This window comes from Paeniclostridium hominis, from assembly GCF_014306135.1.
GTDB lineage: Bacteria > Bacillota > Clostridia > Peptostreptococcales > Peptostreptococcaceae > Paraclostridium > Paraclostridium hominis.
Window position 1 is genome coordinate 57,672 of the sequence record NZ_JACRWD010000004.1, and the last position, 57,671, is coordinate 115,342.

Here is a 57,671-nt window from a genome sequence, read left to right on the forward strand (position 1 = left end):
TACACTCAAAGATTGTATTAATAACTACATCTGTACTACTATTAGTAGGTACATTACTTATATTATTTATAGAGTATTCTAATGATAAGACTTTAGGTAATCTTTCGTTAAAAGGGAAGTTATTAGGAGCATTTTTCCAATCTGTTACTCCGAGAACTGCTGGATTTAATACAGTAGACTTAGGTGCAATGAATCAAGGTAGTTTATTTATAATGATTATATTAATGTTTATAGGAGGATCTCCGTGTTCAACAGGAGGTGGAACAAAAACAACTACACTTGCGACAATAATACTTTCAGTAAGAAGCTTTATATTTGAAAAAGAAGATATAGAAGTTTTTGAAAGAAAAGTAGGATTAGCTACGGTAAGAAAAGCTATAGCTATATTTTTTATAGGTATATCAGTAGTTATTGCAGGTATTATATTAATAAACATAACTCAAGATTCATTTGATTTAATAGAATCTGCATTTGAAGTAGTTTCAGCATTCGCAACAGTAGGATCAAGTATAGGTGGAAGTCCTAACTTAAATATATTTGGTAAAATCATAATTATGATGTATATGTTTATGGGAAGAGTTGGATTTTTAACTATATTTATGGCACTAATATACAACCGCAATACAAAAAAACAAGTTATAAGATACCCAGAGGGTAAAATTATAGTAGGATAAAAGATTAGGAGAGATCAGATATGAAACAATATATAGTAATAGGGTGTGGAAGATTCGGATCATCAGTAGCAACAACAATGCATTTATTAGGACATCAAGTAATGGCTATAGATAAAAATGATGATGCAGTTCAAGCTCTAGCTGAGAAAGTAACACATGCAGCAATAGTTGATGTTACAGATGAACAAGCTTTAAGAGCATTAGGAATGGGAAATTTTGATGTGGCAATAATAGCAATAGGTTCTGATATAAGAGCGTCTATAATGGCTACTTTAATAGCTAAAGAAATGGGTGTAGAACAAATTGTGTGTAAAGCTAAAGATGAATTACAAGCAAAAGTTTTATATAAAATAGGTGCAGATAGAGTCGTATTTCCAGAAAGAGATATGGGGGTTAGAGTTGCACACAATTTAGTATCAAATAATATACTAGATCATATAGAATTAGACCCAGATTACTCTATAGTAGAAATTGTAACTCCTAAAGAATGGGAAGGTAAAACTTTAATAGAACTAGACCTTAGAGCAAAATATGAAATAACTGTTTTAGCTATAAAAAGTGGTAAAAGCATAAATGTAACTCCATCTCCAGAAGAACAATTAAAATCTGGTAGTATATTAGTTGTTATAGGTCAAAATAGCAAAATAAGTACAATAACATCAGATACAGACTTTACATTTAGGAGAAAATAAATATGATAACATCTATAATAAGCAAAGATAATGAAAAAGTTAAGTTGACTAAATCTCTCTTAAAAAGCAAAAATAGATTAAAAGAATCTAAATTTTTAATAGAAGGATTTAGAATATTAACTCAAGCTATAGATTGTAAAGCTGACTTAAAATATGTTTTTATAAATGAGAACTTCGAGGATAAAAAAGAACATGTAGAATTTTTAAAAGTGTTACAATCTAATAATATAAAAATATATAAAACTACAAATAAAATATTTAGTGATTTTGTAGATACAGAAAATACTCAAGGCATAGTTGGAGTAGTTGGAATTAAAGAAAGAAAAATTGAAGAAATTTTAGATGATAGTTGTAAGTTCGTATTAATATTAGATAGAATACAAGATCCTGGAAATATGGGAACTATAATAAGAACAGCAGATGCAGCTGGAGTAGATGCTATAATCAATTTAAAAGGATGTGTAGATATATATAATAGTAAAGTTACTAGATCTACAATGGGATCTATATTTGATATGAAGATAATAAATATGACTCAAGATGATGCATTAAAAGAATTAAAACTTAGAAATTTTGATATAGTATCTAGTTATCTAAATACAGATAATTTCTATGATAAAGTAGATTACAAGTGTAAAACTGCGCTTGTTATAGGAAATGAAGCTAATGGAGTTAATGATGAACTTATAAAAAACTCAGATACTTTAGTTAAGATACCTATATATGGAAAGGCTGAATCTTTAAATGCAGCTATAAGTTCGGCGATATTAATGTATGAGATTAAAAAATATATGATATAATAGAGCTATATTGAAAAAATATGATAAATATGATATAATCTACAATTAAAAGTTATATATTTTAAATACAATGAAAGAGAAAAGTATTTTAATAAAACTTAGTACAGAGATAAGTACCTAGGCTGAAAGTACTTTCTAAGCTATTAAAAGAAGTTCCCTCTGGAGTATCATAGCTGAAAATAAAGTAGGTTATGACGTTATAAAACGCGTTAAGTTTTTCGAGTGGTTTGCATAGTTTATTTAAATAAGGCAAACTACTAGGGTGGTACCGCGAAATAATAGCCTTTCGTCCCTAGATAGGGATGAAGGGCTTTTTTTATATGAAAAATTAAATTGAAAGGGTGACTATAGTGCAAGAAAAATTACTTAATTTACAAGAAACAGCATTAAGTGAAATAAAAGACATGCAAAGTATAGAACAAGTAGAGTCTTTAAGAGTTAAGTACTTAGGAAAAAAAGGTGAAATAACAGCTATATTAAAAGAAATGGGTAAATTATCAGCTGAGGAAAGACCTGTAATAGGAAAGGTTGCTAATGAAGTTAGAGAAGCAATAAACGATGCTATAAGTGCTAAAAAAGAAGAATTAAAAAATATTGAAAAACAAAGAAAATTAGCTGAAGAAGTTTTAGATGTAACTATGCCAGCTAAAGAGTTTAGAGTAGGTAAAAAACATCCTATATCTAAAATAACAGATGAAATAAGTGAGATATTTATAGGAATGGGATTCTCTATAGCTGAAGGTCCAGAAGTTGAAACAGTTGCAAATAACTTTGATGCATTAAATGCACCAAAAGACCATCCATCAAGAGATATGAGTGATACTTTCTATATAAATGAAGAATTATTACTTAGAACTCAAACTTCTCCAGTTCAAGTTAGAACTATGAAAAATGAAGAGTTACCAATAAAAATAATATCTCCAGGTAGATGCTTCAGATTTGATGCTCCAGATGCAACACATTCACCAATGTTCCATCAAATAGAAGGGCTTGTAGTTGGTAAAGATGTTACAATGGCTCAATTAAAAGGAACTTTAGATATGTTTGTTAAAAAGCTATTTGGAGAAAATACAAAAACTAAATTTAGACCACATAACTTCCCATTCACAGAGCCAAGTGCAGAAGTAGATGTTACTTGCTTTAAGTGTGGAGGCGAAGGATGTCCAATGTGTAAAGGTGAAGGATGGATAGAAATACTAGGTGCTGGTATGGTACATCCAAATGTGCTTAGAAACTGTGGAATAGACCCAGAAGTTTACAGCGGATTTGCTTTTGGTATGGGACTTGATAGAATAACAATGCTTAAGTATGAAATAGATGATATAAGATTATTATTCGAAAATGATATGAGATTTTTAAATCAATTTTAATTAGGAGGAATTAATATGTTAGTACCTTTAAAATGGCTTAGAGACTACGTTGATATAGATAGAGAAACTCAAGAATTCGCTGATATGATGACTATGACAGGGTCAAAAGTTGAGAAAGTAGAATTCTTTGGAAAAGAAACTAATGGAGTTGAAGTATGTAAAATACTTGAAATAGAACAACATCCAGATGCAGATAGATTAAAAGTTACTAAAGTTGAAGTTGCTGATGGTCAAATACTTCAAATAGTAACAAATGCAACAAATATAAATGTTGGAGATTTTGTTCCTGTTGCTAGAATAGGTGCAGTATTACCTGGTGATTTTAAAATAAAAAAAGGTAAGTTAAGAGGAGTTTTATCAGAAGGAATGTTCTGTGGAGCTGAAGAATTAACTATACCTTCTCAGTATGTTGAAGAACATAAAAAAGATGGAATATATATACTAGATCATCAAGATTCATTCGAATTAGGTATGGATGTAAGAGAAGTTTTAGGTATAAATGATGCTTTAATAGAGTTTGAAATAACTTCAAATAGACCAGACTGTAGATCAATATTAGGAATAGCTAGAGAAGCTGCTGTTACTTTAGGAAAGGAATTAAAATTCCCAGAAATAAAAGTAAATGGTTCAGATGAAGAAATGAGCTTTGAAATAGATGTTCAGACTGATTTATGTAAAAGATATTGTGGAAAAGTTGTAAAAGATGTTAAGGTAGGTCCTTCTCCATATTGGATGCAAAGAAGACTTATAGAAGCAGGAATGAGACCAATAAACAATATAGTGGATATAACAAACTATGTTATGTTAGAATTAGGTCAACCTTTACATGCTTTTGATTTAGATGATATAAAATATAATAAAATGACAGTGAAATTAGCTCAAGAAGGTGAAAAGTTTACAACTTTAGATGGTGTTGAAAGAACATTAACATCAGATATGCTTGTTATAGGAAATAAAGACAAAACTTTAGACTTAGCTGGTATAATGGGCGGAGAAAACTCAGAAGTAAAAGATACAACTACATCTATATTCTTAGAAGGTGCAAGCTTTGCTAAAGAAAATATAAGAGCTACATCTAAAAAATTAAGTTTAAGAACAGAAGCATCATCTAGATTTGAAAAAGGAATAGATATAAACTTAACAGAAGTTGCTGTAAATAGAGCATGCCAATTAATAGAAGAATTAGGTTGTGGTAGAGTTCTTAACGGTATGTTAGATTATTATCCTAAAAAAGAAGAAATACAAAAAATAACAGTTAACCCAGAAAGAATAAACAAGTTATTAGGTGTTAATGTAGCGATGGACCAATTTTTAAACATATTAGAGAGATTAGAGTTTAAATGCAACTTAATATCTTCTGATAAGTTAGAATTAGAAGTTCCAAGCTTCAGATTAGATATAACTGAAGATGCAGATATATTAGAAGAAATAGCTAGAATATACGGATATGATAATATACCATCAGCTACATTAGAAGGAAATGCTACAGCTGGTGTTAAAACAGAAAAACAAAAATTCATAGATGATATAAAATTCAACTCTATAGCTGTAGGTTTAAATGAAATATTAACATATTCATTTGTAAGCCCTAGAGGAGTAGATAAAATAAACTTAGCTCAAGACGATGAAAGAAGAGATTTTGTTAAGATAATAAATCCATTAGGTGAAGAAACTTCTGTTATGAGAACTACTTTAATACCTAATATGATAGATGTAATATCAACAAACTTATCTCATAAAGTTGAGGAAGCTTATGCTTTTGAGTGTGGAAACACATTTAAACCACAAGAAGGATTACCTGTAGAAACAAAGAAAATGTCTATAGGAATGTATGGAAAAGATGTAGATTTCTTCACATTAAAAGGTGCTGTTGAAACTATATTAAACAACGTTGGATTTAAAGGTTATGAAATTGAACCTGAAACTAAAAATTTAACATTCCACCCTGGAAGATGTGCTAAATTAGTGTATAATAATATATGTATAGGTACTTTTGGAGAACTACATCCAGATGTATTAGAAAACTACGATTTAAATCAAAGAGTTTACATTGCTGAAATAAATGTAGATTTAGTATTTGAGAACTTAAACAATGCGAAAGTTTATAATCCATTACCTAAATATCCATCAACTACTAGAGATATAGCTTTATTAGTTAAAGATGAAGTATTTGTTAAGCAAATAGAAGATATAATAAAAGCAAATGGAGAAGATATATTAGAAAGTTATCAATTATTCGATGTTTATAAAGGTGCTCAAATAGAAGAAGGACATAAATCTATAGCATACTCAATAACATATAGAAGTAAAGATAAAACTTTAACTGATGAAGAAGTAGCTAAAGTTCATGATAAAATAGTAAGTGAACTAAGTGAAAAATTAAATGCAAATTTAAGATCAAACTAATTACGTAACAAATGTAGGGGGGGTTAGGATGAATAAAGTTACAGTAAAGATACATGGATCTGAATATCCTATGGTGTCTGAGAAATCTAAAGATTATATGATAAAAATAGCTCACTATGTAGATGAAGAAATGACTAGAATTTCAGAATCAAATTCATTACTTAGTACATCTCAAGTAGCCATATTATCAGCTTTAACTGTTACAGACTTATTATTTGAATGCTCAGAAGAAAATGATAAGTTAACTAAAGAAAATGAAGAGTTAGTTAAAAAAGCAGAAAAGCCTAACCAAGAAGTTCAACTAGAGATGAGAAAATTAAAGTTAGAACTTAATAAAAAGGTTGAAGAACTTGGAACAAAACAAACTGAGATAGATTCTTTAAAGTCAGAACTAGAAAATAAATCAAATGACTTAGAAGAAATGAATCCTCTGAAAAAAGAAATAGAGGAACTTAAAAATAGTTTAGCTGAAGCAAATGAAAAAACTGAAATAGCTGAAAAGCTAGCATCAGATTTTCAAAATAAATTATATGACTTACAATTAAAAAATATTGAGTTAGAACAAGAGTTAAATTATATAAAAGCTTCTGGTAAATTATTAAAATAATAGAATACTTTAAAAAACCTTCAGGAAAACTAACCTGAAGGTTTTAGTTTTTAATGACTTAAGGAGGTAGTTATGAATACAGAATTACTAGCACCTGTAGGTAGTTTTGATGCATTAAAAGCTGCAGTACAAAATGGAGCAAATGCAGTTTACCTAGGTGGAAAAGAATTTAGTGCTAGAGCCTCTGCTAATAACTTTGACAGAGAAGAGTTAAAAGAAGCTGTTAGATATGCTCATATAAGAGATGTAAGAGTATTTGTAACAGCAAATACACTTATAAAACAAAATGAAATAGAAGATTTTTTAGAATATATAAAATATCTATATGATATAGATATTGATGCAGTTATACTTCAAGATATAGGAATGGCAAAGTTAATAAAATCTATGCTTCCTGATTTTGAATTACATGCAAGTACTCAAATGGTAGCACATTCTCTTGAAGACACTTTATATCTTCAAAACCTTGGATTTGATAGAGTAGTTTTAGCAAGGGAACTTAATATTGATGAAATAGAATATATATGCAAAAACTCTGATGTTGATATTGAAATATTTGTTCATGGAGCGCTATGTGTATGCTATTCAGGGCAATGTTTAATGAGTAGTATGATTGGAAATAGATCAGGTAATAGAGGTAGATGTGCACAGCCATGTAGACAAAAGTATGAATTAATAGATATAAACTCAGGACAAACTATAAATACAGAAGGTGATTATTTATTAAGCCCTAGAGATTTAAATACAATAGAAGAGATAGATAGAATAATTGATGCAGGCGTACATTCTCTTAAAATTGAAGGAAGAATGAAAAGACCTGAATATGTAGCTACAGTTATAAGCAGTTATAGACAGACGATAGATGAATATATAAATAAAAATAAAGTAAATGTATCTAATGATACAATGAATAATTTATATACTATATTTAATAGAAAGTTTACTAAAGGATATTTATTAGGTGAAGTTGGAGAAGATGTAATGAACTCAAATAGACCTAATAATGTAGGGCTTTATATTGGAAAAGTATTGGATTATAATAGAAAAGCTAAAAGACTTAAGATAATGTTAGAAAATACACTTAAAAAAGGTGATGGAATAAACTTAGGTGGAGGTACTATAGGAAGAATTATAAAAGCTAATAACCAAATTAGCGACAGGGGAGAAAGAGGAGAACTTATAGAATTAGATTTTATAGGTGATGCAAAAAGAGGTCAAATAGTATATAAAACATCAGATAGTGATCTTTTAAATACAGTTAAAAAGACTTTCGAAGAAGATATTGAAAATATAAAGATACCTGTAGATGCTAAAATAGAGTTAAAACTTGGTGAAATGCCATTGTTAAGTTTAAAAGATAAAAATGGGAACATTATATCAGTTAGATCAGATAAAGTTGTAGAAAAAGCTATAAAAGTGTCTTTAGGCAAAGAAAAAGTAATATCTCAAATAAGCAAATTAGGTAATACACCATATTTTATAAATGATATAGAAGTAGATATTGATGAAAATATAAGTTTACCTATAAGTATACTTAATCAATTAAGAAGAGATGCTATAGATAAATTGAGTAATGAAAGAATATCTATAAAGAAAAGAGTTTATAAAAATCAAACTCTAATATATACTCCTAAATCTGTAATTAGAGACAAAGATATAAAGCTTAGAGTAAAAGTTAAAAATATAGATCAATTAAAATCTGTATTAAAATATGATATAGATACAGTTTATTATGAAGATATAAATACTTTAGATGAAGCTATTGAAATTTCTAATAGTAAAGTAAAAATAATATATTCGCCACCAAGAATACTTAGAAATAAAGATTACAAAATTTTAGATAAATTAAAAAATGATAGCAAATTATCAGTACAAGCAGAAAATTTAGGTTGCGTTAGTTTATTTAAAGAAAATGAATTATATATAGATACTTATTTAAATTCATTTAATAGTGAAACAATAAATCATTATAAATCTGAAGGTGCAAAGACAGTGTGTATTTCTCAAGAGCTAAACTTAACAGAAATTAAAGATATGTTAAGATACACAGATATCGATATAGAAAGCATTGTTTATGGATATACTCCTCTTATGATTAGTGAATACTGTCCTATGGGAGTTTTAGTTAGAAATTGTAAAAAAGATAAAAGATGTGCTATATGTAATAAGAGTATGTATGCATTAAAAGATTCTAAAGATGAGATATATAGATTATCACAAGATATATTCTGTAGGACAAGTATATATAATTCAAAACCTATATGTATGTTAGAAGATTTAAATGAACTAAAAAATTCATATATAAACATATTTAGATTAGATTTCACACTTGAAGATAACGATCAAATAGAAAATATAATAGAAGCATATCTAGAAACTATAGAAAATAATTTTATTATGGGAAGTAAGTCTAGAAAGTTATTTAATAATTTAGATAAGGTAGGTACTACAACTGGGCACTACTATAAAGGTGTTGAATAAATTATAATTAATATAGTATATAAGCTTAAAAAATTATGCTTATATACTATATTTTTTTGTAATTACTTTATTAAATATAGTAAACTTGAAAAAATGAAATAAATATCATATAATTTCTTTAGAAAAAATTTAGATTTATATATTAATTTTCTTTAGAAATTATTTTTACAATTAATGTAGATATACTAATTAGATTTTAATATTTTACAAAAAGATAAATAATAAAATGCTTTTATACATAAAATGTAAATAAAACAAAGCATAGAGTATTAAATTTTCTCTATGCTTTATTTTATTTAATTAATGAATAGTTTTACGTAGAAATTTGTAAAATATAAAAAATGATGTACATATAATTTATAACTTACAATTATGTAAGTGGATTTTATAAATTAAATTTTATAGAATTATATAAAATAAGGTATAATATAAGGTATTGAGAAAGTAAAAAAATGTAAAAATATATATGAAAATGTATAAAAATAGTTTTTAGGTGAAAAATTATAAGGAGGGATTTGTTAAATGAATAAGCATAAATTGCTAAAATGGATAAAAATAATTTTTGCCTTAGCAATTTTCATTATAGTAATGAAAGAATTTAAAAATATATTTACATCTTTTGATATTGAAGTATTTAAAAGATATGCAGATAAATTAACTATATGGAATATGCTAATTATAGCTATTTTAGGTATGGTTTCTTATCTACCATTAAGTTTTTATGATTTTATACTTAAAAAAAGGGTTGGAATAAAATTAAGTAATATTAAACTATATAAATACTCATGGATAGCGAGTTCTATAGCTAGTATAGCTGGATTTGGAGGTAGTACAGCTATAGCTTTAAAAACTAATTTCTATAAAGACCATGTTAAAGATACGAAGCTATTAGTAAAAGAGATATCTAAAATAGTAGCATTAAACTTAACAGGGTTTTCTATGGTTTGTTTTGTTTATGTAATAACAAATTTTAGTAGTTTAAGAATAAATGAGTTTGTAAGTATAATGACAGTCTTAATAAGTACTTATTTTCCTATTTTATCAATATATTTAGTAGTTAAATATGTTAAATCAACTCAAGAAGAAAAAGTAGATTTAATAGATGCTGTTAAAATAATGATTATATCAGCTTTAGAGTGGGCTACTACTATATTCTTAATTTATAGTATAATGAGGATTTTAGGAGAACCAGTTCCAATTTCTAAATTCTTGCCTATATTTGTAGTAGCGATAGTGGCAGCTATTGTAAGTATGGCACCTGGGGGAATAGGTTCATTTGATATAACTCTTTTATTAGGTTTACAAGCTTTAAATATCTCATCTGAGAAAGTATTACTAGCAATATTTTTATATCGTGTGTCTTACTATATAATACCATTGGCTATAGGGCTGATATTATATGGACAAGAATACTTTATAAATCTAGATGAAGATGTAAAAGATATAATAACAACAATCTTATCTAAGATTGCACATATAGGTATTATGTTACTAGTTTTAATATCAGGAGTAACTTTATTAATATCAGAAGCAACTCCAGACTTAGCTAGAAAATTTAATATTGTAAATAAATTTTCGTATTTTTCTATAGTTCATATTCCACAGAGAATATCTATAATAATAGGATTTTTATTAATAGCAATATCTAGAATAATGAGTTATAAGTCAAAAGGAATATACAAAATAACTTTAGGATTAATAATTGGAGCTGTATTATTAACTTTAGTTATAGATCCTAATTACTATAGAAGTATATATCTAGTCATAGTTGCAATACTTATATGGGTTAGTAAAAAACAATTCTATCGAGAAAGTTTTGTAATGAGATGGGGAGTATTTTTACAGGATATAATCTTGTTACTATCTTTCCAAATTTTATATATATACACAGTATATGCGAATTTAAGTGGTAAAATAGGAAAACTTCCTATTGCTAACTATAAAATTCAATCTATTAAACATTATGGAGCATCATTATTAGGATTTAGTATAAGTGGATTTATAATAGCTATATTTTTAATATGGATATTATATAAAATAAATAACGATAATGATTTTCCTCGCAAGAAGTTAGAAGAATGTGAAGATCAGGTTAAAGAAATAATCGAGAAGTTTGGTGGATCACCAGTAATACATTATGTATATTTACATGATAAATATGTATATATAAATGAATCTAAAGATGTATTATTACAATATCAAATATCGGCAGATAAAATTGTAATACTTGGAAATCCTGTAGGTAATAAAGAAAAAATATTTGAAACTATACAAGAATTTTATAATTTAGCTGATAAGTATGGATATGTTCCAGTATTTTGTGCAATAGATAAAACTATGATGCCAAATTTACATGAAACAGGATATGAATTCTTAAAGCTAGGAGAAGATGCTTTAGTAGATTTAACGAAGTTTACTTTAGAAGGAAGAAAAATGAAAAGTGTAAGAAATGCACTATCTAGAGTAGAAAAAGAAGGTTATAGCTTTGAGATTGTAAAACCACCTTTTACAGATGAGTTTTTAAATGAGCTAAAATCAGTTTCAGATGAATGGCTATCAGGTAGGCAAGAAAAGGGATTTTATATAGGCTTTTTTGATAAAGAATATTTAAGTAGACAGCCTATTGCTATAGTTAAGAATAAAGATAATGAAATAAAAGGTTTTAGTAACTTAATGCCTATGTACGATAATAAAAAGACACTATCTATAGATTTAATGAGATTCTCTCATGACACTTGTAACGGTATAATGGATTTTATATTTGTAAATCTGTTTAAATGGGGTCAAGAAGAGGGTTATTCTAGATTTAATATGGGTATGGCACCATTATCTAATGTAGGTAGATCTAAATACTCATTCTTATCAGAAAAAGTAGCATCACAGATATATTCACATGGACAAAACTTTTATTCTTTTAAAGGATTAAAGAGATTTAAAGAAAAATATTGTGATATATGGGAAGGTAAGTATATGGCATATAGAAAGAAAACATCTATACTTACAACAGCTTTACAAATCATAATAGTAGCTGAAAAACCAATAGATAAAATAAAGTAAATAAAAACTCCTCTGATTAGAGGAGTTTTTTATTTATTATTTTATAGATTTTAATACTTCTAATAAGTATTTCCAAGTATTTTCAGTTGAAGATATACTTAAATGTTCATTTGGAGTATGCACATCATACATATTAGGTCCAAATGATATAGCTTCAGCATTAGGTATTTTGTCTAGTAATAAACCACACTCAAGACCTGCATGTAAAGCCATTATTATAGGTTCTTTTCCAGTAAGGTTTTTATAAGCTTCTATACATACTTTCTCTAAATTAGAATCTTTAGCATATTCCCAAGCTGGATAGTCACTTATTAATTCAAGGTTTCCGCCAAGTTCAGTTACTAAAAGTTCCATTCTAGCTGTTATATCTTCTTTAAGAGATTTTACAGAACTTCTAACTGCACATTCAAAAGTAACTGTAGAATCTGTAGTTCTAAGAACCCCTAAGTTAGTTGAACTTTCAACTAAGTTTTCTATATCCATGCTCATAGTTTGTATACCATTAGGTATTAAATTAAGCATTTTTATAACCTTATCTTTAGAAGCTGAATTAAGAATTAATTCAGGAGTAGCAGTTTCAGAACATGCTATTTCAAGTCCTGGGTCAGAAGTTCTTAATTCATGTTTAAATATATTAGTTATATCTTTTAACTGAGTTGTAAATGCATCTATTTGATCGTTATTAACCATTATTACACAATCGGCTTCACGAGGGATAGCGTTATTTTTTGAACCGCCTTCAACCTTAGCGATATCAAAATCAACATTTAATAAATTTAAAAGTCTTCCTAATATCTTATTAGCATTACCTCTTTGTTTTATTATATCCATACCAGAGTGTCCACCTAATAATCCTTTTATCTCTAAAAGATAAGCTTTTTTATTAGCTTCTGGTTTTACAAATTCAACAGGTAAAGTTGATAGGGCAGTTACACCACCAGCACAACTTACTAAAAGGTAACCTTCTTCTTCAGAATCTAAGTTTAGTATATATTTACCTTTTACTAAGCTTCCATCTAATGCCATAGCACCAGTCATTCCAGCTTCTTCATCTACAGTTACAAGAAGTTCTAAAGCAGGGTGAGCTATATCATTAGAAGCAAGTATTGCAAGTCCCATAGCAACAGCTATACCATTGTCAGCACCTAAAGTTGTATCAGTTGCATATACATAATCTCCATCTATTCTTAGTTTTATTGGGTCTTTCATAAAGTCATGATTTGTACTTTTATTTTTTTCACATACCATATCCATGTGACCTTGAAGTACTACACCAGGTGCATTTTCATATCCAGGAGTTGCTGGCTTTCTGATTATTATATTTAAACTCTCATCTTGTATAGTTTCTAAGCCTAAGCTTTCACCAAAGTTACGTAAGTAATCACTTATACCTTTTTCATTTTTTGATCCTCTTGGTATTTGAGAGATCTCTTCAAAATACTTAAAAACTAAACTAGGTTGTAAATCATTTAAAACTCTGTTCATAAAAAACATCTCCTTAATAAAAATTAAATTAGATTAAATTATATTACAAAATAGTATTGATTATGTATAATATATAAATAGTATAGTACAAATTTACATAAAATACACTTAAAATTTATATAAAAAATTTACTTAAGGAGGAAGCATGAATAAAAAATCATTAAAAGCTTTAGAATTTGATAAGATAATAGCACTACTAAAAGAAAAGGCTTCATCTTCTTTAGGATTAAGATATATCAATGAGTTAGAGCCTAGTTCTGACTATGAAGAAGTAAAATATATGTTAGAAGAAACTAGTGAAGCACAATCTATACTTATAAAAAAGGGCGGAGTAAATTTACAAGGTTTATATGATATAGAAGATAAGGTTAAAAGAACTAAAGTAGGAGCCTCTATAGATGCAGGAAGTTTACTAATGATAGCTGATACTCTTAGAGTTGCTAGAATTTTAAATAATACTTTATCATCATCTGAAGAAGAGGATTTTAATTATCCGATAATACAATCTCTATCTAATTCATTATATATACATAGAGATATTGAAGATAAAATATTTAATTCTATAGTTAGTGAAGTTGAAATATCAGATAATGCTTCAAGCGAACTAAGAGGATTAAGAAGAAAAATTATACAAAAAAATCAATCCATAAGATCTAAATTAAATGGGATAATAAGTTCATCAACATATCAAAAATATTTACAAGATGCAATTATATCAATAAGAGGAGATAGATTTGTTATTCCAGTAAAGGCTGAGTATAGATCTCAAGTTTCAGGTATTGTACATGATCAATCATCATCAGGAGCTACTTTGTTTATAGAACCTATGAGTATAGTAGAAATGAACAATGAGCTTAGACAACTTAGATTAAAGGAAAAAGAAGAAATAGAAAGAATACTAAGTGAGCTATCATCTCTTGTGGGAGATATAAGTGATGATTTATTAAGTAACCAAGAAATTTTAGGAAAAATAGATTTTGCTTTTGCAAAAGGTAAGTTATCTATACAACTAAAAGGTGTAGAGCCAAAATTAAATAAAGAAAAGTATATAAATATAAAAAATGGTAGACACCCATTATTAAATGCTAGCTCTGTAGTAGGAAATGATATACGTTTAGGTGAAGAATTTCATACATTAGTTATAACTGGACCTAATACTGGGGGTAAGACTGTAACTATAAAAACTGTTGGATTATTTGCACTTATGGTACAAAGTGGATTACATATACCAGCGGATTATGGAACTAGTATGGGAGTTTTCGATAATGTATTTGCAGATATAGGAGATGAACAAAGTATAGAACAGAGTTTATCTACATTCTCTTCTCATATGACTAATATAGTATCAATATTAAAAGATGTTACGCAAGATTCATTAGTTATATTTGATGAATTAGGAGCAGGAACAGATCCTGTAGAAGGAGCCGGACTTGCAATAGCTATACTTGAAGATGTAAATATGGCAGGAGCAAAATGTATAGCAACAACACACTATAGTGAAATAAAACACTATGCACTTACAAAAGATGGTGTAGAAAATGCAGCAGTAGAGTTTGATTTAGAAAATCTAAGACCTACATATAGATTATTTATAGGTGTTCCAGGAAAATCTAATGCTTTTGCTATATCAAAGAGATTAGGATTAAGTGAATATGTAATAAATAGAGCAAAAGAATTTATAGATACGGATACTATAGCTGTTGAAGATGTTATTCATAGCTTAGAAAAATCTAGAGTAGAAGCAGTTGAAGAAAAAGAAGAAGCAACAAGACTTAGAAAAGAAATTCAAACACTAAAAGGAGAATATGATGAAAAATTAAGCAAAATATCAATTCAAAGAGAAAGATTATTAGAAGAAGCAAGACAAGAAGCTTTTAGAATTACTAGACAAGCTAAAGAAGAAACTGAGTTAGTTATAAAAGAACTTAGAAGATTAGAACAAGAAAGTATGTCTAAAGAAAAGAATAGAAAAATTGAGGAATTAAGAAAAGAAATTTCAAGTTCTATGGGAGCATTACAACCAAGTGTTAAAAGCATGATAGTTCCTAAAACTGCATCAAAAGAAGTTAAAGATTTAAAACCTGGAGATGAAGTAAAAGTTATAACTTTAAATCAACAAGGTTCAGTAATATCTGCAGATAATAAGAAAAAAGAAGCTGTAGTTCAAATTGGTATAATGAAAATGACATTACCATATAAATCATTACAAAAGGCAAAGAAAGATGCAAAATCAACAGTTACTAAAGCAACCAGAAATGTCATTAAATCCAAATCAGGTAGAGTCAAAAGTGAAGTGGACTTAAGAGGAATGACATTAGAAGAAGCAAGAGAAGAAGTTGATAAATACCTTGATGATGCTTGTTTAGCTGGATTAGAAAATGTAACAGTTATTCATGGTATAGGGACAGGTGTATTAAAAACTGGAATTACAGAAATGCTAAAAAGACATAAACATGTAAAATCTCAAAGAACTGGACAATATGGTGAAGGTGGAATGGGAGTTACGATAGTAACTTTAAAATAATTAAGGGGATGAAAAAATGATATTAGTATCAGCTTGTTTATTAGGCATAAACTGTAAATATGATGGCGATAATAACAATCATGAAGGAGTTAAGAATTATCTAAGGGACAAACAATTTATATTAGTTTGTCCTGAGCAATTAGGTGGATTATCAACTCCAAGAATTCCTTGTGAAATAGTCAATGGAACAGGGAATGAAGTTTTAAATAATAAATGTAAGGTGAAAAATAAACAAGGTATGGATATGACAGAAAATTTCTTAAAGGGAGCTTATGAAACCTTAAAAATAGCAAAATTATATGGTTGTAAAAAAGCTATTTTAAAAGAAGGTAGTCCATCTTGTGGAAGTAACAAAATATATGATGGAACATTTCAAGGAAACAAGATTAATGGATTAGGAGTTACAGCTTCAATTTTAAAAAATGAAGGAATAGATATCATTAGTGAGAAGCAATTAGAAAAGTAGACATATACTTGAAAAAAAATACAATTTGTTTTATCATAAAGTGTTATAAGAATAAGGAAGGAGCACTAATATGCAAGATTTTAAAATAGAAGTAGCTAAATCTTTAAAAGAGAAAATAGAAGATTTAACATTAGAAGAAATAGTTGGATTAATAGAAGTACCGCCAAATAGTGAAATGGGAGATTATGCATTCCCATGCTTTAGATTAGCAAAAGTATTTAGAAAAGCACCTAATATGATAGCAGCTGATATAGCACAAAGTATAGAAGCTAATGAAGCTATATCAAAAGTTGAACCAGCAGGAGGATATGTTAACTTTTTCGTTAACAAATCTCAATTAGCTAAGACTGTTATAAATGATGTTTTAACTAAAGGAAAAGACTATGGACACAGTGATTTAGGAAAAGATAAAACTGTAGTAATAGATTTCTCATCTCCTAACATAGCTAAGCCATTCCACATAGGACACATAAGAACTACAGTTATAGGTAATGCTTTATACAAAATATATGATTCTCAAGGATATAATACTATAAGAGTAAATCATCTTGGAGATTATGGAACTCAATTTGGTAAGCTTATAGTTGCATTTAAAAAATGGGGAAGCAAGGAAGCTGTTGAAGCTAACCCAATACCTGAGTTATTAAAATTATACATACAATTCCATGATGAAGCTGAAAAACATCCAGAAATGGAAGATGAAGCTAGAGCTTGGTTTACAAAATTAGAAAATAAAGATAAAGAAGCTGTTGATTTATGGCAATGGTTTAGAGATGAAAGTTTAAAAGAATTCTCTAGAGTTTATGATTTACTAGATATAGAATTTGATTCATATGCAGGAGAAAGTTTCTACTCAGATAAAATGGATAGAGTAATAGATATAATAAAAGATAAGGATTTATTAAAAGAATCTGAAGGAACTAATATAGTTGATTTAGAAGAATACAATATGCCTCCAGCACTTATAACTAAAAAAGATGGATCTACATTATATATGACTAGAGACTTAGCTGCTGCATTATACAGAAAAGAAAACTACGATTTTGAAAAATGTATATATGTAGTTGGATCTCAACAAAGCTTACACTTCCAACAATTATTTAAAGTTTTAGAATTAGTTGGATTTGATTGGGCTAAAGATATGGTACATGTTCCATTTGGTATGGTTGCATTAGAAGAAGGTACTATGTCTACAAGAAAAGGTAGAGTAGTTTTCTTAGAAGATGTTTTAAAACAAGCTATAGAAAAAACAAAAGAAACAATGCTTGCTAAAAATCCTAATGCTAAGAATGTAGATGAAATAGCTAAACAAGTTGGAGTTGGAGCAGTAGTATTCCAAGAATTATCTAATAGTAGAATAAAAGATTATACATTCTCTTGGGAGAGAACTTTAAGTTTTGAGGGTGAAACAGGACCATATGTACAATATACACATGCTAGATGTTGTTCAGTTTTAAGAAAAGCTAATATGGAAGTAAGTACAGATATAGATTACAATTTATTAACTGATGCTGATAGTTCGGAAGTAATAAAATTAATAGCATCATTTAATAAAAATATATTAGTAGCATTAAGAAAAAATGAACCACATATAGTAACAAGATTTGTGTTAGATTTAGCTCAAGCATTTAATAAATTCTATCATGAAAATCCAATATTAGTTGACGATATAGAAGTTAAAAAAGCTAGAGTAGCTTTAGTTGCAGCTACTAAACAAACTATAGAAAATGCTCTTGCATTATTAGGTATGGGTGCACCAGAAAGAATGTAATATATCTTATATACATTTGTCGAAAAATAATGCTTTACATCTAAATTTCGGTTATTGTATAATTATATTAAGAAATAGCTCGATAGTTGAGCTAATAAAAATCAAAAGAGATATATGGAAGTAGAGTATCAATAGTATTCTACTCCCCCCCTACATTTACGGCAGCTAACAGCTGCCTATTTTTTTTAAAAAGTATACTAAGTTAATTAATTGATAAAACTATAAAGTAGTTTATACGTTAGGAAGGTAGTACTTATGAAAGAGGATTTATTAAAGAAAGCATATATAAATGCATTTGGTATAGAGGATAAATATATTAAAGACATGATTATTTTAAATACGAAGTCTTTAGTTGATGATATAACTCAAAGATATGTAAAAATAGATAAAAATAGATTAAAAGATGAATTATTATATTATAAATTCTATGGACAAAAATTAAAAGATTTAAACATAATAAACATTGTACTTCCAATTGTGATATCAAATACAAATATGAAAAAAAGTGAATTAGAAGCATTAAAGGTTATGAAATATCATGTTTTATATAATAAGGCTAATGAGTATATGAATGATTACATATTAGCTAGTTTAATATATAATACATTAATTCACTCTATAATTGAAAATTCAAATATAGAATATGAAGATTTAATGCAAAAGATAAAAACTGTTATAATTGAATTTAATCACAATATGGATAAATCAGAAGTTATAAAATTTGAAATGAAGAGAATTCAAACTATACAAGCTATAGATAGATACATAGACCTTAAAGTAAGTGACTACGAAAGTACTAATATAATAACAAATTTATTAAATGCTATATATGATGTTTACATAGAAGATAGAGAAGTTAGCTTAGATGGTATTAAAAGTATAAAAAAATCTATATTATCTATTCTCAATTTAAATATTGAAAGTAATATAGACAATATAGATTTTATAAACTCTATGTCAGAATATATTATAAAACTTAGAAAATACAAGATATCTAAAAAAGAATATAATATAAAATCTGACCCAAGATATTTAATAAGTTTAGAAATTGGAGATGTAAAGTCTGATCCAATACTAAACAATATAAAAGTTGTATCAAAAGATTTTTCTAACAATATATTGACTATTAATTTGGTATCAAAATCTGGTAATTATAGCTTTAAATTTAGAAAAGCTTAATTATCAGATTCTAAATATTCAACAAAAACTTCTTCTTTAGTGTTTGTTAGAAAACAAAGTTCTTTTATAAGGCTGTTTCTAAGGTCGATGAAATCTTCTAAATTAGTATTTTCATAGGTATATTCTAATGCTTTTACAATAAGCAATAAATCTCTTTTAGATAGTGCATCAATAGATACTTTGTCGAACAATTTCATAAAAAACTTCCTTTCATGTGTAATTTAGTGATTAAGAAAATATATAATAAGATATAATTCTACAACAATATAAAAAAACCTTCTTTTTATATACATAATATTATAAATAAAAATCATACATATAGTATTTTAACAAAAATAGACGATTATAGCTAAGAAAATTAATAAAAGAGGTGAATTAATTGAAAATACTTTTAACTACGTTAAATTCGAAATTTATACATACAAACCTAGCAATAAGATATCTAAAACAAATGGTAAAAGATATTGAAGATATAAATGTAGATATAAGAGAATATACGATAAACAATGAATTAGATTTTATATTAAAAGATATATATACAAATAATTATGATGTTATATTATTTTCAACATATATATGGAATGTAAATGATATAGTTAAGTTATGTAATAACTTAAAGAAAGTTAAACCAAATATAAAAATAGCTTTAGGTGGACCAGAAGTAACTTATGACAGTGAAGAAGCTATGAAAAAATATGATTTTATAGATTATATACTTTATGGAGAAGGAGAACTTATATTTAGAGATTTTACAAAATATCTTATAGGGGATATGAAAATAGAAGACGTTGATGGAATAGTTTATAGAAGTAATGATTCTATTATAACTAATAAACCTATGAAACTTTTAGAAAATTTAGATTTAATACCTAGTCCTTATGAAGAGTTAGATAAAAAAGAATATGAAAATAGAATTGTATATTATGAAACATCGAGAGGTTGTCCTTTTAACTGTCAGTACTGTTTATCTTCAGCGATAGAAGGATTAAGATATTTTAGTATAGATAGAGTAAAAAAAGATTTAAAGAAACTTATAGATGCTAGAGTATCTCAAATCAAGTTTATAGATAGAACATTTAATGCAAATAAAAAATTTGCAATGGAAATAATGAAATTTTTAATGGAAAATGATAATGGTTATACAACATATCATTTTGAAGTTACGGCACACTTATTAACTGATGATATGTTAGAGTTTTTAAAAGACTGTAAAGAAGGTCTATTCCAATTTGAAATAGGAGTTCAATCTACAAATGAAAAAGTATTAGATGCTGTAGGTAGAAGAGATGATTTTAAAAAATTATCATATGTAGTTCAAAAGATAGCATCATTTAGAAATATACATCAACATCTAGATTTGATAGCAGGATTACCATATGAAGATTATAGTAGCTTTGAAAACTCATTTAATGATGTATTTAATCTAGGAATAGAGCATTTACAATTAGGTTTCTTAAAAATGATAAAAGGTACAGGAATTAGAAATCAAGCAGATGAACATGAATTTAGATATAAAGATTATCCTCCATATGAAGTTTTATATAATAAATATATAAGTTACAATGAGATATTAAAATTAAAAGATATAGAAGAAATATTAGAAAGATACTTTAACTCTAAAAACTTTGTTCTTTCAATGAGGTATATAATACATAATTATTATAAAGAAAGTCCTTTTAAGTTTTTCGAGGAGTTTGCAACATATTTCAATGATAATGGATATTTCAATGCATCACAAGGAAAGAACCAATTATATAAGATATTAGTAGATTTCTATACAGATAAAATTAATATAGAAACTGAATTATTTAAAGAAATTGTAAAGTATGATTATATATCTTTAGGAAAAACATCTAATGTGCCTGCATTTATGGATAAAGTAGAAGTAGATGATTTTAAAAATAGATGCCATTTATTTTTACAAAATGAAGGAAATATATTAAAATATATACCTAGATTTGAAAATACTCCTGCAAAACAAATAATAAAATATGTTCATTTTGAGACATTTAAGTATGATATATTACAATTAAAGAAAAATATAACTGCAAAATTACAACCAAAAGAAAGTATAATATTATTTGTTTATGATGATAAAAAGGTGTTTGAGAAATCTAAATCATACACAGTGGAAATATAGGAGGTATAAAGTGAAATTTAGAAGTGAGAAATATATACTAAAAAAAGCGGAAGAATTAGCATTTTTAAGAATAAAAAATGGAGCAGAATTTAATTTAAAAGGATATGAATTCCCTAAAGATGGACTAGATGTACCTATAAAAAATGATGTATTAGTAAAAGGTATAAAAACTAATACAGCTCAAAATGGGTTAAGTTCAATGTCTATAGCTGATGCAATGATATATATTATGGGAATTGATAGTAAGTTTAAACTTAATGATGAATATAAGAAGTTTCTAGACGCTATACAAAAGAATCTAGATTTAGACTTAAAAGCATATATGGGATATATGTCTAGAAAGTATTTTGAAGCTGGAGAATATACAGATTCTTTAATATACCTAAAATGTAGTGTAAGTTTATATCCTAATGATGTAGATGCTCTTTATCATTATGCTATAGTTTGCCAAGAATTAGCTAAGCAACATCAAAAAAATGGTGACGAACAACCTATGGAAGCATTTTTATTAGATGCTATAGAGGCATTAGAAAAAGTTAGAGATTTAGATGAGTCATTTGCATTAGCATACTATCATTTAGGGTATCACTATTATAATCAAAATCAGTATATAAAAAGCAAAGTTACATGGGAAGAAGCAATTAAGCTAGGATTACCAGAAGACTTATGTGCTGAGATACAAGAACTTATAGGAAAAATGGATTTTAAAGTTCAATATGAAGAAGGATATAATTTAGTGTTCCAAGGGAAAAATGAAGAAGGATTAGAAAAACTACTTCCATTAGCAGATGAGCATGGAGACTGGTGGAATCTTTTATTTATGATAGGATTAGCTTATAGAAATATGAATGATATAGGACAAGCTCAAAAATATTTTGAAAAGATACTTATAATAAGACCAAATCAAGTGGACACATTAGTTGAGTTAGGTCTTTGTGAGGCTTCAAATTACAATATGAAAGGTGCTATAGAATATTTTGAAAAGGCTGCTAAGTTAAAAAAAGAAGACCCGGAGATACTTTGTAATTTAGGTATGGCTTATTTAAATGATGGAGATTTAGATAATGCTATTTATTACATAGAAAGAGCATATGAAATAAATCCTCAAGATGAAGTAACAGTAGCATGTTTAAGAGAACTAGATAGTTATAGATAATATAAGCTAAATTTATAAAGCTATGAGAATTTATTCTTATAGCTTTTTTATTTAAATAAAAAGGAGTAGGAGTTAATATGTCAAATTAGGTTTATTATAAGTATTAAAAATTTATATACATATTTATAAGTTGACAAAAATAAGAATATAAGGGGGTGTTATATTGATTAAAAATTTAAGCGATATAATAAATGAGCTAAAACTAAATGAAAAAGTTAAGTTAGCTGTAGCGGCAGCACAAGATGAAGAAGTTTTATGTGCTGTAGTAGAGGCTATGAATATGAACATAATAGAACCTATTTTAATAGGTAAAATTGATAAAATAAAAGAAATAGCTAAAAATTTAAATTTAAATTTGAATAATGTTAATATGATTGAAGCTAGTACTTATGAAGGTTGTGCTCAAATAGCTGTTAAATTAGTAAGTAGCAAAAAAGCTGATTTTTTAATGAAAGGAATACTAGATACATCTATTTTATTAAAAGAGGTTTTAAATAAAGATTATGGATTAAGAACAGATAGTTTACTTAGCCATGTTATGATATATGATATACCAAGTTATCATAAGCTACTTATGCTTACAGATGGGGGCATGAATATAAATCCTAGTTATGAGCATAAAGAAAAAATTGTTGAAAATGCAATAAAAGCATGTAAGCCACTTAAGATTGAAAATATTAAAGTAGCAGCCCTAGCAGCAAAGGAAAAAGTAGATTCTAAAATGCAAGCAACTGTAGATGCAAAAAAATTGCAAGAATCTAGTGAAAATAAAAGGTTTGGAGAAAATGTTATACTGGAAGGTCCATTAGCACTTGATTTAGCTATATCATCTGAATCAGCCAGAATAAAAGGTATAGAAAGTAAAGTATCTGGAGATGTAGACATTCTTTTAGTTCCAACAATAGAAGTTGGAAATGGAATTGGTAAATCTTTGACATATTTTGCTGGAGCAAAATCTGCTGGAGTGGTAATGGGAGCAAAAGCACCTATCGTTTTAGTATCAAGAGCTGATACACATGAATCAAAATTATACTCTATAGCTTATGGGGCATTGATAGCTATGCTAGAGAAGTAATATATAATACTTGTTAAAAAATTACCTAAATTATAGTGAAAGTAAAAGATATTGTTGTTATAATTTAGGTAAATAACATTATTTTAGATGTAGAAATATACGAAGCTCATATATGACAACATACTTAGCTCTATTAAAAATTTTATAAAAAAGGGGATAGAAGTATGGAGAAAAAGATGTTAACTATCGATTTAAACAGCCAAGAACTTATAGAAAAGGCTGAAAGAGATGGTGTAGAAACTATGTATGACAGGAAAGCTGCTATGAAAGCTCAATGTGGATTTGGGTTACAGGGAGTATGCTGTAGAATATGTGCAGCAGGACCTTGTAGAATAACTCCTAAAACGCCACTAGGCTTATGTGGGGCTGATGAACATGTTATAGTAGGTAGAAACTTTGCTAGAATGGTTGCAGCAGGAACTGCAGCTCACTCAGACCATGCTAGAGGTATAGTACATACGATGGCTATAGCTAGTAGAGATGGAAACTATACTATAAAAGATGAAGCTAAGTTGAAAAATTTAGCAAAAGAATGGGGAGTAGAAACAGAAGATAGAGATATATATGATATAGCGCATGAAGTTGCAGATATAGCTTTAATGGAATTTGGTAAACCTCATGGTACATTAAAGTTTTTAAGTCATGCTCCGTATCAAAGACAAGATTTATGGAAAAAACATAATATAGAGCCAAGATCTATAGATAGAGAAATAGTAACAATAATGCATTCAACTCATATGGGATGTACAGCTGATATAGATAGTTTAATTAACTTATCATTAAGAACTTCATTAGCAGATGGATGGGGAGGTTCTATGATAGGAACTATATTTAGTGATATTCTATTTGGCACACCAACAGTAAGACAATCAGAAGCAAATCTAGGAGTATTAGAAGATAATAAAGTAAATATAATATTACATGGTCATGAACCTTCATTATCAGAAATGATAGTATTGGCATCTGAAGATCCAGAACTTGTGGCATTAGCTAAAGAAGTGGGAGCAGAAGGTATAAACTTAGCAGGAATGTGTTGTACTGGTAATGAAGTAACTATGAGACATGGTGTTAGAACAGCAGGGGATTTCCATCAACAAGAATTAGCTATAATAACAGGAGCGGTTGAAGCTATGATAGTTGATGTTCAATGTATATTCCCAGCATTAGCTAAAGTTTCTGAGTGCTACCATACAAAATTCATAACAACATCACCAAAAGCTAAGATATCAGGATCAACATATATAGAATTTAATGAAGAGACAGCATTAAATGATGCTAAAAAAATAGTAAGAGAAGCTATACTTAACTTTAAAAATAGAGATAAAGAAAAAGTTCATATACCTCAGCTAAAATCAAGTACAACAGTTGGATTTAGTGAGCAAGCTATAATAGGTCAACTAGATAGAGTTGTAAACTCTCAAATAGATGAAACAGGAACAGTTAAACCATTAGTTGACTGTTTAAAATCAGGAGTATTAAGAGGGGTAGTAGGAGTAGTTGGATGTAATAATGCAAGAAGTGTATCAAATAAAGCTCATGTAACTATAATGAAAGAGTTGATTAAAAATGATATCTTAGTTGTAACAACTGGATGTGGAGCTTCAGCTGCAGGTAAATTTGGATTATTAAATAAAGAAGCAAAAAGCATGGCAAGTAAAGGTCTTGCTACAGTTTGTGAATTAGTTGATATACCGCCAGTTATACACTTAGGTTCTTGTGTTGACTGTAGTAGAATATTAAGTGTTGTTTCAGAGGTTGCTAAATATCTAGATATGGATATGTGTGATATACCAGTAGCTGGGGTAGCTCCAGAATGGATGTCTGAGAAAGCTGTTGCAATAGGAACTTATGTTGTAGGTTCTGGTATAGACACTTACTTAGGTATAATGCCTCCTATAGGTGGATCATCAAAAACTGTAGAAATATTAACACAAACATTACAAGATAGTATGGGAGCAACATTTAAAGTTAACGAAAATCCAGAAGAATTAGCTCAAATGATAATAAATGATATAGAGAAAAAACGTGTACATTTTGAAGAATTAGTTGCACAAAAAAACGCTGAGAAAAAAGCAGCGCTAGCAGAAGCTTAAAAATAACTTAATAATATATAAAACTAGGAGTACTACTTTGAAAAGATAGTATGTAAAATTAATTAGTTTATGAAAGCTAGCTATAGTTTATTTTTCATGCAATCATAACTAATTATAAATTAAAACTAGAAGATGAAAAATATAAACTTAAATTAAGTTGAGATAAACAAAAGGGGTAGAATATGAAAATAGCAATAACAGGTAAAGGTGGAGTAGGAAAGACAACTTTTTCATCTATGTTGTCAAGAATGTTTGCAGATGATGGTTATAGAGTAGTAGCTGTGGATGCAGATCCTGATGCTAATTTAGGTTTAGCTTTGGGATTTCCAAAAGAAGTTTATGAATCGATAGTTCCTATATCAGAAATGAAAAATTTAGTTAATGAAAGAACCGCAGCTGAGAGTGGAACTTTTAATAAAATGTTTAAACTAAATCCTAAAGTAGATGATATACCTGATAGTTTTTGCAAGGAATACAATGGGGTAAGACTTTTAACTTTAGGAACAGTAGATTCAGGTGGCAGTGGATGCGTATGTCCTGAACATGTACTTTTAAAAAGACTATGTTCTCACCTGATTTTGCAAAATAAAGATGTTGTAATAATGGATATGGAAGCTGGTATAGAACATTTAGGTAGGGGGACTGCACAAGGTGTAGATGCTTTTATAGTTGTTGTAGAGCCAGGGGAAAGAAGTTTACAAACTTATAGAAAAGTTAAAAAATTAGGAACTGACATAGGGGTTAAACAAGTCTTCGTAGTAGGGAATAAAGTAAGAAATAAATCAGATGAAGAATTTATAACTAGTAATTTACAAGATGGAGAATTACTAGGCTTTGTTTACTACAATCAAGACGTTATAGACTCGGATAGAGCAAGTAAATCTCCATATGATGTAAGTATAGATACTAAAATACAGATAGATGAAATAAAAAATAGATTAATGACGAATTGTTAGTATATTAGTATAATAGATATAATAATGTAAAGTGAGAGGAGATTTAGTTATGGGATTTAAATCAGATATAGAAATTGCACAAGAAGCTAAACCACAAGATATAAGAGAAATAGCTAAAAAATTAGGATTAAGTGATGATGAAGTAGAACTTTACGGAAAATATAAAGCAAAAGTTGATTATAACTTACTAAAAAAAGATAATAAAAAGAAAAAAGCTAAGTTAATATTAACAACAGCTATAAATCCAACTCCAGCAGGAGAAGGTAAAACTACTACTACAATAGGTGTAGCTGATGCATTTGCTAAATTAGATAAGAATGTATTAGTTGCATTAAGAGAACCATCTTTAGGTCCTGTATTTGGTGTAAAAGGTGGAGCTGCTGGTGGAGGCTATGCTCAAGTTATACCTATGGAAGATATAAATCTACACTTTACTGGAGATTTTCATGCTATAGGTGCTGCGAATAACTTATTAGCAGCTATGCTTGATAATCATATACACCAAGGTAATAATTTAGGGATTGATCCAAGAAGAATAACTTGGAGAAGATGTGTTGATATGAATGATAGACAGTTAAGAAATATAACTGATGGATTAGGAGGAAAAGCACATGGAGTTCCTAGAGAAGATGGATTTGATATAACAGTTGCATCTGAAATAATGGCTGCATTTTGTTTAGCTAATGACATAATAGATTTAAAAGAAAGACTAGGAAATATAATAGTTGGTTACACATATAATGGAGATCCTGTTACAGCTAGAGATTTAAAAGCTAACGGAGCAATGGCAGCTTTACTTAAGGATGCATTAAAACCAAACTTAGTTCAAACATTAGAAGGTACTCCTTCTTTCGTTCATGGAGGACCATTTGCAAATATAGCTCATGGATGTAACTCTGTAATAGCTACAAAAATGGCAATGCATTTTGCTGATTATGTAATAACAGAGGCAGGATTTGGAGCGGATTTAGGAGCTGAAAAATTCTTAGATATCAAATGTAGAATGGCAGATTTAAAGCCAGATGCAGTAATAATTGTAGCTACTGTTAGAGCGTTAAAATATAATGGTGGAGTATCTAAAGATCAATTAAATGAAGAAAATTTAGGAGCTTTAGAGGCTGGAATTCCAAATCTTTTAAAACATGTTGAAAATATAACTAAGGTATACGGACTTCCAGCAGTTGTTGCTATAAACAGATTCCCTCTTGATACTGAAGCTGAACTTAAATTAGTTGAAGAAAAATGTAAGGAATTAGGCGTTAATGTTACACTTTCTGAAGTATGGGCTAAAGGTGGAGAAGGTGGAATTGAAGTAGCAAAAGAAGTTATGAGATTAATAGATGAAGAAGAAAATAATTTTAAATTCTGTTATGAAGATGATTTATCTATAAAAGAGAAAATTGAAGCTATAGCTAAGAAAATATATGGAGCTGATGGAGTTGATTTTACTCAAGCGGCTGAAAAAGAAATACAAAACTTAGAAAAATTAGGATTTAGCAAATTACCAATATGTATGGCTAAAACTCAATATTCTTTAACTGATGATCAAACTAAGTTGGGTAGACCTACTGGATTTAGAATAACTGTAAGACAATTGACTGTTTCAGCAGGTGCTGGATTTATAGTTGCTCTTACTGGAGATATAATGAAAATGCCAGGGCTTCCAAAAGTTCCAGCAGCAGAAAGAATAGATGTTGATGAAAATGGTGTAATATCAGGTTTATTCTAATATAATTAAACAATCGGGGGTCGCTCGTTGTAATTGTAGTTTTCTTCTTCGCACAAAGTACTAAAAAGATGTACTTTAAGTGCTACGTCGACAACTACAATTACAATTTCGCTACTTCCGATTAATAAAATATAATAGAATAAACATAAGGTATTATGTATGGAGGAAAGAAAATGAGAATATCGGAAAAAACATGTGTAGATTTTGTTGATGTGTTAGCTTCAAAATCAGCAGTTCCTGGCGGAGGTGGAGCAGCAGCTTTAACTGGGGCGATAGGTATTGCTCTAGGAAGTATGGTGTGTAATTTAACTATAGGAAAGAAAAAATATGCTGAATATGAAGAAAATGTAAAAGCTATATTAGAAAAAGCAAGAGAATTAGAAAAAGATTTAATAAATATGATAGATGAAGATGCAGAATGCTTCCTTCCATTATCAAAAGCATACGGGCTTCCAAATTCTACGGAAGAAGAAAAGAAAATAAAAGCAGATACTATGGAAAGTGCATTAAAAAAGGCATGTGAAGTTCCAATAAAAATAGTAAAAGTATGCTATGAAGCTATTAAATTACATGAAGATTTAGTAGATAAAGGATCAAGACTTGCAATAAGTGATGTTGGAGTTGGAGTTCAATGTCTAAGAGCGGCAATACTTAGTGGACAACTAAATGTTATTATAAATATAAATTCAATCAAAGATGAAGAATATGTAAAAAGTGTAAGAGATGAAGTTAATAATCTTGTTGAAAATGGAGTTAGAATTTGTGATGAAGTTTACAAGAAAGTAGAAAATGAACTAAACAAATAAGACTCATACTATAATTTATTTAATTTTTAAGATATAGGGGGCCAGATTAAATGAGCAATATAACAACTAAAGGACAAATAATAAAAGGTAAACCTGTCGCAGACAAAATAAGCGAAAATTTAATAAAAGAAGTTAATGACTTATCTAAGGAAGGTATAATACCTAAATTAGCTATAGTCAGAGTAGGTGCTAGACCAGATGATTTAGCTTACGAAAGAGGAGCACTTAAAAGATGCCAAACTATAGGCATAGAAACTGAAGTAATAGAGTTAGAAGAAAATATAACTCAGGAAGAATATATAAAAGCAGTACATAAGTTAAATGAAGACGAAAAAGTTAATGGAATATTGACTTTCAGACCACTTCCTAAACATCTAAATGAAGATGTAATAAAATATGAGATAGATCCTAATAAAGATATAGACTGTTTTAATCCTATAAACATATCTAAGATATTAGAAAATGATAAAAGTGGATATCCTCCATGTACACCTACTGCAGTAGTAGAAATATTAAAATATTATGACGTAGATTTATCAGGTGCAAACATAGTAGTATTAGGTAGATCTATGGTAGTTGGAAAACCTGTATCTATGCTTTTATTAAATGAAAATGCTACTGTAACTATATGTCATTCAAGAACTAAAAACTTGCCAGAGATAACATCAAATGCAGATATACTTGTAGCAGCAGTTGGTAAAGCTAATATGGTAAAAGAAGAATATATAAAAGATGGAGCCATAGTAATAGATGTAGGTATAAATGTAGACGATCAAGGCAATTTATGTGGAGATGTAGATACTAACAATGTTTTAGATAAAGTTTCTATGATAACTCCAGTTCCAGGAGGAGTTGGATCAGTTACAACTTCTATATTAGCTAGTCATGTAGTTAAAGCTTGTAAATTACAAAATAATAAATAAATGGAGATTTTCAAGGGGGAATAGAGATGATAATTTCTGAAAATAAGCCATTTGAAGAGATATTAGGTTATATAAAAAATGCTAATAAAATAGTGTTAGTTGGATGTAACCAATGTGCAGCTACGTGTAAAAGTGGTGGAGAAGAAGAAGTTTTAAAAATGAAAGAAAGATTAGAATCTGAAGGAAAAGAAATTTTAGGATATCAAATGTTAGACCCTGCATGTAATCTTTTAAAATCTAAAAAAGATTTAAAATCACTAAAATCAGAAATAAAAGAAGCTGATGCCATACTTTCTTTAGCGTGTGGAGATGGAACGCAAACTATAGTTAAAAACTTAAAAGATAAACCAGTATATCCAGCTAATAATACTTTATTTATAGGTGAAGTTAAAAGAGTTGGTGAGTTTGAAGAAGCATGTAAAGCATGTGGAGAATGTGAACTTGGATGGACTGGAGGAATTTGTCCAGTAACTATGTGTGCTAAAGGATTATTAAATGGAGCTTGTGGCGGAGCAAGAGATGGAAAATGCGAAGTAGACCCTGAAAATGACTGTGCTTGGGTACTTATATACAATAGATTAAAATCTATAAATCAGTTAGATAATCTATTAGATATAAAAGAGCCTAAAGATTACTCTAAAGCATGCAATCCTAGAAGTCTAAGCTTAAAGAAAAAAGAATCTATGGCCAATGCTTAATTAGTTTTTTAAAGGTTAAAGGGGGATAAAAAATGAGCTTATTAAAAGAAGCTTTAGAAAATGGTAAGTTTGCAGTAACTGCTGAAATGGCTCCTCCAAAGGGAACAGATTTATCACACTTAATAGAATGTGCTAAAGCTGTTAAAGGAAGAGTTCATGCAGTAAATGTAACAGATTTTCAATCTGCAGTAATGAGAACGACTTCGCTTACTACATGTAAGTTATTAAAAGATGAAGGATTAGAACCAGTACTTCAAGTAACTGGAAGAGATAGAAATAGAATTGCAATACAAGGAGAATTATTATCTGCTGGAGTATTTGGAATTACAAATATGCTAGCATTAACAGGAGACCACACCATAGTAGGAGATCATCCTCAAGCCAAACCTGTATTTGACCTAGATTGTGTTGGAATATTAAAAACAGCACAAAAACTTTCACAAGGAACAGATATGGTAGGTAATCAATTAAAAGGAGCACCAAATTTTTACTTGGGAGCATCAGTAACACCTAGATACACACCTATTGAAATTCAATTATTAAAAATGAAAAAGAAAATAAACGCAGGAGCTAAGTTTTTCCAAACTCAAGCTGTGTATGATATAGATACTATGAGAGAATTTAGAAAGCATACTAAAGATATGAATACAAAAGTTTTAGCTGGAATAATACCTTTAAAGTCTCCAGGAATGGCTAAATTTATGAATGCAAATGTTCCGGGTATATATGTTCCAGATGAACTTATAGAAAGATTAAGATCTGTAGGTAAAGAAAATTGGGTAAGTGAAGGAATAAAAATAGCAGGGGAGCTAATACAACAATTAAGAAATGAAGATTTATGTGATGGAGTTCATATAATGGCTATAGGAGCAGAAGAAAATGTACCAGCTATTTTAGACGCGGCAAATATATAAATTTATATTAGGGGGATTGTTAAATGAAAGTAGCAGTAATTGGAGGAGGTCCAGGTGGATATGTAGCTGCTATAAAAGCTGCTATGCTTGGAGCTGATGTTACAGTTATAGAAAAAAGAAGAGTTGGGGGAACTTGCTTAAATGTAGGATGTATCCCAACAAAAGCATTATTAGCATCTTCATCATTAATTACGTCTATAAAAGAAGCTAAAGATTTTGGAATAAGTATAGATGGAAATATTGAAGCAGATTTTGAAAGTATAATGGGAAGAAAAAATAAAATAGTAAATCAATTAATTAATGGAATTGAATTTTTATTTGATAAAAGAGGTATAAAATTAGTTAATGGATTTGGTAAATTAATAGATAAAAATAAAATAGAAGTAAAAAAAGAAGATGGTACTATAGAGGTGATAGAAGCTGATAAAATAATATTAGCAAATGGATCTCAACCTGTTATATTACCGATGTTTCCTTATGATGGAGAGACTATAATAACAAGTGATGAGGCATTAAACTTAAAAGAAGTTCCGAAGTCTTTATTGATAGTTGGTGGAGGAGTTATTGGATGTGAATTTGGTCAATTCTTTAAAACTTTAGGAACTGAAGTTACTATAGTTGAGATGTTTGATCAGTTGCTTCCACTTGAAGATAAAGATGTGGCTAAACAGTTGCAAAGACAATTTAAAAAAGATAAAATTAAGGTAATGACAGGTATTAGAATCGAAAAATGTGAAATAGTTGACGATGAAGTAGTAGCAACTCTATCCAATGGAAAGCAAATTAAAGCTGAAAAGGCGTTATTATCTATAGGCAGAAAACTTTATTTAGATAATTCAGGGGTAGAAGATATAGGAATCACATTAGAAAGAGGTAAAATAGTAGTAAACGAAAATTTAGAAACAAATATTGAAGGTATATATGCAATAGGAGATTTAATAAATACACCATTTTTAGCACATGTAGCATCTAAAGAAGGATTAATAGCAGCACAAAATGCTGTCTGTGGCAATTCAAAAACTGTAAATTATAAAGCAGTTCCAAGATGTGTATATACTGAACCAGAAGTTGCAGGAGTAGGGAAAACCGAAAAAGAGCTTCAACAACAAGATATAACATACAAAGTAGGACAATTCGATTTTAGAGCATTAGGAAAAGCTCAAGCAATAGGACACTTCCAAGGATTCATAAAAATATTAGCAGATCAAGAAGACAAAGTAATAGGCGCATCTATAGTAGGACCTCACGCGACAGACTTATTAACAGAATTATCTTTAGCAGTACATTTAGGATTAACAGTAGAACAAGTTGGAGATGTAATACATGCACATCCTACATTATCAGAAGGGATAATGGAAGCACTTCATGATGTTCATGGAGAATGTGTTCATGCAGCTCCAAAATTAGCAAAAGCATAAACAGGAAAAAGTCCTGTTTAGACGAAACAAAGGGGGAAATCTTATGGGATTTAATATTGCAGTGGCAGGAAAAGGTGGAACTGGTAAGACTAGTCTTACAGGGCTTTTAATTGACTGCTTAGTAAATGATAAGAAAGGACCAATATTAGTAGTTGATGCAGATGCAAATGCTAATATAAATGAGGTATTGGGATTAGACATAGATGTAACATTAGGTCAGATAAGGGAAGAGATAAACCAAAGAGAAAAACAAGGGAATTCATTCCCAGGAGGTATGACAAAAGCTCAATATCTACAATACAGATTAAATACTTCAGTAGCAGAAGGTCCAGGATACGATTTAATAGTTATGGGAAGATCAGAAGGAGAAGGTTGTTATTGTTATGTAAATGGAATATTAAGAGAACAAACAGATAAGCTTTCTGATAGTTATGATTACTTAGTTATAGACAATGAAGCAGGTATGGAGCATTTAAGTAGAAAAACTACTAAACATATAGATAAATTATTGTTGGTTAGTGACTGTTCAAGACGTAGTATACAGGCAGTTGCAAGAATAAGAGATCTAGCAAGGGAATTAAATTTAAATGTAGGGGATATGCAATTAATAGTAAATAAAGCTCCAAATGGAATATTAAATGATGGAGTAAAAGAGGAAATAGAAAAACATAAATTAGATCTTTTAGGTGTAGTACCTCTAGATGAGCTTATATATGAATATGATTCTTCTGGGATACCATTAGTAAAACTACCTGAAGATTCTAAATCGAGAGCAGCTATTAAAAATATAATATCTAAATTAGAATTAAATTAGGCTAAGGGGGAGAAAAATATGGCATTTAAGATGTCTGTTCAAAAGTACTCTGGTAAGATATCAGAGGTGGAATTAGGGTCAGGTGAAAGTTGTATAAAAATAGGAGGAGAAAATATACTTCCTTTTTATAACTTTGATGGAGAAAGTACAAATACTCAAAAAATAGGGGTTGAAATTTTAGATATATATCCAGAAAACTGGACACAAGAAATAAAAGATTTATATAAAGATGTAGCTAATGACAGTGTTAAATGGGCTAAATACATAGAGGAGAATATAAAGCCTGATTTTATATGTTTAAAATTTGAAGGAGCAGATCCTAATGGAATGGATAAATCGCCTGAAGAGTGTGCAGATTTGGCAAAAGAAGTTGCATCTAACGTTTCATTGCCTATAGTTATAGCTGGAACTGGGAATTTTGAAAAAGATGCTAAGGTTTTTGAAAAAGTGGCTCAATCAGTAGATGGATATAACTGCTTATTTATGTCTGCTACAGAGGAAAACTATAAAGGTGTAGGGGCAGCAGCTGGTATGGCTTATAATCATAAAGTTGGTGCAGAGTCTTCTGTTGATATAAACTTAGCTAAGCAATTAAATGTATTATTAACTCAGCTAGGAGTTAAGCAAGAAAATATAGTAATGAATGTTGGTTGTTCAGCTGTAGGATATGGATATGAGTATGTTGCATCTACAATGGATAGAATTAGACTTGCGGCACTAGGTCAAAACGATAAAACATTGCAAATGCCGATAATAACACCAGTTTCTTTTGAAACTTGGAATGTAAAAGAGTCGGTAGCTAGTATAGAAGATGAACCAGCTTGGGGATGCCAAGAAACTAGAGGAATATATATGGAGATATCAACTGCAGCAAGTGCTTTAGTTGGAGGAGCTAATGCAGTAGTACTTCGTCATCCAAAATCTGTAGAAACTATAAAAACTTTAGTTAGTGAATTAGCTTAATATAAGTTAAAGGTTAGGGGGAGAAAAATATGGCTTTAAAAGCTTTAGATATATTTAAATTAACACCAAAAAAGAATTGTAAGGATTGTGGATTTCCAACTTGTATGGCTTTTTGTATGAAGGTTGCATCAGGAGCTTGTGAAATAGGTAAATGTCCTCATATGGCACAAGAATCGTTAGATAAATTATCAGAAGCTACTGCACCTCTTATGAGAACTATAAAAATAGGAACAGATCAATCACAATATGATTTAGGTGGAGAAACTGTATTATTTAGACATGAAAAAACTTTAGTAAATAGAAATAGATTTGCAGTTGAATTTTGTGACACTATGACGGAAGAAGAAATAAACTCAAGAATAGAAAATATAAAGGCTGTTAACTATATAAGAATCGGTGAAGAAATGAAGGTTGAGATAGCAGCTTTAAGATACAATTCTAATAAAGAAACTTATTTAAATTTAATAAATAAGTTAAAAGAAAGTGATTTAAATGTAACATACATGATAATTTGTGAAGATGTACAAATAGCAAAAGATGCTGTTGAATTATTAAAGGAAACAAAGCCTATAGTTTATGGAGCAAATAAAGAAAATTATAAAGAAATGGTAGAAGTAGTTAAAAATGATAAGTTAGCATTAGGGGTAAAAGCATCTAGCTTAGAAGATTTATATGCTACAACAGAAGCTATACAATCACTTGGATATAAAGAATTAATATTAGATACAACAGGAGAAACTATAAAAGATACATTTACAAATACAGTTCAAGTAAGAAGAATATCTTTAAAAGAGCAAGATAGAACATTTGGATACCCATCAATAATATTTGCAAATAAATTATCAAAAGAAAATCCTATGATGGAAGTAGCTTTATCATCAGTGTTTACAGTAAAATATGGATCTATAATAGTTTTAGATAATATAGATTACGCAAAAGCACTACCATTATTTGCACTTAGACAAAATATATATACAGATCCGCAAAGACCAATGAGAGTAGAAACTAAGATATATCCAATAAATAATCCAGATGAAAATTCTCCAGTTTTAGTTACTGTTGATTTTGCATTAACTTATTTCATAATAGCAGGAGAAATAGAAAGATCTAAGGTACCTGTATGGTTAGCTATACCAGATGCAGGTGGATATTCTGTTCTTACAGCATGGGCTGCTGGAAAATTTGGAGGAAGTTCTATAGCTAACTTTATAAAAGAAAGTAAAGTTTCTGACATGACTAAAAATAGAGATTTAATTATACCAGGAAAAGTAGCTGTATTAAAAGGTGATATAGAAGATAACTTACCTGGATGGAATGTAGTTATAGGTACTGAAGATTCAATGGAATTACCGAAATTCTTAAGAGAATATAAAGCTAGTAAAGAAGAAGCTTTAGCTAAAGCTTAATAAAAAATATAAATTAATAGGGGGATTAAATATATGGAAAAATTCATGGTTATAGGTGAAAGAATACATTGCATATCGCCATCAATAAGAAAGGCTTTAGAAGAAAGAAATCCTGAACCAATACTAAAAAGAGCTAAGGAACAGCTAGATGCTGGAGCTCATTATATAGATTTTAATATAGGGCCAGCTGAAAGAGATGGAGAAGACATAATGACTTGGGGTGTTAAATTACTTCAATCAGAATTTAACAATGTTCCATTAGCACTAGATACAGCTAATAGAAAAGCTATAGAAGCGGGACTTAAAGTTTATAATAGAGAACACGGAAAACCAATAATAAACTCAGCTGATGCAGCTGGAAGAATAGAGTTAATAGATTTAGCAGGAGAGTATGAAGCTAAAGTTATAGCTTTATGTGCTAAAGAAGGTATACCAAGAGATAATGATGAGCGTATGGCTTATTGCCAAGAAATGTTGGAAAGAGGATTAATGGCAGGTTTAGAGGCAGAAGATATGTTATTTGATCCACTATGTTTAGTTATAAAGGGAATGCAAGATAAGCAAATGGAAGTTTTAGAAGCTATAAAAATGATGACAGAGATGGGATTATTAACTACAGGAGGATTATCTAATGTATCAAATGGATGCCCTAAACATGTAAGACCTATATTAGATAGTGCATTTGTAGCTATGGCTATGGCTAATGGATTTAGTTCTGCAATAGTAAATCCATGTGATGAAGAATTAATGAGAATGATAAAATCTTGCGATATAATAAGAAATTCAAGCTTGTATGCAGACTCTTTCCTAGAATTAAATGAAGGCGGATTTGCATATAACGTATAAATAGATATATTCAATAAAAGGGGGAAATAGAGTGAAAAATTTGTACAGTACTGTTTTTAATGGATCTGAGCAAGCTTTAGAAGCTGCAAAAGGATTACTTAATGAAGCTATAGAAAAGCATGGAAAAGATAATAAAGTAGAATTTCCTGATACGGCATATTCACTACCTTGTATATATGCCGCAACAGGAAAGAAGATGAATAATCTAGGGGACTTAGAAGCAGCTTTAGAAATTGTTGAAAGTTTAATAAATAAAACACACTTATTAGAACATGTATTTAATGCTGGGTTAGCTACTGCACTAGCTGCTGAAGTTATAGAAGCTATAAAATATGCTATAAATGACACTCCATATAATGAACCTTGTGCAGGACATATAACAGACCCGATAATAAGATCACTTGGAGTACCACTAGTTACAGGAGATATACCTGGAGTTGCAGTTGTACTTGGAGAATGTCCAGATCCAGAAATTGCAGCTAATGTAATTAAAGATTATCAATCTAAAGGACTATTAACATTCTTAGTTGGAAAAGTAATAGATCAAGCTATAGAAGCTGGAGTAAAAATGGGTCTAGAACTTAGGGTTATACCTTTAGGGTATGATGTAACAAGTGTAATACATGTTGTATCTGTTGCAGTAAGAGCTGCATTAATATTTGGAAACTTAACTCCTGGTGATTTAAATGGATTATTAGATTATACTGCAAAAAGAGTTCCTGCATTTGTAAATGCATTTGGTCCATTAAGTGACTTGGTTGTATCTTGTGGAGCTGGAGCTATAGCATTAGGATTCCCAGTTATAACTGATCAATATGTTTTAGAAGTTCCAATGAATTTATTAACTCAAAAAAATTATGATAAGTTTGTAGCAACTTCACTAGAAGCTAGGGGAATCAAAATAAAAGTTACTGAAATTCCAATACCAGTATCTTTTGCAGCTGCTTTTGAAGGTGAAAGAATAAGAAAAAATGATATGTATGCTGAGTTTGGTGGAAATAAAACTGAAGCTTGGGAATTAGTTAGAAAAAGAGAATTATCAGAAGTTGAAGACCATAAGATTGAAATAATAGGTAAAGATATAGACGAGTTAGAAGCTGTAAATGGAGTAGTAAGATTACCACTTGCTGTAGTAGTTGATATAGCTGGTAAGAATATGCAAGAAGATTTTGAACCTGTACTAGAAAGAAGACTTCACTATTTCTTAAACTATATAGAAGGTGTAATGCATGTTGGGCAAAGAGATATAACTTGGGTAAGAATATCTAAGGATGCATTTGAAAAAGGATTTAGACTAAACCATATAGGTGAAGTTTTATATGCTAAGATGTTAGATGAATTTGAATCAGTTGTTGATAAGTGTCAAATAACTTTAATAACTGATGAAGCTGAAGTTGCTAAATTAAAAGAAGAATATGCAACTCCAAAATATAGATCAAGAGATGAAAGATTAGCTTCACTAGTAGATGAAAGTGTTGAAGAATTCTACACTTGTAATTTATGTCAATCATTTGCACCAGCACATGTTTGTGTTGTAACTCCTGAAAGACTTGGTCTTTGTGGAGCAGTTAGCTGGTTAGATGCTAAGGCAACTAAGGAATTAGATCAAACAGGACCATGTCAACCTATAGTAAAAGGTGAATGTTTAGACGACTTAAAAGGTATATGGCAATCAGTAAATGATGAAGTAGCTAATATATCTCAAGGTGCAGTTGAAAGTGTTACACTTTACTCTATATTAGAAGATCCTATGACTTCTTGTGGATGTTTTGAGTGTATATGCGGTATAATGCCAGAAGCTAATGGATTTGTTATAGTTAATAGAGAACATGGTGGAATAACTCCTGTTGGTATGACGTTTGGAGAACTTGCTTCTATGACAGGTGGAGGTGTTCAAACTCCAGGATTTATGGGCCATGGAAGACAATTTATATCTTCTAAGAAATTTGCTTATGCAGAAGGAGGTCCATCTAGAATAGTATGGATGCCAAAAGAATTAAAAGATTATGTTGCTGATAAATTAAATGCTACTATGAAAGAATTACATGGAATAGAAAACTTTACAGATATGATATGTGATGAAACAATAGCTACTGATTCTGAAGGGGTATTAGCATATCTAGAAGAAAAAGGTCATCCAGCTTTAGCTATGGAATGTGTAATGTAAAAAAGTAAATTTTTAAGGAGTGAAAATATGAAAGTTATACCAAGTTTAAAATACTGTAAGGAACATACATGGGTTAAGGTAGAAGATGATTATGCTTATATAGGAATAACAGATTATGCACAAGATCAATTGGGAGAAATACTATTTGTTGAGATGCCTGAAGTAGAAGATGAAATAACTAAGGGTAAAGATTTTGGAGTTGTAGAGTCTTCTAAAGTTGCATCTGACTTAATAGCACCTATATCTGGAGAAGTTGTTGAAATAAACGAAGCATTAGAAGATGAGCCAGAAGCTATAAATGAAGATCCTTATGAAGCGTGGATAATAAAAGTTAAGATATCAGATAATGATGAATTAGAAAGTTTATTAAACTCTGATGGATATGAGTCTAGTTTAGAATAGAAATAAATAAGCTGTATCAAGGTAAAATTACTAAATACAATTTACTTTGATACAGCTTTTTTTAGATAGTATTAAATTTTTAGCAATAATAAGTAAAAATCAAGGTAATACAATATAACATATAGAATATATAACTTATTAGAAAAATTAATATTAAATCGCTTTATAGGGGGGAGTTCTTTTGGCTAAGGTTAAGATAGCATCTCATAAAAAAGAAATTGAGTGTAGTAAAGGGGATAATTTGTTAGATGTAATTAGAGATAACAAAATATTTATAGATGCTCCTTGTAACGGAAGTATGGTTTGTGGTAAGTGTAAGGTTAAATTAATACATGGAAATGTAGATTCTGAGATGAATGTACATATAAGCAATGAAGAAAGAAATCAAGGATATATACTGTCATGTGCGAGTAAAATTATTGAAGATATAGAAATTGAAATTCCTTCTAAACTATCATCGTCTATAAATGAAATGAAAATAGAAGGTAGTGATAAAAATGATGATAAGAAAATATTTGAAAAATCTATAAATATGCTTAAGGAAAATGGATTAGAATTTACAAATAATATATTAAAAAAATATATAGAGCTAGAAGAACCTAATTTAGATGACAATATAAGTGATATAGATAGACTACAAAGATATATAAGAAATAATATAGGTTATGAAAATATAGATTTTAGTATAGAATTTTTAAAAAAAGTTCCTATAGTACTTAGGGAAGATAAATTTAAAGTTACTATCACATATGAAGAAAAAACTAATTATATATATTTAATTGATATAGAATCTGGAAATACAGAAGATAAACTCTATGGTATTTCAGTTGATATAGGGACTACTTCTGTTGTTGTTTGTTTAGTTAATTTAAATACTAATAAAATTATAGATAAAGCATCATCAGGAAATGCTCAAATTAAATATGGTGCAGATGTAATAAATAGAATAATATATTCTACAAAAAAAGATGGGCTTGAAAATTTAAGAAAATCTATAATATATGAAACTATAAATCCTTTATTAGAAACTATGTATGAAAGAAATAATATAAATAAAAATAATGCTATTTCTTTTATAGTGGCGGGAAATACAACTATGAGTAGCTTATTTTTAGGTGTGTATCCAGATTTTTTAAGACAAGAACCATATATACCTCCATTTGTAAATTCTCCAAACCTTGAAGGTAAAGATGTAGGTATAAATATAAATCCTAATGGACAAATTTATTTAGCACCTTCAGTAGCTAGTTATGTTGGAGGTGATATAACATCAGGAGTATTATCAGCAGGAATTTGGACTAGTGAAGAAAATGTCCTTTTTATAGATTTAGGGACTAATGGAGAAATAGTATTTGGAAATAAAGACTATATGATGACTTGTGCTTGTTCTGCTGGTCCTGCATTTGAAGGTGGAGGTATAAGTTGTGGAATGAGAGCATCTAATGGAGCTATAGAAAAGATAGATATAGATAAACTTACCTTAAAGCCTGAATTAACAATTATAGGAGATTGTAAGCCAGTAGGTATATGCGGATCAGGAATAATAGATCTTATATGCAAAATGATGATTAATGGCATAGTTGATAGAAGAGGTAAGATTAATAGAGATTTAAATAATAATAGAATAAGGTTTAATGAACATGATATAGGAGAATATGTTCTTGCCTTTAAAGATGAATATAATATAGAAAATGACATAACTGTAAATGAAGTAGATATAGATAACTTTATAAGAGCAAAAGGAGCTATATACTCAGGGGCAGCAACTCTTATAGAAAGTTTAGGTATGGATTTTAGCGTAGTAGATAAGGTTTTAATTGCTGGGGGAATTGGAAATAGTTTAAATATAGAAAATTCAATTATGATTGGATTACTTCCAGACATAGAAAGAGAAAAATTTAATTATATAGGAAATAGTTCGTTAATAGGAGCATATTTAACTTTAATAAGTAATGATGCTAAAAACAAACTAAAAGAGATAGGCAATCAATTAACATATGTAGAGCTAAGTGTATATCCAACCTATATGGATGAGTTTATATCTGCTTGTTTCTTACCTCACACAAATATAGAACAATTTCCAACAGTAAAAAAGATGCTAGGAGAATAAATATATGAATACAAATGAAAAAATTAAACTAGCATACGAAACAAAACTTAAAAATTTTGGATATGATATAGAATTTGCTTATCCAAATCAAACACTAACTTTAAGTACAACAGATAATGAATGTAGCTTAGGGTGTGCGCATTGTAACGGACAGTATTTAAAAAATATGATTCCTATAAGTGATTATGAAAAAAATTTAAATAAAAGATATATTACAAGTATCTTGTTAAGTGGAGGTTGTAGTTATGATGGAGATGTACCTATAGAAAGATATATTGATATTATAAAAAAATTAAAAGAAAAAGGATATAAACTGAATTCACACATAGGACTTATGAACAAGGAAAATATAAAAAAAATATGTAAGTATTTAGATTATGTATCTTTTGATTTAGTATTTGATGAAGATACAATAAAAGAAGTTTATAAGATGAATAAAAGCAAAAATGAATATATATCAACCTATGAATATATACAACAACACACAAATGTAGCGCCGCATATATGTATAGGATTAAAAGGTGGAAAAATAAAAGGCGAATATGAAATTATTGATTACTTAAAAGAAAATCAGCCAAATCAGTTAACTTTTATAGTTTTAATTCCAACTAAAAATACTGAATATGAAAATGTGAAGCCTCCTCAAATTAGTGAAGTCGCAGATTTATTATGTGAAGCTAGGTTAAACCTTCCTAGAACAAAAATAAATTTAGGATGTATGAGGCCTCGAGGAGAATATAGGAATTTATTAGATAGTATAGCATTAGAATGTGGGATAAATAAGATTGTTTTACCATCAAGAAAATGTAGAGAATTAGTAAAAGAAATGAAATTAAACATTATAGAGAGCAAGGAGTGTTGTATATTATGATTAGATTATCTATTGGAACTGCGATAGAGCTTGAAATGAAAAAAGGTAAGAGTGATATACCTCCTACTACTGCATATATAATGATAGGTAATAAGTGTAGCAATAAATGTTCTTTTTGTTCTCAATCAATAGAAAGTAGTAGTAGGAAAGATAAGTTATCTAGAGTAATATGGCCAGAGTATGATAAAGAAGATATATTAGATGCATTTATAAATTATAAAAAAGATAATATTAAACGTATATGCATACAATCTATGGCTAGCGATGAATCATATGATGAAGTAACAAAATTTATAAAATATATAAATAAATATTTAGACATTCCTATATCATTATCTGCTAAGTTAGAAGATATGGAGGATTTAGATAAGTTTTTTGAACTTGGAGTAGATAAAATAGGAATAGCAATAGATGCTGTAAATAAAGAATTATATGAAAGTATAAAGGGAAATAATTTTGAAGAAAAAATAGATTTTATTAAAGAAGCTGGGATTATGTATCCTAACAAAATAAGCACGCACATAATAGTTGGATTAGGAGAAACTCATAAAGAAGTATATGATTTGTATAAAAATTTAAAGAGTTATAGTATAACTATAAGTTTATTTGCTTTTACGCCTGTAAAAGGGACTAAAATGGAACATGTATGTCAACCTAATATAGAAAGTTATAGAAGAATTCAATTAATGACATACATGATTGATAAAGGATACAACAGGGATTATTTTAAATTCAATAAAAATGGATATTTGGAATTTGTAGAAATAGATGATTATATGAAACAAGATATTTTAAAAGGACTGCCATTTGAAATAAAAGGATGCAAAGACTGTAATAGGCCATACTACAATGAAAGACCAGGTCACACAATATATAATTATTCAAAAAAACTAAATAAGGATGAAATAGATTTAGCAATAAAAGAATTGAATTTTAAAATAGGGGAAATTTAAAATGCAAAATTGGAGATTAATAAGAAATAAAGCTTTCAATGGGGCAATGAATATGGCAATAGATGAAGCAATCATGATAGCTTATAAAGAAGGAAAAAGCAAACCAACTTTAAGGTTTTACACTTGGCATCCACATTGTTTGAGTATAGGATACTTTCAAAGCTTAGAGAAAGAAGTTGATTTAGAAAAATGTAGAAAATTAAATATTGATTGTGTTAGAAGAATAACTGGGGGAAGAGCTGTATTGCATCAAAATGAATTGACCTATTCCATAATAGTAGGTGAAGATAATAACCTAATGGATAAAAGTATAAACGCTTCATATAAATTTATAAGTGAAGGAATTGCAAAAGGATTAAGTATTGAAGGTGTAAATATTGATAATTTAAGTAAGGGAGAAAGGATAAATAGAGAAAAACTTTCGGCAGCTTGTTTTAATGCACACGCATCATATGAGATAACAATAAATAATAAAAAGGTTGTAGGTAGTGCTCAGCACAGAAAAGAAGGTATTATACTACAACATGGGTCTATAGTACTAGATTTTAATGTAGATGATTTATTTGAAGTTATAAAAACTAAAACTCCAGAGTTAAAAGAAAGAGCAAAGAAATTTACTTTAAGTAAAGCTAGTGGTATTGAAAATGAATTAGGAAAAAATGTTGATATTACAAGTTTGGAGAATTCATTGATTAAAGGCTTTGAAGATGTGTTTAATGTAAGTTTTGAAGAAGATGGTATAAGTGATTATGAATATGAATTAGCTAATGAATTATATGAAAAATATATATCTGAAGAATATTTAAATAAAAGGTAAATAATGTAGATTAATCAATTGACTTTGCATTATTTTCAATGATATACTCAAAGTAGATAGTTAACTGAAATCATGAAGGTTTCTTTGAGGGACTTGAAGTGCCTTGAAGAAATCTTTTTTTGATATAAAAATAGATTAAAAGGGGGAAGGTATTATGTGTGAATCAGCAGCTTATGTTATAAGGGGAGAAAAACTTGAAAGAGTTATGGACAATGTAGTGAGCATAGACCCATATGAAGGAAAAGTATATCTTACAGATTTATTAGGAGATCAAAAAATAATAGATGGAGAAATAAAAGAAATAAAACTTATGGATCACAAAATAATAATAAATGAATCTAAGTAAAATATGTAAAGCTTATATAGCGATGGATAAAACAAGGAGATAAATTATGGTAATAGCAGTTATTGATGGTATGGGTGGAGGAATAGGAGCTCAAATAGTAACATCTTTAAGAGAAGAATTACCATCCTATATAGAAATCTATGCACTAGGGACTAACTCAATAGCAACAAGTTCAATGATGAAATCACATGCAAATAAGGGAGCAACAGGAGAAAATGCTATAATTGTTTCTACAAAAAAGGCAAGTATAGTTGTAGCACCTATATCTGTAGTTATACCTAATTCTATGATGGGAGAAGTGACATCTAAAATAAGTGAATCTATAGCAACGAGTGAGGCATTAAAAATACTTTTACCTATTATGCCGGAAGACATAGAGATGGTAGGTTTAGAAGGAAAGCCATTAGCACTTTTAATTAAAGATGCAGTTAAATTAATAAAAAAAGAATTTAATATAAAATAACTTGGGGGAGATTAATATGATTTTAAATAAAGATAGTATTAGATATCATCATGGAACGCATGATCATGAACATGGTCATCATCATTCTCATGGATCATCACAAGAAAATAAAGATGAAAAGACTTTAAATATACTTTTAGTGCATTGGGTAAATCATAATGAATCTCATGAAGAAGGATTTAGAGAATGGGTAGATAAAGCAAGAGAAATGGGTAAAGAGGAAACTGCGGTTAATATAGAAAAAGCTATAGAATGTTTAAGACAAGCAAACGAAAATTTATTAGAAGCTAAAAGGCATATGTAATAATAAATGGGAGGTATACTCCCTTTTATTATTACATAAATTTAAATAAAATTTTACAAAAAACGTTGACAGATTAATATTAAGATTATATAATTTAAATATAGTAATGATGAATACGGAGAAGTACTCAAGTGGCTCAAGAGGATCCCCTGCTAAGGGATTAGGCTGGGTAACCGGTGCGAGGGTTCGAATCCCTCCTTCTCCGCCAGTTAAGACTGTTGATAAAATCAACAGTCTTTTTAATTTATATAATTAAATTCTTTAGAAAATATATATTTAGATAAAGCTAATATATTTTCAGTTATAAATTCATCATTTATTTTGATTGGGATAATAGATCCTAAATTATAAAATAAAATTTTACTATAATTAGAATCTATTGCAGTATGAAGATTAATGTTAAGATATAAGTTGTATTCATCAGATACAATATTATAGTCTTCACTAAATAAGTTTATATTTAAATTAAACTTATCATTAGATATAAAAGTTAGATTTAATGTTGATTTAGAAATTTTATATTTAGTTAATAAAATTTTATATACAATTTCATTTATTGATATATTTATATAATCAAGTTTTTCATCTAAAACATCTCTAATTTTAAATATTTTACCTAAATAAAAAATATCCTCATAATTATGTAGTAATATTTTCTTTTTTAATAACTTATCTTTAGTTAAAACAAATTCTTTATATAATTTAACACTTTCTTTTCCCGATATAGTATCTTCTCTTTCTATACCTAGGTATTTTTCTATAGTTTTTAGTTTACAATCAGATAGAGATAGTTTTTCCTTATAAGGCTTTATAAGGCGTAAAATATCAATATCTTTAGATTTATCCATATTATAATCAATTTTATGTTTTTCAAATCTAGAGTTTAAAAAAGGTATATCAAAAGAAATTCCATTGAAGGTTACATGTCCTTTGAAATTTTTTATATCTTCTATGAAAGTTAATAATATATCTTTTTCTTTTTCCTCTGATGAAGCAAAGTATTGTTTTATTATAGTTTTATTTTTATGATTATAAAGGATACCTATTAAAATTACTTTAGAAAATTTAGGACTTAATCCTGTAGTTTCTATATCGAATACGAAGTGATTTTCAGGTATATCTATTAAATCATCTAAAGTTTTAGTAATAACTTGCATAGTGCTACTCCTTTTTAAAAAATATGATATATAATATTAATTATAAAATAATATAAAGATAGTTCAAGGTGATAAATTATGATAGATATAAATAAATTAAATGACAATCAAAAAAGTGCTGTTATGCATATAGACGGACCTTGTATGGTTTTAGCTGGACCAGGATCGGGAAAAACTAGGGTGATAACATATAGAATAGTTAATATGGTTTTAAATAATAATATAAATCCTAAAACTATTTTAGCTATTAGTTTTACAAAAGCATCATCTACAGAAATGAAAAACAGAGCTATTAGTTTAAGTAATGATGTTAGATTAAACAGTGTAAACTATGGAACATTCCATTCTGTATTTTTTAGAATACTAAGATTCTTTGAAAAATATGAGTTAGATTGTATACTGGATGAAAAGAGTAAGAAGTTTGCTATAAAAGGAATTTTAAAAAATTTAAACGTAGAAAATGCAGAAGATGATGATACTATACTAAGTGTTATAAATGAAATATCTTATGTGAAAAATGAGCTAATGGATAAATCTGATTTTGATTCTGAGATACTTAGCAAGGATGAGTTTATAAAAACTTACAATATGTATGAGGAGTATAAAGAAAGTTTAAACAAAATTGACTTTGATGATATGCTTATAAAAACATATTACTTATTAAAAAATAATAAAAGAGTTTTGGATAGAGTAAGAAATGTATATAGATATATTTTAGTAGATGAATTTCAAGATATAAATAAAGTACAGTTTGAGGTTCTAAAACTAATTTCAAGTCCTAATAATAATATATTTGTAGTAGGAGATGAAGATCAAAGTATATATGGATTTAGAGGATCTAGACCAGATTTTTTATTAGAATTTGAACAGTATTTTAAAAATAGTAAAAAGTATATATTAGATATAAATTATAGATCTAAAAAAGGAATAACAGATATAGCTAATAAGCTAATACAAAATAATGAAAATAGATATGAAAAGTCAATAAAGTGCGATAGAGGTGAAAAGGGAATAGTGAAATATATAAGTACAGAAGATTCAGAAGAAGAAGCAAAGTTTATAGCAAAAGATATATTAAATAAATGTGAAGATAATTGTGTTAACTATGATGATTTTGCTGTTATATATAGAACTAATATACAATCTAGAGCTTTAGTTGATGTATTTATGGATATGCATATACCTTTTGTAGTTAGAGATTCTATAGTTACAATATATGACCATTGGGTTGCTAAAGATTTATTAGCATATTTAAGATTGGGAATAGATACAACTTTAAATGAAGATTGGATAAGAATTATAAATAAACCATTTAGATATATATCTAAAGAAAGTATAAAATTAGCTAGTGAAGATAGAGATTTTATAGGAGCTTTAATAAATAAAGGAGGTTTACATCCTAAACAAATAAAAACGTTAAATGATTTAGAAATAGATTTAAGTTATTTAAAAACATTATCGCCCAAAAATGCAATATCATATATAAGAACTAGTCTAGACTACGATAGATATGTATTAGATTACTGTAGTAATAGAAAAATAAAACCAAATGGATTAATTGAAATATTAAATGAATTAGAAAGTTCTTCTACACATTTCAATACTATAAATGATTATTTAGAACATATAGAAAAAGTCAAATCAGAAATAGTTGAAAATAGAAACAATAAAAATTCAGAAGGTGTAATATTTACAACTATGCATAGTGCTAAAGGTTTAGAATTTCCATATGTATATATAATAGGTGCAAATGAAGGTACAATACCTCATGAAAAATCTTATGATATAGAAGATGAAGATAAAAGAAAATCAGCTATAGAAGAGGAAAGAAGATTATTATATGTGGGAATAACTAGAGCACAAGATGAGCTTTATATAAGTTCTCCTAAAAATAAATATGGGCGTAAAGTATTTCAATCTAGATTCATAGATGATATTAAATCTCCTACAAAAGAAGATATTAAAGCTATAAAAATAGGTGATAATATAGTTCATAGGAAATTTGGTAATGGAGTTATAACAGGCAAGGATGGAAAAATGATAGAAGTTAAGTTTAAGTGCGGGACAAAAGACTTAGATTATTCTATTTGTTTTAAAAATGGGATTATAAATAAATCATAGTAAATAAAAAGAGATATATTTAATATATCTCTTTTATTTATATAAATAACTAAAGGTTATTATAAAATGTAAAACTTTAGATAGTTTATAAATTTTAATAATAAATACCTTTTTCGAATATATCTTTCAATTCATTTAAATCATTAGTCTTACCTAATGCAACCATTAATTTGATTCTAGCTTTTTGACCTGGTAAATCTCCTGCAAATATACATCCTAAATTTCTTAAATCTCTACCAGAGCCTAAATAACCATAACTGTCAAAGACTCTACCTGAATGACATCTAGTAGCTATAACAACTGGTATATTTTTGCCTCTAGCATATTCTACACCTTTAAGCATTCCTGGAGGTATATTACCTCTACCCATAGCTTCGATAATTATACCTTTGCATCCTTTATCAGCTGCAAATTTAATAAAAGATTCATCCATTCCTACACCAGATTTTATAAGTGCAACATCAGGTTCAACCTTATCTACAACTATAGTTTGTCTATTAACAATATCTCTAGATAGTACAAGTTTATCACAATCTATTATACCTAAAGGACCACATGTTAAAGACTTGAAGGTATTTAAAGTAAGTGTATTAGTTTTAGTAGCTTCTGATGCTAATAAAACTTCATTACTTAAAACAACTAAGACACCTTTATTATAAGCTTCATCAGATATAGCAGTACAAACAGCTGCTGCAAGATTGCTAGGACCATCATAACCAAGTTCATCACTGCTTCTCATAGCTCCTGTAACTATTACAGGTTTAGGTGAATCTAATGTTAAATCTAAGAAGTATGCAGTTTCTTCTAAACTATCAGTACCGTGTGTAACAACAACACCTGAAATATCATCACTTAAAAGTATGTCATTTATAAAATTTCTTAAGTTTAACATTTTTTCTGGAGTCATATGAGGTCCTGGAATTTCATCAAAATTGTATACCTCGATATCAGCAACTTTGTCTATATTAGTTACCATAGACATTATTTGCTCCCCAGATAAAGATGGTATAGCAGCGCCTATTTTTTCGTCTACAGTCATTGAAATAGTACCGCCTGTAAACACTATAGCTACTTTTTTCTTATTGTGCATATTATTGACCCCCTAAATTTATTATATATATTAAATTATATCAAAAAAACATAGATAAATGTAGAATTAAGCATAAAAAAAAGAGCTTGGGGAAGCTCTTTTTGCATTAAACTAACTTCCGTTGTTAGTTTAATATTGGATATAAAGTCTATCCGTTCAAAAGGGGTATTGGGAATAGAGATTTTAATTAAGGTTATCAGGGGGATAACCATGTATATATAATAACAAGATTCGACAGAAAAATCAATAGTTTTCGAAAATATATTTAATTAAAATTAATAATTTATTTTAAACATAAAAAAACCTACTTCTTTTCCGTTAAGAAGTAGGACTTAAATGAATGTAGTATATTCATTTAAAAGGGGTATTGGGAATAGAGATTTTAATTAAGGTTATCAGGGGGATAACCATATATATATAATAACAAGATTCGACAGAAAAATCAATAATTTTGACAAAAAAATTTAAAAAATATTGATTTAAGTCAAAATAATATATAAAAACTAGATTATACTATAGTCAGTATTGGATTATCACGGCTTTAGTATATAAAAAAAGCTCAAATAGTGGTATAATAGTAAAAGTTTCACTAAATTTATATGATAATTTATAGTGTTAATTGGGACAATAAAATAAAGAATATAACAAAAGAATTTAAATACAAAGAAAGTTGGTGTATTAGTATGGATATATACTTAGATAATAGTGCCACAACTAAGCCATACAAAGAAGTTGTAGATAAGATGGTATATGCACTTACTATAGACTATGCAAACCCTTCAGCTGTTCATAAAAAGGGTGTAGAAGTTGAAAAAAATATAAAAAAGGTAAGACAAGAAATTGCTAAAAGTATTGGGTGTAAAGATAAAGAAATAATATTTACATCTGGAGGTACAGAAGCAAACAATACTATAATAAGAGGCGTTGCAAATCTTCATAAAAAAAGAAAAAATCATATAATAACTACAAATATAGAGCATCCATCAGTTTTAAGAACTATGGAAGATTTAGGAGATCAAGGATTTGAAGTTACTTACTTAAAAGTTAATGATAAAGGTATAGTAGATATAAATGATGTAAAAAATGCAATAAAAGATACTACTATATTAATTAGTATGATGCATGTTAATAATGAAATTGGTAGCATACAACCTATAAAAGAAGTTGGAAAATACTTAAGTACTTTAAAGGAAAAAGTATACTTACATGTGGATGCAGTTCAGTCATTTGCAAAAATTAATTTTAAGCCATCTAGATATAATATAGATTTTATGAGTGTTAGTGGACATAAGTTACATGGACCAAAGGGTATAGGATTTATGTACATAAAAGATAGTAACAAAATAAAACCTATGCTTACTGGAGGAGGTCAAGAAATTGGAATTAGATCTGGTACTGAGAATGTAGCTGGTATATACGGATTAGGAGAAGCTGTTAATATAATAATGTCAGATTTAAATTCTAAAATAGACAATATAAATGAGTTAAAAAACTTATTAAAAGACTATATAGTAAATAATATAGATGATATAAAAGTAAATTCTCCAGAAGACGGTGTATGTCATATATTAAATATATCTTTTAGAGGAGTTAGAGGAGAAGTGTTATTACATCATTTAGCTCAGCAAGGTATATTTGTGTCTACAGGGTCTGCATGTTCTTCTAAGAAAAAAGGAAGTCATGTTTTAAATGCGATTGGACTTACACCTGAAGAAATAGATGGAGCTATAAGATTTAGTTTATCTGATATGACGACAAGAGATGAAATAAATCAAGCATGTGAGATAATTAAAAAATCAGTAGAAGAACTTAGAATGATAATAAAAAGAAGATAATCAAGAGGTGATAAATTTGTATAATATAGCAATTGTAAAGTACGGAGAAATAGGAGTAAAAGGAAAGAATAGATATATATTCGAAAATAAACTTATAAAAAATATAAAAAATATGTTATCTCCTATAGGAAAATTTAATGTTTATAAAGAATACGGAAGAATATATGTAGACTTAGGAGAGTATTCAGAAGATTACGAAGAAGTATTAGAAGAGATAAAAAAAGTATTTGGAGTTGTAGGTGTTTGTCCAGGTATAAGAGCTGAAAAAGATTATGATAAATTAAAAGAATTAGCTTTAAAATTATTAGAAGAAAAAATAGAAGAAGGTTCAAAATCATTTAAAGTTAGTTCTAGAAGAGGAGACAAAAGTCTTGAATTAACATCTCAAGAGATGAGTAGAGATATAGCAGGATTTTTAGTATTTAATGTTAAAGATAGAATAAAAGTTGATGTTAGAAATCCAGAAACAACTATACACTGTGAATATAGACAAAATCATGTTATGGTATATAGTGATACAGTTCCAGGTTATGGAGGACTTCCAGTTGGAACAAATGGTAGAGCTATGTCTTTACTATCAGGAGGAATAGATAGTCCTGTTGCATCATGGATGGTTGCAAAAAGAGGAGTTGAAATAGAAGCTATTCATTTTCACAGTTACCCATTCACAAGTGAAAAGTCACAAGAAAAAGTAAGAGATTTAGCACAAATATTAGCTAAGTACTGTGGGAAAGTAAGACTTCATAAAGTTAATATATTAGAAATACAAAAAGCTATAGGTATGTCATGTAAGGAAGAAGAGATGACTATTATATCAAGAAGATTTATGATGAAAATAGCTCAGAGAGTAGGAGAAATGAGATTTTGTGATGCATTAGTTACTGGAGAAAGTATAGGACAAGTTGCATCTCAAACAATACAAGGGTTAACATGTACAAATGCAGCTATTACTTTACCTGTATTTAGACCTTTAATAGCTATGGATAAATCTGAAATAATAAAAATAGCACAAAGTATAGGTACGTTTGAAACTTCTGTTATACCTGAAGAAGACTGTTGTACAGTGTTCTCACCAAAAAATCCTGTTACAAAGCCTAAGCTAGATAGAATAGAGAAATCAGAATCATCATTAGATGTAGAAAAATTAATACAAGATGCTATAGATAATATGGAAGTTGAAGTATTTGAATTCTAAATAAAAAAGTCGTAGTAATATAACTACGACTTTTTTATTTATTTACTATGAACTTTAACTCCAAATTCAGCTAATACTTTAGCTGCTTTTTCAACGTCTTCTTTTGTTGCATCAGGAACACCTTTTAATTCATATTCAAATCCTAAGTTTTCCCACTTATGAACACCTAGAGTATGATAAGGTAAAAGTTCAACTCTGTCTACATTTTTTAGAGTAGATATAAATTTACCCATAAGTTCTAAGTTTTCTCTATCATCTGTTACACCAGGAACAAGAACGTGTCTTATCCAAACAGGTATATTTCTATCACTTAAATGTTTAGCTAATTCTAGTGTTTTTTCAATTCCAACTCCTGTTAAATCTTTAGCTTTAGATGAAACCATGTGTTTTAAATCAAGTAAAACTAAGTCAGTATAATCAAGTATTGGGTCGATAGTATCTATATTTACAAATCCAGATGTATCTAAGCATGTATGCACACCATCTTTTTTTGCTCTTTTAAATAATTCCTCTAAGAATTCTGGTTGAAGAGTAGCTTCGCCACCAGAAACTGTTAAGCCACCACCTGAAAACTTCATATAAGGTGCATATTTATTAACTTCAGTCATTATTTCATCTACTGTATATTCTTTACCACCTTTTACATCCCAAGTATCTCTATTATGACAGTATTTACATCTTAATGGACAGCCTTGCATAAATAATATAAATCTTATACCAGGACCATCTACAGTACCAAATGTTTCTATTGAATGAACTCTACCTTTTAACATTTTATCCACCTCTTCAATTATAAAAATTTATACTAAAATTTCATTTATCATTTTTAATCTTCTGTATACATTATACTTTATACCCTTATTATAATCCATTAAACTTATAATGTCTATTTAAATAGAATTTAATGTAAGTTTTAATAAAAAAAGAGTGCAAACTGATGAGGTTTGCACTCTGAATATACTTTGATAAATGATTGTTTTATAATATGTTTACAATTTTAACAAGTTATATACTAGCACATTTTTCCGTGGAATGTTCTGTTTATAACGTCTAATTGTTGTTCTCTAGTTAACTTGATGAAGTTTACAGCGTATCCTGAAACTCTTATAGTTAATTGAGGGTATTTTTCTGGATGTTCCATAGCATCTTCTAAAGTAGATCTATCAAATACGTTAACGTTTAAGTGATGAGCTCCTTGAGAGAAGTATCCATCCATCATTGATGATAAGTTGTTTATTCTTTCAGTCATATCTTTTCCTAAAGCACCTGGTACTATAGAGAAAGTATTTGATATACCATCTTGAGCATGCTCGTATGGTAATTTAGCAACTGATGCTAATGAAGCTAAAGCACCGCTGTTATCTCTTCCGTGCATTGGGTTAGCTCCTGGAGCAAATGGCTCACCAGCTTTTCTTCCGTCAGGAGTGTTACCAGTTTTCTTACCATAAACAACGTTTGAAGTTATAGTAAGTATTGATTGAGTATGATAAGAATTTCTGTAAGTTTTGTTCTTTCTTATCTTGTTCATGAAGTTTTCAACTAATTGAACAGCTATATCGTCAACTCTGTCATCGTTGTTTCCGTATTTAGGGAATTCTCCTTCAACTTCGAAGTCAACAACAACACCTTGTTCATTTCTTATAGTTTTAACTTTAGCGTATTTTATAGCAGATAATGAGTCAGCACATACTGATAAACCAGCTATACCACAAGCCATAGTTCTGAATACGTCTCTATCATGTAAAGCCATTTCTAATGCTTCATAAGAATACTTATCATGCATGTAGTGGATTACATTTAATGTGTTTACATATAAGTTAGCTAACCAATCAGTAAACATATCGAATTTTTCCATAACTTCATCGTAGTCTAAGTATTCAGAAGTTATTGGCTCAAATCTTGGTCCAACTTGCTTTAATTTCTTCTCATCTATACCACCGTTTATAGCGTATAATAAAGTCTTAGCTAAGTTAACTCTAGCTCCGAAGAATTGCATTTGCTTACCTATTCTCATTGCAGATACACAACAAGCTATACCGTAGTCGTCTCCCCAGTAAGGTTTCATTAAATCATCGTTCTCGTATTGAACAGAACTTGTGTCTATTGATACTTTAGAACAGAAGTTTTTGAATCCTTCTGGTAATTGAGTAGACCATAATACTGTTAAGTTTGGCTCTGGAGATGGTCCAAGAGTATATAAAGTATTTAACATTCTGAATGAGTTTTTAGTTACTAATGTTCTACCATCTAATCCCATACCACCGATAGACTCAGTTACCCAAGTTGGGTCTCCAGAGAATAAATCGTTGTATTCAGGAGTTCTTAAGAATCTAACCATTCTTAACTTCATAACGAAGTGGTCCATTATTTCTTGAGCTTGCTCTTCAGTTAATACACCAGCAGCTAAATCTCTTTCGAAGTATATATCTAAGAAAGTAGAAACTCTACCTAAAGACATTGCAGCTCCGTTTTGATCTTTAACAGCTCCTAAGTATCCGAAGTAAGTCCATTGAACAGCTTCTTTTGCATTAGTAGCTGGTTGAGATATGTCGAATCCGTAAGATGCAGCCATTCTCTTTAAAGCTTCTAAAGCTTTTATTTGATCAGATATTTCTTCTCTTAATCTTATTACTTCTTCATCTATACATCTAACTTCTAATGAAGCTTTTTGATCTAATTTATCTTGTATTAATTTATCAACACCGTATAAAGCAACTCTTCTGTAGTCACCTATTATTCTACCTCTACCGTAAGCATCTGGTAATCCAGTTATTATACCAGCACTTCTAGCAGCTCTCATGTCAGGAGTATAAGCATCGAATACACCTTGGTTATGAGTTTTTCTATATTTAGTGAATATTTCACTTATTTCAGGATTTAATTTGTATCCATAAGCGTCACAAGAAGTTTCAACCATTCTTATTCCACCAAATGGCATTACAGCTCTTTTTAAAGGAGCATCAGTTTGAACCCCAACTATTGTTTCTAAGTCCTTTTCTATATATCCAGGACCGTAAGCATCTATTAAAGATACTGTATCAGTGTCTACATCTAATGTACCATTGTTTTCTCTTTCTTTTTTGAAAAGATCAAGAGCTTGGTTCCATAATTTTTTAGTATTTTCAGTTGCTCCAGCTAAGAAAGAATCATTTCCTTCATATGGAGTGTAGTTTAATTGTATGAACTCTCTAACGTTTATTTCTTTAGTCCATCTACCAGTTTTGAATCCTTGCCATGCATTCATGTTGATAGCCTCCTTAAGTTTTATGTGTGTTCAAATTAATTTATATTTATAAAATCTAGCTAGATATTTTTTAAACAATATAATCATAACACAGAATTAGTATTTTGTATACAAAATTTTAAATCAAAATTTTGAATTGTGTTTTATTTTGACATCTTTTGTATATTCATATAATACCCAGAGAAAAGTGTGATAAACACGAATTTTAAGAATAATTTAAATTATTTTTAAATAGATTAAATATACATAAATAAATAAGTAAACTGAATATGTATATTATTAGGGGGGATAAAATGATATTTACAATTATCTTATTTTTATTGGGATTTGTATTAATAACTAAAGGTGCGGATATTTTTATAGAATCCACTATTTCTGTAGCAAAAAAAACAAATATACCAGAAATAGTTTTAGGCGCAACTATAGTTAGTTTAGCAACTACGTTCCCAGAGTTAACTGTATCAGCTTTTGCATCTATACAAGGGCATACTACAATGAGTTTGGGAAATGCAATAGGTTCTATAATATGTAATACAGGATTAGCACTTGGGTTAGTAGCAATGATTAAACCGTTTAAGGTAGATAAGAAGATTTTTAATTCAAAAGCTATATTGTTAATGATATCTGTGACAGTTTTGATTATTTTAGGTATGGATAAAACAATAGGAAGAATGGATGCTATGGCTTTAATTGGTTTATTAGTTATTTACATGATAAATAATTATAATAGTATTCCAAAGACAGGATCAAGAAGAACTAGTAATGCCGCAAATATAGAGGACAGTAAATCATCAGACATGATAAAATTGGTAGTTATGTTTGTAATTGGTATAACAATGATGATTATAGGTTCAAGGCTATTGGTTAACAATGGAATTAAAATTGCAGAAGTTTTAGGAGTACCGCAAGCTGTTATAAGTTTAACTGTAATAGCACTTGGAACATCACTTCCTGAGTTAGTATCGTGCTTGACTGCTATAAGAAAAAGTCATAATGCAATTTCTGTTGGGAATATATTAGGGGCTAATATATTAAATATAGTTTCAGTTATTGGATTATCATCATTTATAAATGACATACCTATACTTAAGCAAACTTCTATGGTAGATTTTCCATTTATGATATTACTTTTATTAATACTTATAAT

Annotated in this window: 46 protein-coding genes, 1 tRNA gene and 1 other annotated feature (2 of these 48 cut by a window edge); of the genes, 41 read left to right on the top strand and 6 right to left on the bottom strand. The window is 28.7% G+C overall.

Annotated elements, in window-relative coordinates:
- The 8 genes from H8891_RS10855 to mprF all read left to right on the top strand — a co-directional run.
- A protein-coding gene (locus H8891_RS10855) for a TrkH family potassium uptake protein (RefSeq protein ID WP_147547053.1) crosses the window boundary here: on the top strand, positions 1–674 show its final stretch. It extends 703 nt beyond the left edge of the window; the window shows 674 of its 1,377 coding nt (coding positions 704–1,377); its start codon lies beyond the left edge, outside the window; the stop codon is at positions 672–674.
- A gap of 20 nt (positions 675–694) precedes the next feature.
- Positions 695–1,366 carry a potassium channel family protein gene (locus H8891_RS10860; protein ID WP_147547055.1) on the top strand — a complete coding sequence of 224 codons (672 nt, stop codon included), beginning with the start codon at positions 695–697 and terminating at the stop codon, positions 1,364–1,366.
- Positions 1,367–1,368: 2 nt separating this feature from the next.
- Complete coding sequence (locus H8891_RS10865; RefSeq protein WP_187006469.1) at positions 1,369–2,166, top strand: TrmH family RNA methyltransferase; 798 nt, start codon at positions 1,369–1,371, stop codon at positions 2,164–2,166.
- A 61-nt stretch (positions 2,167–2,227) separates the two neighbouring features.
- Positions 2,228–2,463: a binding site (T-box leader), on the top strand.
- A gap of 53 nt (positions 2,464–2,516) precedes the next feature.
- Positions 2,517–3,536: a phenylalanine--tRNA ligase subunit alpha gene (pheS, locus tag H8891_RS10870; RefSeq protein ID WP_147547059.1), complete on the top strand. Its 1,020-nt coding sequence runs from the start codon at positions 2,517–2,519 to the stop codon at positions 3,534–3,536.
- Positions 3,537–3,551: 15 nt separating this feature from the next.
- The gene (pheT, locus tag H8891_RS10875) at positions 3,552–5,942 is read left to right on the top strand and encodes a phenylalanine--tRNA ligase subunit beta (RefSeq protein WP_187006470.1); all 2,391 of its coding nucleotides are present in this window, start codon (positions 3,552–3,554) and stop codon (positions 5,940–5,942) included.
- A 28-nt stretch (positions 5,943–5,970) separates the two neighbouring features.
- A complete protein-coding gene (gene zapA, locus H8891_RS10880; protein ID WP_187006471.1) occupies positions 5,971–6,549 on the top strand; it encodes a cell division protein ZapA in 579 nt (192 codons plus the stop codon).
- A gap of 72 nt (positions 6,550–6,621) precedes the next feature.
- The gene (locus tag H8891_RS10885; RefSeq protein WP_187006472.1) at positions 6,622–9,030 is read left to right on the top strand and encodes a DUF3656 domain-containing U32 family peptidase; all 2,409 of its coding nucleotides are present in this window, start codon (positions 6,622–6,624) and stop codon (positions 9,028–9,030) included.
- Between the two features lie 522 nt (positions 9,031–9,552).
- Positions 9,553–12,087: a bifunctional lysylphosphatidylglycerol flippase/synthetase MprF gene (mprF, locus tag H8891_RS10890; RefSeq protein ID WP_187006473.1), complete on the top strand. Its 2,535-nt coding sequence runs from the start codon at positions 9,553–9,555 to the stop codon at positions 12,085–12,087.
- 36 nt (positions 12,088–12,123) lie between these two features.
- On the opposite strand, the gene H8891_RS10895 is transcribed toward mprF, so the two are convergent.
- Positions 12,124–13,572, bottom strand: coding sequence for an aminoacyl-histidine dipeptidase (locus H8891_RS10895; protein WP_187006474.1), 1,449 nt, complete (start codon positions 13,570–13,572; stop codon positions 12,124–12,126).
- Positions 13,573–13,717: 145 nt separating this feature from the next.
- Here H8891_RS10895 and H8891_RS10900 point away from each other — a divergent pair, with 145 nt between their 5' ends.
- From H8891_RS10900 to H8891_RS10915, 4 genes are all read left to right on the top strand, one after another.
- Positions 13,718–16,096 carry an endonuclease MutS2 gene (locus H8891_RS10900; RefSeq protein WP_187006475.1) on the top strand — a complete coding sequence of 793 codons (2,379 nt, stop codon included), beginning with the start codon at positions 13,718–13,720 and terminating at the stop codon, positions 16,094–16,096.
- Positions 16,097–16,112: 16 nt separating this feature from the next.
- Positions 16,113–16,562, top strand: a complete 450-nt coding sequence (locus H8891_RS10905) for a DUF523 domain-containing protein (RefSeq protein WP_187006476.1) — start codon at positions 16,113–16,115, stop codon at positions 16,560–16,562.
- 70 nt (positions 16,563–16,632) lie between these two features.
- A complete protein-coding gene (argS, locus tag H8891_RS10910) occupies positions 16,633–18,333 on the top strand; it encodes an arginine--tRNA ligase (RefSeq protein WP_187006477.1) in 1,701 nt (566 codons plus the stop codon).
- Positions 18,334–18,588: 255 nt separating this feature from the next.
- On the top strand, positions 18,589–19,512 hold the full coding sequence (locus H8891_RS10915) for a hypothetical protein (protein WP_187006478.1): 924 nt from the start codon (positions 18,589–18,591) through the stop codon (positions 19,510–19,512).
- Here the strand turns inward: H8891_RS10915 and H8891_RS10920 are convergent.
- Positions 19,509–19,709, bottom strand: a complete 201-nt coding sequence (locus tag H8891_RS10920) for a hypothetical protein (RefSeq protein WP_147547079.1) — start codon at positions 19,707–19,709, stop codon at positions 19,509–19,511. The two genes, H8891_RS10915 and H8891_RS10920, sit on opposite strands and share 4 nt — an antisense overlap.
- A 182-nt stretch (positions 19,710–19,891) precedes the next feature.
- On the opposite strand from H8891_RS10920, the gene H8891_RS10925 reads away from it, so the two are divergent.
- The 25 genes from H8891_RS10925 (at position 19,892) to H8891_RS11045 (ending at position 46,090) form a co-directional block, all read left to right on the top strand.
- Positions 19,892–21,652, top strand: a complete 1,761-nt coding sequence (locus tag H8891_RS10925; protein ID WP_187006479.1) for a B12-binding domain-containing radical SAM protein — start codon at positions 19,892–19,894, stop codon at positions 21,650–21,652.
- 10 nt (positions 21,653–21,662) lie between these two features.
- Positions 21,663–22,808: a tetratricopeptide repeat protein gene (locus H8891_RS10930; protein ID WP_187006480.1), complete on the top strand. Its 1,146-nt coding sequence runs from the start codon at positions 21,663–21,665 to the stop codon at positions 22,806–22,808.
- Positions 22,809–22,971: 163 nt separating this feature from the next.
- On the top strand, positions 22,972–23,883 hold the full coding sequence (locus tag H8891_RS10935; RefSeq protein ID WP_187006481.1) for a bifunctional enoyl-CoA hydratase/phosphate acetyltransferase: 912 nt from the start codon (positions 22,972–22,974) through the stop codon (positions 23,881–23,883).
- A gap of 164 nt (positions 23,884–24,047) precedes the next feature.
- Positions 24,048–25,976: an anaerobic carbon-monoxide dehydrogenase catalytic subunit gene (gene cooS, locus H8891_RS10940; RefSeq protein ID WP_187006482.1), complete on the top strand. Its 1,929-nt coding sequence runs from the start codon at positions 24,048–24,050 to the stop codon at positions 25,974–25,976.
- 182 nt (positions 25,977–26,158) lie between these two features.
- The gene (locus H8891_RS10945; protein WP_187006483.1) at positions 26,159–26,932 is read left to right on the top strand and encodes an ATP-binding protein; all 774 of its coding nucleotides are present in this window, start codon (positions 26,159–26,161) and stop codon (positions 26,930–26,932) included.
- 49 nt (positions 26,933–26,981) lie between these two features.
- On the top strand, positions 26,982–28,661 hold the full coding sequence (locus H8891_RS10950) for a formate--tetrahydrofolate ligase (RefSeq protein ID WP_187006484.1): 1,680 nt from the start codon (positions 26,982–26,984) through the stop codon (positions 28,659–28,661).
- Positions 28,662–28,834: 173 nt separating this feature from the next.
- Complete coding sequence (locus H8891_RS10955; protein WP_187006485.1) at positions 28,835–29,467, top strand: cyclodeaminase/cyclohydrolase family protein; 633 nt, start codon at positions 28,835–28,837, stop codon at positions 29,465–29,467.
- A gap of 50 nt (positions 29,468–29,517) precedes the next feature.
- Complete coding sequence (locus H8891_RS10960) at positions 29,518–30,390, top strand: bifunctional 5,10-methylenetetrahydrofolate dehydrogenase/5,10-methenyltetrahydrofolate cyclohydrolase (RefSeq protein WP_187006486.1); 873 nt, start codon at positions 29,518–29,520, stop codon at positions 30,388–30,390.
- A 26-nt stretch (positions 30,391–30,416) separates the two neighbouring features.
- Positions 30,417–31,088 (top strand): methylenetetrahydrofolate reductase C-terminal domain-containing protein, encoded by a 672-nt coding sequence (locus H8891_RS10965; protein WP_147547097.1) that lies wholly within the window; start codon positions 30,417–30,419, stop codon positions 31,086–31,088.
- Positions 31,089–31,120: 32 nt separating this feature from the next.
- On the top strand, positions 31,121–32,002 hold the full coding sequence (locus tag H8891_RS10970) for a methylenetetrahydrofolate reductase (protein WP_187006487.1): 882 nt from the start codon (positions 31,121–31,123) through the stop codon (positions 32,000–32,002).
- A gap of 23 nt (positions 32,003–32,025) precedes the next feature.
- Positions 32,026–33,420, top strand: coding sequence for a dihydrolipoyl dehydrogenase (gene lpdA, locus H8891_RS10975; RefSeq protein WP_187006488.1), 1,395 nt, complete (start codon positions 32,026–32,028; stop codon positions 33,418–33,420).
- Between the two features lie 43 nt (positions 33,421–33,463).
- Entirely contained in the window at positions 33,464–34,234 is a 771-nt protein-coding gene (locus H8891_RS10980) for an ATP-binding protein (protein ID WP_147547103.1), read from the top strand.
- Positions 34,235–34,252: 18 nt separating this feature from the next.
- A complete protein-coding gene (gene acsD / locus H8891_RS10985; protein ID WP_147547106.1) occupies positions 34,253–35,197 on the top strand; it encodes an acetyl-CoA decarbonylase/synthase complex subunit delta in 945 nt (314 codons plus the stop codon).
- Between the two features lie 29 nt (positions 35,198–35,226).
- A complete protein-coding gene (acsC, locus tag H8891_RS10990; RefSeq protein WP_187006489.1) occupies positions 35,227–36,603 on the top strand; it encodes an acetyl-CoA decarbonylase/synthase complex subunit gamma in 1,377 nt (458 codons plus the stop codon).
- A gap of 33 nt (positions 36,604–36,636) precedes the next feature.
- Complete coding sequence (gene acsE, locus H8891_RS10995) at positions 36,637–37,449, top strand: carbon monoxide dehydrogenase/acetyl-CoA synthase methytransferase subunit (protein WP_187006490.1); 813 nt, start codon at positions 36,637–36,639, stop codon at positions 37,447–37,449.
- Between the two features lie 31 nt (positions 37,450–37,480).
- On the top strand, positions 37,481–39,616 hold the full coding sequence (acsB, locus tag H8891_RS11000) for an acetyl-CoA decarbonylase/synthase complex subunit alpha/beta (RefSeq protein WP_330604982.1): 2,136 nt from the start codon (positions 37,481–37,483) through the stop codon (positions 39,614–39,616).
- A gap of 27 nt (positions 39,617–39,643) precedes the next feature.
- On the top strand, positions 39,644–40,018 hold the full coding sequence (gene gcvH / locus H8891_RS11005; protein WP_187006491.1) for a glycine cleavage system protein GcvH: 375 nt from the start codon (positions 39,644–39,646) through the stop codon (positions 40,016–40,018).
- Positions 40,019–40,199: 181 nt separating this feature from the next.
- Positions 40,200–42,128, top strand: coding sequence for a corrinoid activation/regeneration protein AcsV (gene acsV / locus H8891_RS11010; RefSeq protein ID WP_187006492.1), 1,929 nt, complete (start codon positions 40,200–40,202; stop codon positions 42,126–42,128).
- A gap of 4 nt (positions 42,129–42,132) precedes the next feature.
- Positions 42,133–42,999 (top strand): radical SAM protein, encoded by an 867-nt coding sequence (locus H8891_RS11015; RefSeq protein ID WP_187006493.1) that lies wholly within the window; start codon positions 42,133–42,135, stop codon positions 42,997–42,999.
- Positions 42,996–43,952: a radical SAM protein gene (locus tag H8891_RS11020; RefSeq protein WP_187006494.1), complete on the top strand. Its 957-nt coding sequence runs from the start codon at positions 42,996–42,998 to the stop codon at positions 43,950–43,952. The genes H8891_RS11015 and H8891_RS11020 overlap by 4 nt, the downstream gene beginning before the upstream one ends.
- A gap of 1 nt (position 43,953) precedes the next feature.
- The gene (locus H8891_RS11025) at positions 43,954–44,769 is read left to right on the top strand and encodes a lipoate--protein ligase family protein (RefSeq protein ID WP_187006495.1); all 816 of its coding nucleotides are present in this window, start codon (positions 43,954–43,956) and stop codon (positions 44,767–44,769) included.
- 154 nt (positions 44,770–44,923) lie between these two features.
- The gene (locus H8891_RS11030) at positions 44,924–45,115 is read left to right on the top strand and encodes a CooT family nickel-binding protein (protein ID WP_187006496.1); all 192 of its coding nucleotides are present in this window, start codon (positions 44,924–44,926) and stop codon (positions 45,113–45,115) included.
- 46 nt (positions 45,116–45,161) lie between these two features.
- A complete protein-coding gene (locus H8891_RS11035) occupies positions 45,162–45,578 on the top strand; it encodes a DUF3842 family protein (RefSeq protein WP_147547127.1) in 417 nt (138 codons plus the stop codon).
- A gap of 16 nt (positions 45,579–45,594) precedes the next feature.
- Entirely contained in the window at positions 45,595–45,882 is a 288-nt protein-coding gene (locus H8891_RS11040; RefSeq protein WP_187006497.1) for a hypothetical protein, read from the top strand.
- Positions 45,883–45,999: 117 nt separating this feature from the next.
- Positions 46,000–46,090: transfer RNA gene (locus H8891_RS11045), tRNA-Ser, on the top strand.
- Positions 46,091–46,121: 31 nt separating this feature from the next.
- Here the strand turns inward: H8891_RS11045 and H8891_RS11050 are convergent.
- Positions 46,122–47,039, bottom strand: coding sequence for a ribonuclease H-like domain-containing protein (locus H8891_RS11050; RefSeq protein ID WP_187006498.1), 918 nt, complete (start codon positions 47,037–47,039; stop codon positions 46,122–46,124).
- Positions 47,040–47,117: 78 nt separating this feature from the next.
- Between H8891_RS11050 and H8891_RS11055 the strand changes: the two genes are divergently transcribed.
- Complete coding sequence (locus H8891_RS11055) at positions 47,118–49,160, top strand: ATP-dependent helicase (RefSeq protein WP_187006499.1); 2,043 nt, start codon at positions 47,118–47,120, stop codon at positions 49,158–49,160.
- A gap of 94 nt (positions 49,161–49,254) precedes the next feature.
- Here H8891_RS11055 and H8891_RS11060 read toward each other — a convergent pair whose 3' ends face one another.
- A complete protein-coding gene (locus tag H8891_RS11060) occupies positions 49,255–50,250 on the bottom strand; it encodes an asparaginase (RefSeq protein WP_187006500.1) in 996 nt (331 codons plus the stop codon).
- Between the two features lie 683 nt (positions 50,251–50,933).
- Here H8891_RS11060 and H8891_RS11065 point away from each other — a divergent pair.
- Together H8891_RS11065 and thiI are read left to right on the top strand one after the other, a co-directional pair.
- Complete coding sequence (locus H8891_RS11065; RefSeq protein WP_187006544.1) at positions 50,934–52,085, top strand: cysteine desulfurase family protein; 1,152 nt, start codon at positions 50,934–50,936, stop codon at positions 52,083–52,085.
- A gap of 16 nt (positions 52,086–52,101) precedes the next feature.
- Complete coding sequence (gene thiI, locus H8891_RS11070; protein ID WP_147547140.1) at positions 52,102–53,280, top strand: tRNA uracil 4-sulfurtransferase ThiI; 1,179 nt, start codon at positions 52,102–52,104, stop codon at positions 53,278–53,280.
- A 38-nt stretch (positions 53,281–53,318) separates the two neighbouring features.
- Here the strand turns inward: thiI and pflA are convergent, their stop codons facing one another.
- Entirely contained in the window at positions 53,319–54,053 is a 735-nt protein-coding gene (gene pflA / locus H8891_RS11075) for a pyruvate formate-lyase-activating protein (protein ID WP_187006501.1), read from the bottom strand.
- Between the two features lie 239 nt (positions 54,054–54,292).
- Complete coding sequence (pflB, locus tag H8891_RS11080; protein ID WP_187006502.1) at positions 54,293–56,524, bottom strand: formate C-acetyltransferase; 2,232 nt, start codon at positions 56,522–56,524, stop codon at positions 54,293–54,295.
- A gap of 293 nt (positions 56,525–56,817) precedes the next feature.
- Here pflB and H8891_RS11085 point away from each other — a divergent pair, with 293 nt between their 5' ends.
- Positions 56,818–57,671 carry the 5' portion of a calcium/sodium antiporter gene (locus H8891_RS11085; protein ID WP_187006503.1) on the top strand. Its footprint extends 103 nt past the window's final position, so the window shows 854 of its 957 coding nt (coding positions 1–854); its start codon is at positions 56,818–56,820; its stop codon lies off the right edge, out of view.

Coding starts and splice junctions, on each gene's coding strand:
- H8891_RS10915 (WP_187006478.1), top strand. CDS start 18,589: ATGAAAGAGGATTTATTAAAGAAAGCATATATAAATGCATTTGGTATA.
- H8891_RS10980 (WP_147547103.1), top strand. CDS start 33,464: ATGGGATTTAATATTGCAGTGGCAGGAAAAGGTGGAACTGGTAAGACT.
- H8891_RS10960 (WP_187006486.1), top strand. CDS start 29,518: ATGAGCAATATAACAACTAAAGGACAAATAATAAAAGGTAAACCTGTC.
- H8891_RS10950 (WP_187006484.1), top strand. CDS start 26,982: ATGGGATTTAAATCAGATATAGAAATTGCACAAGAAGCTAAACCACAA.
- H8891_RS11065 (WP_187006544.1), top strand. CDS start 50,934: ATGGATATATACTTAGATAATAGTGCCACAACTAAGCCATACAAAGAA.
- H8891_RS11015 (WP_187006493.1), top strand. CDS start 42,133: ATGAATACAAATGAAAAAATTAAACTAGCATACGAAACAAAACTTAAA.
- H8891_RS10945 (WP_187006483.1), top strand. CDS start 26,159: ATGAAAATAGCAATAACAGGTAAAGGTGGAGTAGGAAAGACAACTTTT.
- H8891_RS10885 (WP_187006472.1), top strand. CDS start 6,622: ATGAATACAGAATTACTAGCACCTGTAGGTAGTTTTGATGCATTAAAA.
- H8891_RS10920 (WP_147547079.1), bottom strand. CDS start 19,709: ATGAAATTGTTCGACAAAGTATCTATTGATGCACTATCTAAAAGAGAT.
- argS (WP_187006477.1), top strand. CDS start 16,633: ATGCAAGATTTTAAAATAGAAGTAGCTAAATCTTTAAAAGAGAAAATA.
- H8891_RS11020 (WP_187006494.1), top strand. CDS start 42,996: ATGATTAGATTATCTATTGGAACTGCGATAGAGCTTGAAATGAAAAAA.
- acsE (WP_187006490.1), top strand. CDS start 36,637: ATGGAAAAATTCATGGTTATAGGTGAAAGAATACATTGCATATCGCCA.
- H8891_RS11060 (WP_187006500.1), bottom strand. CDS start 50,250: ATGCACAATAAGAAAAAAGTAGCTATAGTGTTTACAGGCGGTACTATT.
- mprF (WP_187006473.1), top strand. CDS start 9,553: ATGAATAAGCATAAATTGCTAAAATGGATAAAAATAATTTTTGCCTTA.
- H8891_RS10965 (WP_147547097.1), top strand. CDS start 30,417: ATGATAATTTCTGAAAATAAGCCATTTGAAGAGATATTAGGTTATATA.
- acsD (WP_147547106.1), top strand. CDS start 34,253: ATGGCATTTAAGATGTCTGTTCAAAAGTACTCTGGTAAGATATCAGAG.
- lpdA (WP_187006488.1), top strand. CDS start 32,026: ATGAAAGTAGCAGTAATTGGAGGAGGTCCAGGTGGATATGTAGCTGCT.
- H8891_RS10860 (WP_147547055.1), top strand. CDS start 695: ATGAAACAATATATAGTAATAGGGTGTGGAAGATTCGGATCATCAGTA.
- H8891_RS11030 (WP_187006496.1), top strand. CDS start 44,924: ATGTGTGAATCAGCAGCTTATGTTATAAGGGGAGAAAAACTTGAAAGA.
- zapA (WP_187006471.1), top strand. CDS start 5,971: ATGAATAAAGTTACAGTAAAGATACATGGATCTGAATATCCTATGGTG.
- H8891_RS10865 (WP_187006469.1), top strand. CDS start 1,369: ATGATAACATCTATAATAAGCAAAGATAATGAAAAAGTTAAGTTGACT.
- H8891_RS10895 (WP_187006474.1), bottom strand. CDS start 13,572: ATGAACAGAGTTTTAAATGATTTACAACCTAGTTTAGTTTTTAAGTAT.
- H8891_RS11055 (WP_187006499.1), top strand. CDS start 47,118: ATGATAGATATAAATAAATTAAATGACAATCAAAAAAGTGCTGTTATG.
- H8891_RS10955 (WP_187006485.1), top strand. CDS start 28,835: ATGAGAATATCGGAAAAAACATGTGTAGATTTTGTTGATGTGTTAGCT.
- H8891_RS11040 (WP_187006497.1), top strand. CDS start 45,595: ATGATTTTAAATAAAGATAGTATTAGATATCATCATGGAACGCATGAT.
- pheT (WP_187006470.1), top strand. CDS start 3,552: ATGTTAGTACCTTTAAAATGGCTTAGAGACTACGTTGATATAGATAGA.
- H8891_RS11025 (WP_187006495.1), top strand. CDS start 43,954: ATGCAAAATTGGAGATTAATAAGAAATAAAGCTTTCAATGGGGCAATG.
- H8891_RS11035 (WP_147547127.1), top strand. CDS start 45,162: ATGGTAATAGCAGTTATTGATGGTATGGGTGGAGGAATAGGAGCTCAA.
- H8891_RS10970 (WP_187006487.1), top strand. CDS start 31,121: ATGAGCTTATTAAAAGAAGCTTTAGAAAATGGTAAGTTTGCAGTAACT.
- acsC (WP_187006489.1), top strand. CDS start 35,227: ATGGCTTTAAAAGCTTTAGATATATTTAAATTAACACCAAAAAAGAAT.
- cooS (WP_187006482.1), top strand. CDS start 24,048: ATGGAGAAAAAGATGTTAACTATCGATTTAAACAGCCAAGAACTTATA.
- pflA (WP_187006501.1), bottom strand. CDS start 54,053: ATGTTAAAAGGTAGAGTTCATTCAATAGAAACATTTGGTACTGTAGAT.
- H8891_RS11050 (WP_187006498.1), bottom strand. CDS start 47,039: ATGCAAGTTATTACTAAAACTTTAGATGATTTAATAGATATACCTGAA.
- gcvH (WP_187006491.1), top strand. CDS start 39,644: ATGAAAGTTATACCAAGTTTAAAATACTGTAAGGAACATACATGGGTT.
- H8891_RS10905 (WP_187006476.1), top strand. CDS start 16,113: ATGATATTAGTATCAGCTTGTTTATTAGGCATAAACTGTAAATATGAT.
- pflB (WP_187006502.1), bottom strand. CDS start 56,524: ATGAATGCATGGCAAGGATTCAAAACTGGTAGATGGACTAAAGAAATA.
- H8891_RS10900 (WP_187006475.1), top strand. CDS start 13,718: ATGAATAAAAAATCATTAAAAGCTTTAGAATTTGATAAGATAATAGCA.